52 protein-coding genes, 2 tRNA genes and 2 riboswitches (1 of these 56 cut by a window edge) are annotated in these 56,059 nt (G+C 67.8%); of the genes, 32 read left to right on the top strand and 22 right to left on the bottom strand.

From position 1 onward, the window contains the following. Both rplK and rplA read left to right on the top strand, forming a co-directional pair. Positions 1-71, top strand: the 3' portion of a protein-coding gene (rplK, locus tag DTO57_RS13340) for a 50S ribosomal protein L11 (protein ID WP_114118738.1). It extends 361 nt beyond the left edge of the window; the window shows 71 of its 432 coding nt (coding positions 362-432); its start codon lies off the left edge, out of view; the stop codon is at positions 69-71. A 12-nt stretch (positions 72-83) separates the two neighbouring features. Then, positions 84-776 carry a 50S ribosomal protein L1 gene (rplA, locus tag DTO57_RS13335; RefSeq protein ID WP_114118737.1) on the top strand — a complete coding sequence of 231 codons (693 nt, stop codon included), beginning with the start codon at positions 84-86 and terminating at the stop codon, positions 774-776. A 58-nt stretch (positions 777-834) separates the two neighbouring features. Here the strand turns inward: rplA and DTO57_RS13330 are convergent, their stop codons facing one another. Further along, on the bottom strand, positions 835-1,557 hold the full coding sequence (locus DTO57_RS13330) for a response regulator (protein ID WP_114118736.1): 723 nt from the start codon (positions 1,555-1,557) through the stop codon (positions 835-837). Beyond that, positions 1,554-2,783, bottom strand: a complete 1,230-nt coding sequence (locus tag DTO57_RS13325) for a sensor histidine kinase (RefSeq protein ID WP_114118735.1) — start codon at positions 2,781-2,783, stop codon at positions 1,554-1,556. The genes DTO57_RS13330 and DTO57_RS13325 overlap by 4 nt, the downstream gene beginning before the upstream one ends. A gap of 114 nt (positions 2,784-2,897) precedes the next feature. On the opposite strand from DTO57_RS13325, the gene DTO57_RS13320 reads away from it, so the two are divergent. From DTO57_RS13320 to DTO57_RS13290, 7 genes are all read left to right on the top strand, one after another. Next, on the top strand, positions 2,898-3,896 hold the full coding sequence (locus DTO57_RS13320; protein WP_114118734.1) for a tripartite tricarboxylate transporter substrate binding protein: 999 nt from the start codon (positions 2,898-2,900) through the stop codon (positions 3,894-3,896). Then, on the top strand, positions 3,893-4,423 hold the full coding sequence (locus DTO57_RS13315) for a tripartite tricarboxylate transporter TctB family protein (protein WP_114118733.1): 531 nt from the start codon (positions 3,893-3,895) through the stop codon (positions 4,421-4,423). The genes DTO57_RS13320 and DTO57_RS13315 overlap by 4 nt, the downstream gene beginning before the upstream one ends. A 2-nt stretch (positions 4,424-4,425) precedes the next feature. After that, entirely contained in the window at positions 4,426-5,922 is a 1,497-nt protein-coding gene (locus tag DTO57_RS13310) for a tripartite tricarboxylate transporter permease (protein ID WP_114118732.1), read from the top strand. A gap of 282 nt (positions 5,923-6,204) precedes the next feature. Next, positions 6,205-6,813, top strand: coding sequence for a SipW-dependent-type signal peptide-containing protein (locus DTO57_RS13305; RefSeq protein WP_114118731.1), 609 nt, complete (start codon positions 6,205-6,207; stop codon positions 6,811-6,813). A gap of 38 nt (positions 6,814-6,851) precedes the next feature. Continuing rightward, positions 6,852-7,412: a SipW-dependent-type signal peptide-containing protein gene (locus DTO57_RS13300; RefSeq protein WP_162785783.1), complete on the top strand. Its 561-nt coding sequence runs from the start codon at positions 6,852-6,854 to the stop codon at positions 7,410-7,412. Next, a complete protein-coding gene (locus DTO57_RS13295) occupies positions 7,409-7,957 on the top strand; it encodes a signal peptidase I (RefSeq protein ID WP_114118729.1) in 549 nt (182 codons plus the stop codon). Before DTO57_RS13300 ends, DTO57_RS13295 begins: the two co-directional genes overlap by 4 nt. Continuing rightward, positions 7,954-8,529 carry a hypothetical protein gene (locus tag DTO57_RS13290; protein WP_114118728.1) on the top strand — a complete coding sequence of 192 codons (576 nt, stop codon included), beginning with the start codon at positions 7,954-7,956 and terminating at the stop codon, positions 8,527-8,529. Before DTO57_RS13295 ends, DTO57_RS13290 begins: the two co-directional genes overlap by 4 nt. 55 nt (positions 8,530-8,584) lie before the next feature. Here DTO57_RS13290 and DTO57_RS13285 read toward each other — a convergent pair whose 3' ends face one another. The 4 genes from DTO57_RS13285 to DTO57_RS13270 are packed head-to-tail and all read right to left on the bottom strand — an operon-like array spanning position 8,585 to position 12,040. Next, complete coding sequence (locus tag DTO57_RS13285) at positions 8,585-9,145, bottom strand: hypothetical protein (RefSeq protein WP_114118727.1); 561 nt, start codon at positions 9,143-9,145, stop codon at positions 8,585-8,587. 56 nt (positions 9,146-9,201) lie between these two features. After that, a complete protein-coding gene (locus DTO57_RS13280; protein ID WP_114118726.1) occupies positions 9,202-9,648 on the bottom strand; it encodes a MarR family winged helix-turn-helix transcriptional regulator in 447 nt (148 codons plus the stop codon). 41 nt (positions 9,649-9,689) lie between these two features. After that, positions 9,690-10,325 carry a MarR family winged helix-turn-helix transcriptional regulator gene (locus DTO57_RS14730; RefSeq protein WP_229730652.1) on the bottom strand — a complete coding sequence of 212 codons (636 nt, stop codon included), beginning with the start codon at positions 10,323-10,325 and terminating at the stop codon, positions 9,690-9,692. Beyond that, positions 10,322-12,040, bottom strand: coding sequence for an MDR family MFS transporter (locus tag DTO57_RS13270; protein WP_114118725.1), 1,719 nt, complete (start codon positions 12,038-12,040; stop codon positions 10,322-10,324). Before DTO57_RS13270 ends, DTO57_RS14730 begins: the two co-directional genes overlap by 4 nt. 168 nt (positions 12,041-12,208) lie before the next feature. Between DTO57_RS13270 and DTO57_RS13265 the strand changes: the two genes are divergently transcribed. The 3 genes from DTO57_RS13265 (at position 12,209) to rplL (ending at position 14,095) form a co-directional block, all read left to right on the top strand. Next, positions 12,209-12,889 carry a YqaJ viral recombinase family protein gene (locus DTO57_RS13265; RefSeq protein WP_187346632.1) on the top strand — a complete coding sequence of 227 codons (681 nt, stop codon included), beginning with the start codon at positions 12,209-12,211 and terminating at the stop codon, positions 12,887-12,889. Between the two features lie 246 nt (positions 12,890-13,135). After that, on the top strand, positions 13,136-13,657 hold the full coding sequence (rplJ, locus tag DTO57_RS13260; RefSeq protein ID WP_187346631.1) for a 50S ribosomal protein L10: 522 nt from the start codon (positions 13,136-13,138) through the stop codon (positions 13,655-13,657). Between the two features lie 54 nt (positions 13,658-13,711). Continuing rightward, positions 13,712-14,095 (top strand): 50S ribosomal protein L7/L12, encoded by a 384-nt coding sequence (rplL, locus tag DTO57_RS13255; protein WP_114118723.1) that lies wholly within the window; start codon positions 13,712-13,714, stop codon positions 14,093-14,095. Between the two features lie 210 nt (positions 14,096-14,305). Here rplL and DTO57_RS13250 read toward each other — a convergent pair whose 3' ends face one another. Both DTO57_RS13250 and DTO57_RS13245 read right to left on the bottom strand, forming a co-directional pair. Next, positions 14,306-17,449 (bottom strand): sigma-70 family RNA polymerase sigma factor, encoded by a 3,144-nt coding sequence (locus DTO57_RS13250; RefSeq protein ID WP_114118722.1) that lies wholly within the window; start codon positions 17,447-17,449, stop codon positions 14,306-14,308. Positions 17,450-17,743: 294 nt separating this feature from the next. Continuing rightward, on the bottom strand, positions 17,744-18,136 hold the full coding sequence (locus tag DTO57_RS13245; protein ID WP_162785782.1) for an META domain-containing protein: 393 nt from the start codon (positions 18,134-18,136) through the stop codon (positions 17,744-17,746). A gap of 271 nt (positions 18,137-18,407) precedes the next feature. On the opposite strand from DTO57_RS13245, the gene DTO57_RS13240 reads away from it, so the two are divergent. The 3 genes from DTO57_RS13240 (at position 18,408) to DTO57_RS13230 (ending at position 22,948) form a co-directional block, all read left to right on the top strand. Continuing rightward, positions 18,408-20,546, top strand: coding sequence for an LPXTG cell wall anchor domain-containing protein (locus DTO57_RS13240; protein ID WP_162785781.1), 2,139 nt, complete (start codon positions 18,408-18,410; stop codon positions 20,544-20,546). Positions 20,547-20,636: 90 nt separating this feature from the next. Further along, a riboswitch (ZMP/ZTP riboswitch) is annotated at positions 20,637-20,724 on the top strand. Positions 20,725-20,765: 41 nt separating this feature from the next. Next, positions 20,766-22,064, top strand: coding sequence for a serine hydroxymethyltransferase (gene glyA / locus DTO57_RS13235; RefSeq protein ID WP_114118719.1), 1,299 nt, complete (start codon positions 20,766-20,768; stop codon positions 22,062-22,064). A gap of 2 nt (positions 22,065-22,066) precedes the next feature. Continuing rightward, complete coding sequence (locus tag DTO57_RS13230; RefSeq protein WP_114118718.1) at positions 22,067-22,948, top strand: bifunctional methylenetetrahydrofolate dehydrogenase/methenyltetrahydrofolate cyclohydrolase; 882 nt, start codon at positions 22,067-22,069, stop codon at positions 22,946-22,948. Between the two features lie 960 nt (positions 22,949-23,908). Here the strand turns inward: DTO57_RS13230 and DTO57_RS13225 are convergent. Then, complete coding sequence (locus DTO57_RS13225) at positions 23,909-25,348, bottom strand: helix-turn-helix domain-containing protein (protein WP_114118717.1); 1,440 nt, start codon at positions 25,346-25,348, stop codon at positions 23,909-23,911. A gap of 236 nt (positions 25,349-25,584) precedes the next feature. On the opposite strand from DTO57_RS13225, the gene DTO57_RS13220 reads away from it, so the two are divergent. Then, positions 25,585-26,331, top strand: coding sequence for a lytic transglycosylase domain-containing protein (locus DTO57_RS13220; protein WP_229730651.1), 747 nt, complete (start codon positions 25,585-25,587; stop codon positions 26,329-26,331). 48 nt (positions 26,332-26,379) lie between these two features. Here DTO57_RS13220 and DTO57_RS13215 read toward each other — a convergent pair whose 3' ends face one another. The 3 genes from DTO57_RS13215 to DTO57_RS13205 all read right to left on the bottom strand — a co-directional run bounded on the left by DTO57_RS13215 (position 26,380) and on the right by DTO57_RS13205 (position 29,221). Further along, positions 26,380-27,420: an NAD(P)-dependent alcohol dehydrogenase gene (locus DTO57_RS13215; protein ID WP_114118715.1), complete on the bottom strand. Its 1,041-nt coding sequence runs from the start codon at positions 27,418-27,420 to the stop codon at positions 26,380-26,382. 36 nt (positions 27,421-27,456) lie between these two features. Continuing rightward, positions 27,457-28,224: a metal-dependent hydrolase gene (locus DTO57_RS13210; protein ID WP_114118714.1), complete on the bottom strand. Its 768-nt coding sequence runs from the start codon at positions 28,222-28,224 to the stop codon at positions 27,457-27,459. Between the two features lie 298 nt (positions 28,225-28,522). Next, entirely contained in the window at positions 28,523-29,221 is a 699-nt protein-coding gene (locus tag DTO57_RS13205) for an NRDE family protein (RefSeq protein ID WP_114118713.1), read from the bottom strand. Between the two features lie 107 nt (positions 29,222-29,328). Between DTO57_RS13205 and DTO57_RS13200 the strand changes: the two genes are divergently transcribed. Next, complete coding sequence (locus DTO57_RS13200) at positions 29,329-30,795, top strand: bifunctional phosphopantothenoylcysteine decarboxylase/phosphopantothenate synthase (protein WP_114118808.1); 1,467 nt, start codon at positions 29,329-29,331, stop codon at positions 30,793-30,795. Between the two features lie 102 nt (positions 30,796-30,897). On the opposite strand, the gene DTO57_RS13195 is transcribed toward DTO57_RS13200, so the two are convergent. The 3 genes from DTO57_RS13195 to DTO57_RS13185 are packed head-to-tail and all read right to left on the bottom strand — an operon-like array spanning position 30,898 to position 34,627. After that, positions 30,898-32,061 (bottom strand): ROK family protein, encoded by a 1,164-nt coding sequence (locus DTO57_RS13195; RefSeq protein WP_114118712.1) that lies wholly within the window; start codon positions 32,059-32,061, stop codon positions 30,898-30,900. 44 nt (positions 32,062-32,105) lie between these two features. Further along, a complete protein-coding gene (locus DTO57_RS13190) occupies positions 32,106-33,110 on the bottom strand; it encodes an ABC transporter permease (RefSeq protein ID WP_114118711.1) in 1,005 nt (334 codons plus the stop codon). Continuing rightward, on the bottom strand, positions 33,107-34,627 hold the full coding sequence (locus DTO57_RS13185; RefSeq protein ID WP_229730649.1) for a sugar ABC transporter ATP-binding protein: 1,521 nt from the start codon (positions 34,625-34,627) through the stop codon (positions 33,107-33,109). The genes DTO57_RS13190 and DTO57_RS13185 overlap by 4 nt, the downstream gene beginning before the upstream one ends. A gap of 228 nt (positions 34,628-34,855) precedes the next feature. Here DTO57_RS13185 and DTO57_RS13180 point away from each other — a divergent pair, with 228 nt between their 5' ends. The 3 genes from DTO57_RS13180 (at position 34,856) to DTO57_RS13170 (ending at position 38,164) form a co-directional block, all read left to right on the top strand. Beyond that, complete coding sequence (locus DTO57_RS13180) at positions 34,856-35,926, top strand: substrate-binding domain-containing protein (RefSeq protein ID WP_114118710.1); 1,071 nt, start codon at positions 34,856-34,858, stop codon at positions 35,924-35,926. A gap of 70 nt (positions 35,927-35,996) precedes the next feature. Beyond that, positions 35,997-37,151: a Gfo/Idh/MocA family protein gene (locus tag DTO57_RS13175; protein ID WP_229730648.1), complete on the top strand. Its 1,155-nt coding sequence runs from the start codon at positions 35,997-35,999 to the stop codon at positions 37,149-37,151. Positions 37,152-37,162: 11 nt separating this feature from the next. Then, on the top strand, positions 37,163-38,164 hold the full coding sequence (locus DTO57_RS13170; protein WP_114118708.1) for a sugar phosphate isomerase/epimerase family protein: 1,002 nt from the start codon (positions 37,163-37,165) through the stop codon (positions 38,162-38,164). A 174-nt stretch (positions 38,165-38,338) separates the two neighbouring features. Here the strand turns inward: DTO57_RS13170 and DTO57_RS13165 are convergent, their stop codons facing one another. Further along, complete coding sequence (locus DTO57_RS13165; RefSeq protein WP_114118707.1) at positions 38,339-39,190, bottom strand: siderophore-interacting protein; 852 nt, start codon at positions 39,188-39,190, stop codon at positions 38,339-38,341. 144 nt (positions 39,191-39,334) lie between these two features. On the opposite strand from DTO57_RS13165, the gene DTO57_RS13160 reads away from it, so the two are divergent. Genes DTO57_RS13160 through DTO57_RS13145 form a run of 4 tightly spaced genes read left to right on the top strand, consistent with a single transcriptional unit; the run spans position 39,335 to position 43,120 of the window. Further along, positions 39,335-40,339 carry a siderophore ABC transporter substrate-binding protein gene (locus DTO57_RS13160; RefSeq protein ID WP_114118706.1) on the top strand — a complete coding sequence of 335 codons (1,005 nt, stop codon included), beginning with the start codon at positions 39,335-39,337 and terminating at the stop codon, positions 40,337-40,339. A 54-nt stretch (positions 40,340-40,393) separates the two neighbouring features. Beyond that, entirely contained in the window at positions 40,394-41,362 is a 969-nt protein-coding gene (locus DTO57_RS13155) for an ABC transporter permease (RefSeq protein WP_229730647.1), read from the top strand. Further along, positions 41,355-42,368 (top strand): iron chelate uptake ABC transporter family permease subunit, encoded by a 1,014-nt coding sequence (locus tag DTO57_RS13150; RefSeq protein ID WP_114118704.1) that lies wholly within the window; start codon positions 41,355-41,357, stop codon positions 42,366-42,368. Before DTO57_RS13155 ends, DTO57_RS13150 begins: the two co-directional genes overlap by 8 nt. Continuing rightward, positions 42,365-43,120 carry an iron ABC transporter ATP-binding protein gene (locus DTO57_RS13145; RefSeq protein ID WP_114118703.1) on the top strand — a complete coding sequence of 252 codons (756 nt, stop codon included), beginning with the start codon at positions 42,365-42,367 and terminating at the stop codon, positions 43,118-43,120. The genes DTO57_RS13150 and DTO57_RS13145 overlap by 4 nt, the downstream gene beginning before the upstream one ends. A gap of 6 nt (positions 43,121-43,126) precedes the next feature. Here the strand turns inward: DTO57_RS13145 and DTO57_RS14430 are convergent, their stop codons facing one another. Next, positions 43,127-43,936 carry an aggregation-promoting factor C-terminal-like domain-containing protein gene (locus DTO57_RS14430; RefSeq protein WP_162785780.1) on the bottom strand — a complete coding sequence of 270 codons (810 nt, stop codon included), beginning with the start codon at positions 43,934-43,936 and terminating at the stop codon, positions 43,127-43,129. Between the two features lie 361 nt (positions 43,937-44,297). After that, positions 44,298-44,390: riboswitch (TPP riboswitch) on the top strand. Here DTO57_RS14430 and thiM point away from each other — a divergent pair. The 4 genes from thiM to DTO57_RS13120 all read left to right on the top strand — a co-directional run bounded on the left by thiM (position 44,385) and on the right by DTO57_RS13120 (position 48,157). Further along, entirely contained in the window at positions 44,385-45,182 is a 798-nt protein-coding gene (gene thiM / locus DTO57_RS13135; RefSeq protein WP_114118806.1) for a hydroxyethylthiazole kinase, read from the top strand. (Overlaps the previous riboswitch by 6 nt.) Then, positions 45,179-45,943 carry an ABC transporter permease gene (locus DTO57_RS13130; RefSeq protein WP_114118702.1) on the top strand — a complete coding sequence of 255 codons (765 nt, stop codon included), beginning with the start codon at positions 45,179-45,181 and terminating at the stop codon, positions 45,941-45,943. The genes thiM and DTO57_RS13130 overlap by 4 nt, the downstream gene beginning before the upstream one ends. After that, complete coding sequence (locus tag DTO57_RS13125; RefSeq protein ID WP_114118701.1) at positions 45,940-46,899, top strand: NrtA/SsuA/CpmA family ABC transporter substrate-binding protein; 960 nt, start codon at positions 45,940-45,942, stop codon at positions 46,897-46,899. The genes DTO57_RS13130 and DTO57_RS13125 overlap by 4 nt, the downstream gene beginning before the upstream one ends. A 619-nt stretch (positions 46,900-47,518) precedes the next feature. Beyond that, positions 47,519-48,157, top strand: a complete 639-nt coding sequence (locus DTO57_RS13120; RefSeq protein ID WP_114118700.1) for an ABC transporter ATP-binding protein — start codon at positions 47,519-47,521, stop codon at positions 48,155-48,157. A gap of 40 nt (positions 48,158-48,197) precedes the next feature. Here DTO57_RS13120 and DTO57_RS13115 read toward each other — a convergent pair. From DTO57_RS13115 to DTO57_RS13095, 5 genes are all read right to left on the bottom strand, one after another. After that, positions 48,198-48,273, bottom strand: a tRNA-Gly gene (locus DTO57_RS13115). Positions 48,274-48,539: 266 nt separating this feature from the next. Then, a tRNA-Val gene (locus tag DTO57_RS13110) sits at positions 48,540-48,611 on the bottom strand. A 56-nt stretch (positions 48,612-48,667) separates the two neighbouring features. Further along, positions 48,668-48,868: a hypothetical protein gene (locus DTO57_RS13105; protein WP_114118699.1), complete on the bottom strand. Its 201-nt coding sequence runs from the start codon at positions 48,866-48,868 to the stop codon at positions 48,668-48,670. 22 nt (positions 48,869-48,890) lie between these two features. Next, positions 48,891-49,853 carry a DNA-3-methyladenine glycosylase family protein gene (locus tag DTO57_RS13100; protein ID WP_114118698.1) on the bottom strand — a complete coding sequence of 321 codons (963 nt, stop codon included), beginning with the start codon at positions 49,851-49,853 and terminating at the stop codon, positions 48,891-48,893. Between the two features lie 35 nt (positions 49,854-49,888). After that, complete coding sequence (locus tag DTO57_RS13095) at positions 49,889-50,518, bottom strand: winged helix-turn-helix domain-containing protein (protein WP_229730646.1); 630 nt, start codon at positions 50,516-50,518, stop codon at positions 49,889-49,891. A 240-nt stretch (positions 50,519-50,758) separates the two neighbouring features. On the opposite strand from DTO57_RS13095, the gene DTO57_RS13090 reads away from it, so the two are divergent. The 4 genes from DTO57_RS13090 (at position 50,759) to DTO57_RS13075 (ending at position 55,721) form a co-directional block, all read left to right on the top strand. Further along, on the top strand, positions 50,759-51,058 hold the full coding sequence (locus tag DTO57_RS13090; protein WP_114118696.1) for a GNAT family N-acetyltransferase: 300 nt from the start codon (positions 50,759-50,761) through the stop codon (positions 51,056-51,058). A gap of 18 nt (positions 51,059-51,076) precedes the next feature. Further along, positions 51,077-52,732, top strand: a complete 1,656-nt coding sequence (locus DTO57_RS13085) for a hypothetical protein (protein WP_114118695.1) — start codon at positions 51,077-51,079, stop codon at positions 52,730-52,732. A 219-nt stretch (positions 52,733-52,951) separates the two neighbouring features. Then, positions 52,952-54,085 carry a DNA cytosine methyltransferase gene (locus DTO57_RS13080; RefSeq protein ID WP_222843276.1) on the top strand — a complete coding sequence of 378 codons (1,134 nt, stop codon included), beginning with the start codon at positions 52,952-52,954 and terminating at the stop codon, positions 54,083-54,085. A gap of 22 nt (positions 54,086-54,107) precedes the next feature. Further along, the gene (locus DTO57_RS13075) at positions 54,108-55,721 is read left to right on the top strand and encodes a restriction endonuclease FokI C-terminal domain-containing protein (RefSeq protein WP_162785778.1); all 1,614 of its coding nucleotides are present in this window, start codon (positions 54,108-54,110) and stop codon (positions 55,719-55,721) included. Positions 55,722-56,059: the final 338 nt, after the last annotated feature.

The following is a 56,059-nucleotide window of genomic DNA, read 5'->3' as shown; positions in this document are numbered from 1 at the left end:
ACGACATCGACGCTGCGTCGAAGATCATCGCCGGCACCGCCCGTTCCATGGGCATCACGGTCGAGGGCTAAGGGGAAACGAAAATGGCTAAGTCCAAGGTTTACGCCGCAGCCGCCGCCAAGGTTGCTGAGGGCAAGTTCTACACTCCCGCCGAGGCCGTTGCCCTCGCGAAGGAGACGGGTTCGAAGAAGTTCGACTCGACCGTTGAGGTCGCGCTGAAGCTCGCTGTCGACCCCCGCAAGGCCGACCAGATGGTGCGCGGCACCGTCATGCTCCCGCACGGCACCGGTAAGACCGCCAAGGTCATCGTGTTCGCGAATGGTGAGGCCGCTGAGGCTGCCATCGCCGCGGGCGCGGACGAGGTCGGCGGCGCCGAGCTCATCCAGAAGGTCGCCGACGGCTGGACCGACTTCGACGCGGCCGTTGCCGTTCCGGAGCTCATGGGCCAGGTTGGTCGCCTCGGTAAGGTTCTTGGTCCCCGTGGCCTGATGCCGAACCCGAAGACCGGCACCGTGACCCCCAACCCCGCGAAGGCGGTTGAGGAGATCAAGGGCGGAAAGATCGAGTTCCGCGTTGACAAGCACGCGAACCTCCACTTCATCGTGGGCAAGGCCTCGTTCGACGCTGAGAAGCTCAGCGACAACATCCAGGCCGCCCTCGACGAGGTCGTCCGCCTGAAGCCGTCGTCGGCGAAGGGTCGCTACATCCAGAAGGGCGCCGTTTCGACGACCTTCGGTCCGGGCATCCCGCTCGACGTGAACGGCCTCGCTGCCTAAGTCGCGTTCTGACTGACAAAACCCCCTGCTCCTTCGGGAGCAGGGGGTTTTGTCGTTGTTAGACCGGCGACGGCGTCAGCCGGTAGAGCACCTCGGGCCGCCCGCGCGCCCCGTAGCGGTGTGAGAGGGCGATCTCGCCGCGGCCGACGAGGTGGTCGAGGTAGCGGCGCGTGCTCGCGCGCGAGAGCGAGCAGCGCGAGGCGACCTCGGCGGCCGAGCTCGGCACCACCGGATCCAGCGCCTCGCGCACCCGCGCGAGCGTCACGGGGGAGATCCCCTTCGGGAGCGCGGGGACCGGCCCCGTGGGGGCCACCGCGATCGGGATCCGGCCGGTCTGCAGCAGGCTGTCGATCTCGCCCTGGGCGAGATCGAGTCCGCGCTCGAGCGGATCCGGCGCCGTGCGGCCCGCGCGGTACGCGGTGAGCCGCTCGGCGAAGACCTCCTGGCTGAACGGCTTCACGAGGTAGCCGGCGACGCGGCCCGCGAGCGCCTGCCGTACGGTGATCTGGTCGCGCGACGAGCTGATGACGATGATGTCGGGCGAGTGCACGGCGACCGTGCGGATGCGGTGCATGACTTCGATGCCGCTCACGTCCGGCAGGCGCAGGTCGAGCAGGATCAGGTCGATGTCGCCGCGCTGGCTGAGCTCGATCGCCGCGGTGCCGGATCCGGTGCGCGCCGCGACCGTGAAGCCCGGCAGCTCGGCGACGAAGCGCGCGTGGAGGTCGCGGGCGTGGGCGTCGTCGTCGACGACCATGACGCGGATGGGGGAGGGCGTCATCGGAGGACCTCCATATCGAATGCGAAGCGCGTGCCGCCCGCCGACGATACCTCGATGGATCCGCCGCGCGCGACGATCGTGCGGCGTACGAGGTCGAGCCCGATCCCGCGGCCCGTGCCGGTCGGATCCGGTTTCGTAGAGAAGCCGCGGGCGAAGATCTGCGCGGCGTGGGCGGGTGGAATCCCGGGGCCGTCGTCGGAGACGACGCCGTGAAAGCGCCCGCCGGCTTCGCGCAGCTCGCAGCGCACCGCGTGGGCGCCCGCCTCGCCCGCGTTGCGGCAGAGGTTCGCGAGCACGAGCACGAGCTGGTCATCGGCGTCGCGCTCGATATCGACGTCGAGGTCGAGCCGCGCGCCGTAGGAGGCGAGCTCGGCGCCCAGCGCCTCGAAGGTCGCGCGCAGCAGGGGAGGTATCGACGCGAGTGCCGGATCCGCGACCGTCGTCACGCGCGCCGACGAGTCGATGTAGTCAAGCGCCTCGGCGCGGTCGCCGTGCGCGACGAGCCCGCGGATCACGTGCAGGCGCGTGTCGAACTCGTGAGACTGCTCGCGCAGCGCCCCGGCTGTCGCGGAGGTGTGCTCGAGCTCGCGCGCGGCCTCGTCGTGCAGGCGGATGCGCCGGTGCATCGCCGTCGTGAGCGCCGTGCTGGCGGCCATGCCGATGACGAGGGCGCCGATGTTCCAGGGCAGCAGGCGCCACAGCGCGTCCTCGATGTCCTTCGACATCCGCTTCTCGAGGATGCCGGTCGAGACGGCCCCGATGACCGATCCATCGGAGCCGATCACGGGCACCTTCGCCCGCAGGGTGCGGCCGATCGTGCCGTCCATGATGTTGACGACGGTCTCGCCCGCGAGCACCTCGGACGGATCCGTCGAGACGATCTCGCCGCGCGCCTCGCTCGTCGGGTGGGTGATGCGGCGCTCGTCGGGCGCGATGACGACGAGGTAGTCGACGCCCGCGGCGCTCTCGACGAGGCTCGCGAGCGGCTGGAGCTCGGCGGTGGCCTCCTCGAGGGATCCCTCGGTGGATCCGAGATCCTCGAGCACCGTGCGTACCTGATCGAGGTCGGCGAACTCGGTCGAGACCTCGGTGACGCGCTCGGTCGTGGTCGCGCGGATCCCGTCGCGCTGCACCGCGACCGCGATCGCCGTCGTGCCGCCGACGCAGGCGAGAACGAGCAGGGTCGGCAGGGCGAGCAGCGCGAAGCGGGCGAAACGTCGCCTCATTGCGGTCTCCCTCCGTGAGCATCAAAGAGCATAAGTCTTTCGCGGATTGCCGCGAAGCGCGAACCCGAGGCAAGGTAGCTGACGGCTGTGCTGACAGCACAAAGGAGTGAATTCATGTCACAGAACCAGAAATCGGGGCGCCGAAACGTCGGTCGGGTCATCGGCGGTCTCGTCGCCGTCGCCTCGATCGGTATCGCATCTTACGGATCCATCAGCTCCGCCGCCGCGGGGCAGGACGTGCACGCGTCCCTCACGATCGTCGCGCCCGCGGCCGCCGGTGGCGGCTGGGACACGGTCGCGCGCGAGCTGCAGCAGGCGCAGAAGGCCAACTCGCTCGTCAACAACGTGCAGGTCGTGAACATGCCGGGCGCCGGCGGCACGATCGCGCTCGGCAACGTCGTGAACCTCGAGGGCCGGGCCAACAACCTGCTCGTCGGCGGCACGGGCCTCCTCGCCGCGAGCGTGCAGTACTCGAGCGACAAGACCTATGACGACGTCACGAACCTCGCGGTGCTGTTCGAGGAGTACGACGTCATCGTCGTGCCCGCCGACTCGCCGTACGAGACGCTCGACGACCTCGTGACCGCGTGGCGCGAGGATCCGGCCGCCCTGCCGTGGACGGGTGGCGGATCCTTCGACCAGCTCGTCGTCACCGACCTCGCCCTCGAGGCCGGCATCACGCCGACCGAGACGACGTACATCTCGTCGGACGGCGGCGGCGAGGCCATCCAGGCCCTGCTGAACGGCACGGCCGCGGCCGCGACCGGCGGATACCCCGACAACATCGACCAGATCGAGTCGGGCCGCCTGCGCGCCCTCGCCCTCGTGGCGGAGGAGCCCGTCGACGGCATCGACATCCCGACGGCCCGCGAGCAGGGCTACGACATCACGCTGTCGAACTGGCGCAGCCTGTCGGCACCTCCCGGCATCACCGACGAGCAGATCGAGTCGCTCGACGAGCTCATCGCCGAGTCGCTCGCGACCGACGAGTGGCAGGACGCCGTCGAGCGCTACCACTGGACGGTCAACGTGCGCACGGGCGATGAGCTGCAGGAGTTCCTCGCGGAGGAGACGGAGCGCATCGAGATGCTCTACAAGGAGATGGGACGATGAGCGGTCAGAACAACCCGACGGCGCTGTCGGCGACCTACGGCCAGAAGCTGCGCTTCGGCGGCCTCGCGAAGAACCTCATCATGCCGGCCGTGCTGCTGGCGTTTGCGGCCTACCTCGCGATCGGCATCGTCACGATGACGGTTCCGGACGGCACGAGCTTCCCCGGCCCCGGGTTCTTCCCCGGCCTCATCGCGGCGGGCCTCGCGATCTTCGCCGTCCTGCTCGTCGTGCGCGCCTTCCGGGCGCCGCTCGCGGAAGCCACCGGCGACGGATCCGGTGAGAAGGTCGACTGGGCATCGCTCGCCTGGATCGTGGTCGGCTTCGGCGGCTTCATCGCGCTGCTTCCCGTGCTCGGCTGGATCATCGGCGCGGGCCTGCTCTTCTGGGCCATCGCGCGCGGATTCGGCGAGCACCGCCACATCCGCAGCCTCATCATCGGCCTCACGGCCAGCTCACTCGTCTACATCGCGTTCGACATGGCCCTCGGCATGTCGCTGCCGTCGGGCATTCTCGGATGGGAGTTCTAAGCATGGATACTCTTCAGCTTCTTGGCGACGGCTTCATCGGAGCCCTCTCGCTGCAAAACCTGCTCTGGGTGCTCATCGGTTGCGTGCTCGGAACCGCCGTGGGCGTGCTTCCCGGCCTCGGATCCTCGATGGCCGTCGCGCTGCTCCTGCCCGTGACGTTCGCGCTCGACCCGACGGCCGCGTTCATCATGTTCTCGGGCGTCTACTTCGGTGGCCTCTTCGGCGACTCGACCATGGGCATCCTCATGAACACGCCCGGCCAGGCGTCGGCGATCGCGTCGACGTTCGAGGGCCACAAGATGGCGCTCGACGGGCGCGCGGCGAAGGCGCTCGCGACCGCCGCCATCGGAGCGTTCATCGGTGGATTCATCGCCTCGATCTGCGTCGTCTTCCTCGCCCCCGTGCTCGCCGATTTCTCGACGCAGTTCGGCCCGGCCGAGTTCTTCGCCCTCGCCGTGTTCGCCTTCGCGGCCACCTCGACGGTCGTCACCGACGACACCGTCAAGGGCCTCGCGTCGCTGTTCCTCGGCCTCGGCATCGCCGTCATCGGCATCGACGGCGTCTCGGGCGCCCAGCGCTTCACGATGGGATCCCCGTACCTGTTCGACGGCATCTCGCTCGTCACCGTGACGGTCGCGATTCTCGCGCTCGGCGAGGTCATCTACGTGGCCTGCATGGAGCGTCACATCGTCGGCAAGGCGATCGTGCGCCCCAAGGGGCGGCCGTGGCTGTCGAAGAGCGAGCTGCGCGAGGCGGCGCCCGCGTGGCTGCGCGGTACCGCGATCGGCCTCCCGTTCGGCGTCGTGCCGGCCGGCGGATCCGAGATCCCCACCTTCCTCGCCTACGGAGTCGAGAAGCGGCTCGACGCGCGCCGCAAGGATCCGCAGTTCGGCAAGGGCGCGATCCGCGGCCTGGCGGCCCCGGAGGCGGCCGGTAACTCGACGACCGGCATGGCGATGGGCGCGCTGCTCTCGCTCGGTCTGCCGATCTCGGCGACGGCGGCGATCATGCTCGCGGCGTTCCAGCAGTACGGCCTGCAACCGGGCCCGCTGCTATTCGACCGCGCGCCCGACCTCGTGTGGTCGCTGCTGGCGAGCTTCTTCATCGCGATGGTGGTGCTGCTGATCCTGAACCTGCCGTTCGCGATGCTGTGGGCGAAGCTGCTGCTGATCCCGCGCCCCTACCTGTACGCCGGAATCACCATGTTCTGTGCCATGGGTATCTACGCCTCGTCGGGATCGACCTTCGACCTCGCGATGCTTCTCGGGGTCGGAATCGTGGGCTTCCTCATGCGCGCCCTCGACTTCCCGCTCGCGCCGCTCATCATCGGCATGGTGCTCGGCCCGCTCGCCGAGACGAGCCTGCGCGACGCCGCGATGAGCGCCAACGGCGACTTCTCGGTGCTGGTGCAGGGCCCGATCGCGCTGACGCTTTACGGCGTGCTCATCGTGGTGCTTGGATTCTCGGTCGTCAGCCGCCTCCGCGCCCGCCGCGCGTAGGGGCTACTCCTCCAGGTGGGGCCGACTCCCGGGTCGGCCCCACCTTTCCGCGAGATCGCACTCTTTTGTGGTCCCACTTCCGCGAGGTCGCACTCTTTTCGCGAGGTCGCACTGAATTCGGTGAGATGTCGCGAAAACTATGCGATCTCGCGGGGTGTGGGGTCGGGCCGCTTTCCTGGGAGTTAGTTGAGAATCGCGCAGTACTCCCCCATAATTGGGGGTAAGTCGCGGGTTTCGAGCGCCAACCGTGCGCGGCCCGCGAGCGCAAAGGGTGCTCCACACATGTCTCAGACAGCTTCGCGTCGTCGTAAGGTTCTTGCCATTCTGGCTGCCGGTGCCGTTGTTGGCGTCGGCGGCGCCTACACGCTTGCCGCGTGGAACGACTCCGAATTCGTGACGGCCGACTTTGCGTCGGGTTCGTTCAACCTCGAGGGATCCACCGACAACGCCACGTACACCGAGCACGCCACAGCAGACGCCGCGGCCGAGGTGTTCACGCTCACGACCGACAACATGGTCCCGGAGCAGGTCGTCTACGACTCGTTCTTCGTGCGCCTCGACGCCGCCACGACGGTCTCCGGAACCCTGGCGCAGCCCTCCGCGGCCACCGCGACGGGCGCCGTCGCCGACTACGCGTACGAGATCGCGGCCATCGACCCGACCGCGACCTGCGACGCGACGACCCTCGCGGCCGGCACGCTCCTCGGATCCGCCGACGCACTCGACGGCGCAAACGCCGCGACGAACACCGTCGATCTTGTCGCCGGCGATGGCGCGGCCGGCACCGCCGTCCAGCTCTGCATCCAGGTGACGGCATCGCCCGACCTCGCCCAGGGCCAGACAGCCGAGGCAACGTGGGAGTTCGTGGCAACGTCGAACGACGCTAGCTAATGACGGATCGTCGGCGGGGGAGGCGCGCATCGCAGAAGGTGCGCGCCCTTCTCGCCGCGGGCGTCGTCGTCGGCATCGGCGCGGCCTCCACCCTCGCCGCCTGGACCGACAACGAGACCGCGACGGCGAGCCTCACCGCTGGCACGTTCGGAATCGTCGGATCCACCGACGGCGCGACCTTCACGGATCATCCCGCGGAGGGCCCCGCGCAACTCGCGTTCGACGCTCCGGCGGCCGGGCTGATTCCCGAAACAACCGTGCACGCATCGTTTTCGGTTCGCACGACGACCGGATCCGCCGCCGGCACCGCGAGCCTCGCCGCGGACGCGGCGAACGGATCCGCGCTCGGCGCCTACCTGACATACGGCGTGAGCAGCACCGCGGGAGCGTGCGACGCGGCCGCGTTCGACGCGGGCACGGTCCTCGTGCCTCGCGGATCCGTCCTCACCACCGCGCCCACCGCGACTCAGAATCTCGACGCGAACGGCGGATCCACGATCACCTACTGCTTCGAGATCACGATGCCCGCGAACACGGACAACGCCGCGCAGGGGCTTACGGTGGCGCCGCGCTGGACCGTGAACGCACAAAACACATGACCCTCACCGAGACCAGGGCGTCGCTGCGCGAGGCCCGCAGGAAGCATCCGCACCCCATGCGGGTGATCGGCGACGTGCTGCTGTGGATCGCCGCCGCGCTCGGCGCCCTGTGCCTCGTGCTGCTCGTGCTCGCGTTCACGCTGAACATCTCGCTGATCATGTTCCGCACCGGATCCATGTCGCCGACGATCCCGACCGGATCCGTCGCGATCGTGCAGGAGGTTCCGGCGAGCGAGATCGAGGTCGGCAACGTCGTCACGGTCGACCGGGGCGAGGATGAGCTTCCCGTCACGCACCGCGTGACGAGCGTCGAGCCGGGTTCCAGCGCCGACGAGTGCGTCATCACGATGCGGGGCGACGCGAACGAGCAGGACGACCCGTACCCGTACACGGTGACGACGGTGCGCTCGGTCATGTTCTCGATCCCGGGCATCGCCACGACGCTCGCCTCGTTCGGCAACCCGATCGTGATGGGCGCGATGACGCTCGTCGCGGGCGCGCTCGTGGGGTGGGCGTTCTGGCCGCGAGAGCGGAGAGACGAATGAGCGCGCTGCTTTTCGCCGTCGCGGTGGGGCTCGCGGCGACGCCGAGCGACGACGGCGACCGGATCCATATCTCGTCGGATCTCGATGCCGAGACCGCGGCACAGCTTTCGCCCGGCACGACCGTCGAGTGGTTCGTCGACGTGACCACGACGCCGGGGGAGCCCGGAACGGTCACCGTCTCGCTCGCCGAGGTGGGCGACCTCGGGCTCGAGGTGGAGGCCTTTCGGTGCGCGACCGAGTGGGAGGGAGGCGCGTGCGCGGCGGGGGAGACACACCTGCGCCCTCTGGGGCGCCTGCTCGAGGACGGAACCGAGTTGCTCTCCATGCCGGATACCGACGCGGCATACCTGCACCTTATCGTCGTGGCGCCGACGGACCTGCCCGAATCGGCGCAAGGATCGCTGCGCCTCACGGCCTCCGGCGTCGGCGAACCAAACGACGCCGAAGGGCCGCAGACGCCCCTGCAGCCCACCGGGTCCATGACCCTCTGGGGTCTCGCTTGCGCCGCCATCGGCGCGTTGGGCGCCGGTGCCGCGATCACAATCGCGCGCGCGGTGAGGCGGGCGCGATGATCTCGTTCTCCCTGGCCGAAAAATCTCGCGGCCCGGTGCGACGTCGGCCCGTGCCCTAGTTCAGGTTTCGGCAGTTGCCGCCGAGCCCCGCGATGAGGCCCGCGTTTGTCGCGACCCGGAGGGGCTGCGAACGCCAGCCGCTCGGATCCGCAACAGAGAGCGAGATCTCCAGCTCGCTTCCCAATCCGAGGAGCCCGCCGAGCAGGTTGGTGGGGACTTCTGTACGGTACGAGCCGTTCGACTGAAGAGTGGTATTCGCGCTGAGAGAGAAGCCGGTCAGCGGCGCCAGAGCTGAGCCGAGGCCGCTCGTTGAAGCCTCGGTCACGATGCTGCCGAGGCTGTATCCCGCGGGCAGATACCAATAGATCTGCACTCGTGCGCCCAGTCCGAGCAAGCCGGGGCTGTATGTGCAGCTTGCGGCACGAGTAGGAGGTGGAATCGTCGCTGCCGAGAGCGAGCCGGACGCGGATTCGGAGTCGTTCCAGGTCGCGTCGGAGGAAGTCGCGGCCGAGGGGAGGATGATGCCCACGCACACAAGCAATGTCGCCGCAAGGACGCGCAGGGTGGGCCGTGCCGGCCGCGCCTCGGTCTCCTTGCGAACGATATCTTCCTGCACGCCCCTATCGTACGGGGCCAGGCGCGATCCTGACAGGGCTCGCGCGCCTGCCGCCCTCAGTCCGCGTTCAGCGCGTGGAGGAGCGTCGCGAGGCGGTGGATGTCGTCGATGTCCCAGTCGTCGAGCTTCGCGCGCAGCGTGCGGGTCTCGGGTGTCGTGTGGAACGCGGCGTGGCCGGCCCGGCCCTTCTCCGTGGCGGAGAGGAGGTGGGAGCGGCGGTCGTTCGGATCCGGCGTGCGCTCGATGAGGCCGCGCTTCTCGAGGTCGGTGATCGTGCGGCTCAGCTGACTCTTGTCGAGCATGAGCTGGTCGACGAGCGCCGACGCGGTCAGCGGCCCCGATTGCAGGATCGTCGTGAACACCTTGTAGGCGCCCGGCAGCAGACCGGGGGAGAGCTGCTCGGCACGGCGGGCGATCAGCCGTCGAAAGCGGCTCACCATCTGCATGAACTCGCCCTCGACGGCCTGGATCGCGTCGTCACGCGAAGGCAAGGAGCTACTCATCACCTGTATTCTCCCCGGTAACCTCACGCACCGCAAAACCCCTATTCGTGCGGCGTCTCGCCCGACGCGAGGGCGTTGATCAGCGTCGTCAGCTGCGAGATTGTCGCGACGGGCCAGGTGTCGAGCACCTCCGCGAGCAGGTGCTGGTACGGCGCCCGCGCGTGATGCAGGCGCGCGCTGCCGAGCTCGGTGAGCGAGATGAGGCGCACGCGCCCGTCATTCGGATCCGGTACCCGGGTCACGAGGGAGAGATCCTCGAGCTCGGAAACCGTGCGGCTCACGAAGCCCTTGTCGGACTCGAGATGCTCGGCGAGCGTCGAGACGGTCGCGGCACCCTGGTGCGCGATCATCGTCAGCACCTTGTAGGTGCCGGGAAGCATGCCGGGCGAGACGCACGCCGCGGCCTCAGAGTACGACCGCCGCCACTGACGCATGAGCGCCTCGAAGGATCCGCCGAGCGCCGTCAACGCCTCCGCGCGATCCGAAGCGGGCTCGGATCCGGCTTCGAGATCGCGCCCGGAAGCGGATCCCGAACCGGATCCCGAGGAAGCCCCGGAACCGGATCCAGAACCGGGCACGGCAGCAACGCCGGATCCCGGATCCGCAACCTCCCGCGCGGAGGCGCCCGCCGCTACCGCCCCCGTGGGGTCAGTATCGGCGGGCGCCTGAATGGTCATCGCTCGTCGTCGGCGTCAATGACCTTGACGCTGCCGGTTGCGGTGAGCACACCCATGCCCTCCGGCACCGAGACGGTCGCGAGGTCGGCCTCGCTGGCCTGGGTGCGCTCGGAGGTGGTCATGCGGGTCAGCGACTTGTTCGGCATGAACGCGATCGCGATGAGGCTGATCACGGCGAACGGAACCGCGATGAGGAACGAGTGCGAGATGCCCTGCGCGTAGACGTCTTCGACGATGTGCGCGATGGCGTCGGGCAGCTCGGAGACCTTCGGGAGGGTTCCGGTGCTGAGGCTCTGCAGCGCGGCAGCGCCCTTCTCACCGGTCTCGGCGACGGCCGCCATGAAGCGGTCGGTCGTGTCGGACGAGGTCATGAGGCCCGAGACCTTCGAGGCGAGGGCCGCGCCCATGACCGAGACGCCGATGGTTCCACCGAGCGAGCGGAAGAACGTGACGCCCGAGCTCGCGACGCCGATCTCGCGCGGGTCGGTGTCGTTCTGAACGACGAGCACGAGGTTCTGCATCGTCATACCGACGCCGGCGCCGAGCAGGAACATGTAGAGCGAGACGAGCGCGAAGTTCGTGTCGTAGTGGATCGTCGAGAGCAGGTACGAGCCCGCGATCAGCAGCACGGCGCCGACGACGAGGTAGGCCTTCCACTTGCCGTACTTCGTGATGAAGGCACCGATGATGATCGACGAGAGCAGCAGGCCGGCGATCATGGGGATTGTCATGACGCCCGCCATGGTCGGGGTCGCGCCGCGCGAGAGCTGCATGTACTGGCTCAGGAACACCGACGAGCCGAACATCGCAAGGCCGGTCGCGATCGACGCGATGACCGAGAGCGTGAAGGTCTTGTTGCGGAAGAGCGTGAGCGGGATGAGCGGCTCGCGCGACTTGAACTCGACGATGATGAACGCGATCGTGGCGACGATGGCGCCGCCGACCATGAGCACGGTGAGGAGGCTCCACCAGTCGTTGTTGCTGAGGTCGGTGAAGGCGAGCGCGTTGCCTGCGTCGTCGGTGGTGGTGGATCCGGCGTTCGAGACCCAGATGAGCAGCGACGAGACCGCGACCGAGAGGAAGACGATGCCGGCGTAGTCGATCGTCGTCTTCTTCTGCTCGCGCTCGGGGAGCTTCAGCGTGATCTGCACCATGATGAGCGCCGCGATCGCGAAGGGGAGCGAGATGAAGAAGTTCCAGCGCCAGTTGATCGAGTCGGTGATGAAGCCACCGAGCAGCGGGCCGCCGACGGTCGAGACGGCCATGACCGCGCCGAAGAGGCCCATGTAACGGCCACGCTCACGCGGGCTGATGATGTCGGCCATCAGCACCTGGCTGAGGGCCGCGAGGCCACCGGCGCCGATGCCCTGCACGGCGCGCATCGCGATGAGCAGGTGCGTGTCCTGCGAGAAGCCGGCGATGGCGGTCGCCACGACGAAGATGACGATCGCGAGCTGGTAGAGGAACTTGCGGTTCGTGAGGTCGGCGAGCTTGCCCCAGATCGGGGTCGAGATCGCGGTGGTCAGAAGCGTCGCCGTGACGACCCAGGTGTAGGAGGTCTGGGTGCCGCCGAGGTCGGAGACGATGACGGGAAGCGAGCTGGAGACGACGGTCGATGCGAGCATCGACACGAACATGCCGAGGATCAGGCCCGAGAGTGCCTCGAGCACCCGGCGCTGTGACATCTTCGGCGGTGCTGAAGAGGTGGTTGACATTGCGTTCCTAACGAATTTGTGGCGGGAACCGCGGCGGCACTGGCGCAGAACGTTGACCAACATCAAAGGTTGAAGTTACTCAACTATAAATCCGAATGTTGACTTCTCGCAACCATTCCAGCTGTGTCTTTCCCGAGTTCCTCAGGGGCGCGGAGTACGGTCGAAAGCATGATCTCCCCCGAGCTCCAGGCGCGCATTGTGGCCGACTCGAGCGATCGGGTCGCCTGGTTGCGTGCGCGCTCGCAGGGGATCACCGCGACCGACGTTGCGCACCTCTCGACCCCCGCGTCGATCCTGCGCGCGGCGAAGCAGAAGCTTCAGCCCGGCGGTTTCTCCGGAAACGCGTACACGGATCACGGCCGCCGTCGCGAACCCGAGATCGCCGCGTGGGTGCTCGAGAACCACGGGATCCACCCGTCCGGCGCGCTGTTCCGCGCCGAGGTAGAGAAGCGTCACCTCGCGACCCCCGACGGCGTGATGCAGGATGCCGACGGCCGCATCGTGCTCGCCGAGATCAAGACGACGAACAAGTCGTGGCGCACGATCCCGCGCCACTACCTGCGCCAGGTCTGGTGGCAGCAGCACGTGCTTGGCGCCGAGCGCACGCTGTTCGCCTGGGAGGAGCATCGCGACTTCCGCCCGCTTCACGACGAGCCGCGGATCATGTGGATCGACCGCGACGACAAAGAGATCGCGAACCTCGTCTCGATGGCGACGCAGCTGATCGACGAGCTCTACCGCCTCACCACCGGACAGAACGTTCCGCAGGACAACCTGTCGCCGCGCGAGCAGGCGATGCTCCGCGCCGCAACGCAGGACGCGTACCGCGCGCTCGCGCTGATCGACTGACAGCGGATCCCCAGGGGATCGGTTTGCGGATCCGGACGCCCGTGTCGTACGCTTAATGAAGCCGAAGACCGCCGGTCGTCGAGAACGCAAGTTTTTGAACGAAGCGCTGCTAACGCAGGGGCCCGCGCAGGTGTACTGAGAATCTTTTGAAGCTCCGTGCGCTCTGCGCATGGAGCTTTTTTGTGTTTCAGCGGGCGGATCCGGCTGGCACCTCACCTCCGTGAGGCGCCTCGTACGTATCAAGGAGTGGCCATGGCGCTGAAGGAAGCATCGGTCGCCGAACTCACGACTAAGTTCGAGAGCTCGACCGCCGTTCTGCTCACCGAATACCGCGGCCTGACGGTTGCCGAGCTCAAGGAGCTCCGCGACAGCATTCGTCAGGATGCGGAATACGCCGTGGCGAAGAACACGCTGACCAAGCTCGCTGCCGCTAAGGCAGGAGTCGAGGGCCTCGACGACAACCTTAAGGGTCCGTCGGCGCTCGCATTCGTGCACGGTGACCCGGTCGCCGTCGCGAAGGGTCTGCGCGCATTCGCCAAGGCACACCCTCTTCTCGTGATCAAGGGCGGGTACTTCGATGGTGCCCCGCTCTCGGCTGAGGAAGTCAACAAGCTTGCTGACCTCGAGAGCCGTGAGGTTCTCCTGGCTAAGGTCGCGGGCATGATGAAGGCCTCGATGTCGAAGGCTGCTGCCGTCTTCCAGGCGCTTCCGTCGAAGACGGTCCGCACGGTCGAGGCTCTGCGCGAGAAGCAGGAGAACGCGGCTTAATAGCCACGCGTTCACAAAAACCACCTACCTACCTCTATTCATAGGAGATACATCATGGCGAAGCTCAGCACCGAAGAGCTGCTCAGCGCGTTCGAGGAGCTCACGCTCATCGAGCTCAGCGAGTTCGTTAAGGCGTTCGAGGAGAAGTTCGACGTCACCGCTGCTGCCCCCGTTGCCGTTGCTGCTGCGGGTGCCCCCGCCGCTGCCGGTGAGGCTGCCGAGGAGAAGACCGAGTTCGACGTCATCCTCGAGTCGGCTGGCGACAAGAAGATTCAGGTCATCAAGGCTGTCCGCGAGCTCACCTCGCTCGGCCTCGGCGAGGCCAAGGCTGTTGTCGATGGCGCCCCCAAGGCCGTCCTCGAGGGCGTTGCCAAGGACGCTGCTGACGACGCGAAGGCGAAGCTGGAAGAGGCTGGCGCCTCGGTTACCGTTAAGTAATCACAGCTTTTCAGCACGAAGCCCGTCGCTCCTTTCGAGGAGCGGCGGGCTTCGTCGTGTGTGCTGGGGCGGGTACGGATCCGCGGGGCCAGCGTTCGATTTTCAGCCGAACGGCCGCGGCGTAGTGGATCAGCCCCCGGGGAGGTTGCCAATGAGCGATCGACAGCCGCGGCTCATCCAGCGGCGTGGCCGAAGGACCGAGGACGCGACTCAGCTAGTCTCGTCTGTCGCGGATGCCGAGGCCGCGCCTTCGGCCGTCACGGAGACATCCGCGGAATCGCTCGACGACGTGAACCACGTGACGGTGCGGATTACTTCGGCCCGTTCACTCTTGTTGCCAGCAGCATCTTCAGCCCAGACGTAGTAGATGTACTCGCCGGGTAGGAGAGTGGCGTTCGCCTCGTATGAGGTGCCGGTAATCTCTGGCGTGGTGGTGGTGTCACGTCTGACGAAGTAGCGGACGTCGTAGCCGTCAACCTTGTCGTAGGACGGGGACCACTCCAGCAGTCGGCTGTTCGTTTCTGAGAAGTGGACGTTCGTCGGTGCCGACGGCGGGTACACATCTCGCACGTATGTATCGAACCCAGCGCTCGGAGACGACTCGAAGCCATCGGCGGTCGCTTCGACGAAGTAGTAATAGGTGCCCGGAGTCTCCGGGGCCGCGACAACGATGCGCTCGATGCCGCTGGACGAACTCCCGATCGGTTGCGCACCGTCGAACGAATCCGTGTCATTGATGTAGACCGCGTACTGCTCCGCACCACCCACCGCAGTCCAAACGACCGTGATCTCCGGGACATCCTCCGACACCTCAACAGAAGTGATCTCCGGAGCAGCGAGACTCGGAACATCCTCAGTCGGCTCGGGAGTTGGCTCCGGCGAAGGCTCGACAGTAGGTTCGGGCGTCGGTTCAGGTGAAGGCTCGACGGTCGGTTCCGGTGACGGTGCAAGCGAGGGCTCGACGGTCGGCTCCGGCGTCGGTTCCGGTGAGGGCTCGACGGTCGGTTCCGGTGACGGTGCAAGCGAGGGCTCGACGGTTGGTTCCGGCGTCGGTCCGTCCGTCGGAGTCGGAGTCGGCGTGGGGTCGTCGGTCGGCCCAAGCGTGGGTTCGTCGGTCGGCCCAAGCGTGGGGTCGTCCGTCGGATCAACCGAGGGGTTGTCCGTCGGCTCGACGGGCGGCTCCTCCGTGGGCTCAGTCGTCGGCTCGACGGTCGGATCCTCGGTCGGCTCAGTCGTCGGCTCGACGGTCGGATCCTCGGTCGGCTCAGTCGTCGGCTTGGCAGTCGGATCCTCCGACGGCACAACCGTCGGCTTGACGGTCGGCGTGGCCGTCGGACTCGGCGTCGGCGTGGGAGCTGCGGTCTCCTCTGGCTCCGGCTCCGGCTCCGGCTTCGGCTCGGTGCTCGGCGTCGGGGCTGCCGTTTCCTCGGGCTCGGGCTCGGCGGACGGCTCAGCCGTCGGCGTTGCCTCAGGCGTAGGCGTCGCCTCAGGCTCGTCGCTCGGCGTCGGTTCCGGGGTAGGAGTAGGCGCCGGTTCCGGAGTCGGCACGGGCTCGGGAGTGGGCACGGGCTCCGGCGAGGGCAGCGGCAGCGGCTCGGGAGTCGGCTCGGCCGTCGGAGTCGGTGCCGGCTGAACCGTCGGCTCAGGCTCAGGCTTAGGCTCAGGCTCAGGCAGCGGCGCGGGGGTCTCGGGCGCGGGGGTCGGAAGCCCAGGCTCGACAGGCTCCGGCGAAGCGGACTGCGTGGGCTCCGGCGAGGCCGGAATCGTCGGCTCGGCCGATGGGGTCTCATCCGGTTCGAGGGCCGCGAGAAGCTCGTCGCGGATGCCGAGCCCCGAAAGCGTCGCGCGCGCCGGCGGCTCCGCCGAGTTCGGGTAGAGAACCGTGAGGGTCACGTCGGCGCGCACCTGGGCCGGCGAGAGCGTGAAGGCGAGGTGGCCGGATCCGTCGGCGCCGATCGTCGTGTCGTCGAGGCGCGCACCGTCGATGGCCGCGATCGCCGAGGTCGCGGGGCGATCGGCGGATCCGCCGGCGCCGACGAGCTCACCGGATCCGGGCGCGTGGACGCTCGTGACCGCGCCGGGGGCGCCGGTGATATCGACGGCAACGGATCCACTGGAAGCGTTCACAACGCGAGCACCCGAGATGCCGAGCTGGTGCGCGTCGGGCTGCTCCGAGGGCGTCGCCGACGGCACGGGCGTCGGGGGCGTGACGGGCGTCGCGACCTCGTCCTGGGTCTCGTCGAGCTCGTCGGAGGCCTCGATCGACGCGCCGCCCGGGGCATCGGATCCGAACGCGGCCGCGCTCGACGTCGCGCCACCGTCGTGCGCGGGCAGGCCCGTCGCGAAGGCGATCGCGACGGCGGCAGTCGCGATGCCGGCGGTGATGAGGCTGCCGAGCGTCCACGTCGCGGCGGTTCCCGCGGATCCGCCGGATCCGGATCCCTTCGTCGCGACGGCCGCGCTACCCGCGACCGCGGCGCCGCCGACGGCGATGCCGCCCTCGACGACCTCGGCGGGCATCGCCATGAGGGCGATCGCCGCGTGCTCGCCGCGCTGCAGCGTCGCGAGGTACGCGCCTGCGGCGGGGATCCCGATCGCGAGCGGCAGCAGCACCATCGCGAGGCGACTGCCGACGTGCTGTGCCTCCTCGGCGACGATTGTGCAGCGCGCGCATTCGGCGAGATGAACGCCGAGGCGCTTGCGATCGCGCGCCGTGAGGTTGCCGCGGGTGTGCGCACCGAGGTGCTCGATCGCCCACTGGTGCTCGGATCCGTCGGCGAGGTTCGCGAGGTGCGCCTGGATCCACGCCTCGCGCAGCCCCTCGCGCGCTCGCGCCGCGAGCTGCGAGACCGCGACGGGCTTCATGTCGAGCAGGGGAGCGACCTCGCGGGGCTTCATCTGCTCGATCTCGGTGTACCAGAGCACCTCCTGCCAGCGCGTGGGCAGCCTACGGAAGGCGGAGTGTGTGATGCCGCGATCGAGGGCGGCCTCGGTGGCCTCCTCGGACGTTTCCGGATCCTCGATCAACTCGGCCGATTCGATCGCGACCTCGCGGGGCGCGCGCCCCCAGCTCGCGGCCGTGTTGCGGATCGCAGTAAAGAGGTATGCGCGGAACGAGCCCGTCGGGCCGCCGCCGCGCTTCACCGTCTGGAAGATCTTTGTGTAGGCCTCTTGCACGAGGTCGTCGGGATCGATCGTCGAGCTGATGCCGCGAGCGGCCGCGATGCCGGAGCGGTAGTGACGGCTCCAGAGCTCCCCGAACGCCTCCGTATCACCAGACCGCGAGCGCAGCAGAAGGTCGACGTCAGACGCGCCATCGGCGTTTCCGGCGCCGGGCTCGAGCTGATCCGACATGTTCCCCCAGTAGTGAAGACCGGATTCGATTGTCCTCCTCCGACCGCCAAGATGCCAAGCCCAGGCCAAACTTCACAGAAAATTTGCCGCCCCATCCGGCATTTTGGTTGGAATCGCGAAATTTCCGCGAAACCGCGTCATAAAACGGTGGCCACGGGGTCTTGTGTGGTGAGAGAGGAACGCTCGGCATCCGGGGGGAGTAAGACCGAGGCGGGTGCGGGCCCTGCGGGCCGCACCAAGAGAAGTAGCCCGGGACGTATCAGGTACGTCCCGGGCCACTTATGTTTCTGGAGGTTACGCCCTCGCGAGGGTGCCAATCTCGGATCCGCTCTTGTCGAAGACGACGAGGGTGTCGGTCTCGACCTTTACGGCCTTGGCGCCGCGGACCCAGGTGTCGACTCCGTCGCACGCCATCAGAGTGGAGAAGCCGGGCTTCAGCACCAGCTCGTCATCGCCGACCTCGTAAGTGCCGTTCAGCTTGTTGCAGCCGTCGGATCCGCTGTAGGTGCCGTCCTCGGCAAACTCGAGGAAGGGTTCGCCCTTCGCCGTGCTCGTGAAGGCCGCACCGATGTAGTCTTCCTGGTTCACCGAGGTCGCTCCTGCATCAGTATTAGTTGCGCACCCGGCCGCGAGTGCCGCGGGCGCGATGAAGGCGAGGGCGAGGGTCGCGCGTCGCATGTTCATCATGGCCTCCGATCGTCCGGATCCTGGTTGACCCCAGGGTAGCCCGTGGGGGTCACGAACGGTGGGCATGCGGCAAGTTCCCATGGACAATATGGGCATGCCAGCATATTTGTCGGGTGATCGGCGGGTGAACCATCATTCCGGGCTGGTGCGTGACCTGGTCGTTATGTAAGCTGGCAAAGCTTATGTTCCAGCTGAGGTCTTCCTGAGTGTGGGACGAGCGCAAATTTCTTGCGAGATGGCGGTAGTCCCGCCCGAAGGAATGGGGAGTTCCTTGCGTTTCACTTTCAACCGAGCGGCGAAGCTCAGCGCCTTTGGCGCCGCTGCCGCCCTCGTAGCGAGCGGAGTGGTCGCAGCACCCGCGCTCGCCGCCGAAGCTGCGCCTCAGGCCGAGCTCGACCAGGTCGCGGCCGAGGCATTCCAGGTTCCCGGCGTCGTTGCCGTCGTGACCGATGGCAACGGTATCCAGATCAAGGTCGCCGACGAGTCGGGCGAGGGCGGTTTCACCGCTCTTGCCGCGCCCGTCGACGGCGAGAGCATCAGCGCCGAGGCAATCGCCGCGAAGTTCTCGAACGTCGAGGTCGTCGAGGGCGAGCAGTTCGACGCGATCTCGTCCGACGAGGTCGTGGGTGGCGCTGGCTACCTCTCGGGCTCGGGCGACACGCTTAACTCGTCCTGCTCGCTCGGCTTCAGCGCCTGGGACGCGTCGGGTGCCCCGGCGCTCGTCTCGGCCGGTCACTGCATGACCGAGTTCGGTGGCTCGACCTTCGGTGTGCTGTCGCGCCCGTCGACCGAGCCCGCCGTCACCGGCGACGAGAACACCGCCGAGATTTTCGACGGTGAGATCCTCGGCGAGTACACGTTCGGCCAGTTCGGCGGCCCGGGTAACTCGACCGACGGTAACACCGCCAACGGCACCGACATTTCGTTCCTTGGCAACATCAACGACAAGTACACGCTGCTTCCCGCGGTGACCGACTGGACGGGCGCCCCGAGCGACGACCACGCCGCGTCGACCCACCCGGTCCGCAGCTACGGTTCGGCGGAGGTCGGCGACACGATCACCACCTCGGGCCGCACCACCGGTGCGGGCGAGGGCACGGTCCGCGAGATCGGTTACGCGAACATCAGCGGCCACATCGTCTACGGCTTCAGCGCTGAGAACAACAACTCCGAAGACTTCGCGATGCCCGGTGACTCCGGCGGCGGTGTGCTCGTTGGCGACAAGGCCGTTGGCGTTGCCAGCGGTGGTGGCGTCGGAAACTTCATCTGGGTGACCGACCTCCCCGACGCGCTCCGCGTCGCGAGCGAGAACGGCTACGACTACCAGATCGCGCTCGACATCGATGAGCCGGCCGTCGCGAAGGCGACCGCCGTTCAGGGTGAGAAGTTCACGGGTACCGCTCCGGCGAACTCGACCGTGACGATCGCCGGCGACATCGAGGCGACGGCTACGACCGACGAGAGCGGCAACTTCTCGTTCGCGGCTCCCAGCAAGGTCGGCTCGTTCGACATCACGCTGACCGCGAAGCAGGGCTTCAACGTGTCGGACACCGTGAACGCCACGGTCAAGACCACCGAGGCACCCAAGCCCGAGGCCCCGGCCGCTCCGGAGGTCACCAGCCCCGCGAACGAGTCGTCGACGACCGAGGCTGCCCCCTCGATCACCGGTACCGGCGTTGCCGGCGCGACCGTGACCCTGTCGGGCGACGCCGAGGGTACCGCCACGGTTGGCGAGGACGGCAAGTTCTCGATCCCGACCGAGCTCGGCTTCGGCAAGTACACCGTCGGCGTCACGCAGACGGTCAACGGCCTCGAGTCGGAGACCCGCTGGCTGACCTTCTCGGTCGTCCCGGGGGCCCCCACGATCGTCACGCCGGGTAACGGCAACAGCTACGTCGAGGGCAAGCTCCCCGCCGTTATCGGTACCTCGCCCATCGACGGCGCCAAGGTCAGCGTCTCGCTCGAGACCGCTGACGGCAGCGGCGTCGCCGGTGAGACCACCGTCGAGGGTGGCAACTGGATGGTTGAGTTCCCGAACCAGCTCGTCGCCGGTAACTACACCGTCTCGGTGACGCAGAGCATCGCAGGCGTGACCAGCGCCGCAGCCGAGTCGACCTTCTCGGTTACGGCTGAGGGTAACGGCGGCGGCGAGGAGCCCACCCCGGCCCCGACCGAGGAGCCCACCCCGACCCCGGCTCCGGAGCCCTCGGAGGAGCCGACCCCGGCTCCCTCGGAGGAGCCCACCCCGGCTCCGGCCCCGTCGGAGCAGCCCGGTGACAAGGACGATGACGGCCTTGCCCCGACCGGCGCAACCCAGAGCGAGACCGTTCTGCCCCTCGCGGGTGGCGCTGCTCTCCTTATGGCAGCCGGTGCCGGTCTCCTCCTCGTGCGTCGCAAGACCCGCGCCTAAGAGGATCCGCTAGCTAGCCCGCAAGGCGGGACGAGATGAACGCATCTCGTCCCGCCTTGCGGCGTTTTTCCGCAGGCTCTCAGGGTATGATCGACCCGTCGCGACTGGCGCCCGAGGTGGGTCACCACCGGGAAGCGGCACAATGAACGGCATTCGACCGCGCGCCTGGGCCGAAGCGATTTTTCCACGATGTCCGCAGAGTCCGTTCTTGGAGCACGCATGACCGATTCGCTGTTCAACGCCCCCCTCACCGAGGTCGACCCCGAGATCGCGCAGGTTCTGCAGCGCGAACTCGACCGCCAGCGCGGCTTCCTCGAGATGATCGCATCGGAGAACTTCGTTCCCGTGTCGGTCCTCCAGTCGCAGGGATCCGTTCTCACCAACAAGTATGCCGAGGGCTACCCCGGCCGTCGTTACTACGGCGGTTGTGAGGAAGTCGACGTCGCCGAGAACCTCGCCATCGAGCGCGCCAAGTCGCTCTTCGGCGCGAACTTCGCCAACGTCCAGCCGCACTCGGGTGCCTCGGCCAACGCCGCGGTGCTGCACGCGCTTGCGCGCCAGGGCGACACCGTCCTCGGCCTCTCGCTCGACCACGGTGGTCACCTGACCCACGGCATGAAGATCAACTTCTCGGGTCGTCTCTACGACATCGTCGCCTACGGCGTCGACCCTGAGACCTCGCTCGTCGACATGGACGAGGTGCACCGCCTCGCCGTCGAGCACAAGCCGAAGGTCATCATCGCCGGCTGGTCGGCCTACACGCGTCAGCTCGACTTCGCGAAGTTCCGCGAGATCGCGGACGAGGTGGGCGCCTACCTCTGGGTCGACATGGCTCACTTCGCCGGCCTCGTCGCCGCGGGCATCCACCCCAGCCCCGTCCCGCACGCCCACGTCGTGTCGTCGACCGTGCACAAGACCATCGGTGGCCCCCGCTCCGGCTTCATCCTGTCGAACGACGCCGAGATCGCGAAGAAGATCAACTCGGCCGTCTTCCCGGGCCAGCAGGGCGGCCCCCTCATGCACGTGATCGCCGCGAAGGCGACCGCGTTCAAGCTTGCCGCGACCGAGGATTTCGCCGACCGTCAGCGCCGCACGGTGCGCGGTGCGCAGATCCTCGCTGAGCGCCTCAACCAGGCCGACGTCGCCGGCGCCGGCATCACGCTGCGCTCGGGCGGCACCGACGTGCACCTCGTGCTCGTCGACCTGCGCGACGCCGCGATCAACGGCAAGGAAGCGGAAGACCTCCTGCACGAGATCCGCATCACCGTGAACCGTAACTCGGTTCCGAACGACCCCCGCCCGCCGATGGTCACCTCGGGTCTGCGCATCGGTACGCCGGCGCTCGCGACCCGCGGCTTCGGCGACGAGGAGTTCACCGAGGTTGCCGACATCATCGCGAACGTGCTGCTGCCGAACCCCGACATCGAGGCGCTCCGCGCCCGCGTCGCGGTTCTCGCCGACAAGTTCCCGCTCTACCCCGGCATCGAGAACGCCGGCCAGGGCTACGCTGGCGTCTGACGATGACGGCACAGATTCTTGACGGCAAGGCCGCCTCGGCGGCCATCAAGGCCGAGCTGACCGAGCGCGTCTCGGCGCTGAAGGAGCAGGGCGTCACCCCCGGAATCGCCACGGTTCTCGTCGGTGCCGACCCGGCATCGCAGCTGTATGTGGGCATGAAGCATCGGCAGTCTGAGGCCGTCGGCATGAACTCGATCCAGCGCGAGCTTCCGGCCGACGCCACGCAGGAAGAGGTCGAGGCGCTGATCGACGAGCTCAACGCCGACCCCACCTGCCACGGCTACATCGTGCAGCTTCCGCTGCCGAAGCACATCGACACCGACCGGGTGCTCGAGCGCATCGACCCCATCAAAGACGCCGATGGCCTGCACCCGACCAACCTCGGCAAGCTGGTGCTGAACGTCAACTCGCCCATCAACACCCCGCTGCCCTGCACGCCGCGCGGTGTGATCGAGCTGCTGGTCCGCAACGGCTATGACCTGGACGGCAAGCACGTCGTCGTCGTCGGCCGCGGCGTCACGATCGGACGCCCCATGGGCCTGCTGCTCACGCGCCGCGACATCAACGCGACCGTGACGCAGGTGCACACCGGAACGCCCGACATGGCCCCGTACCTCCGCCAGGCCGACGTCATCGTCGCCGGCGCCGGGGTCAAGCACCTCATCAAGGCCGAAGACGTGAAGCCTGGCGCCGCGGTGCTCGACGTGGGCGTGACCCGCGAGACCGACCCCGAGACCGGCAAGAACAAGGTCTACGGAGACGTTCACCCCGACGTCGCAGACGTCGCGGGCTACCTCTCGCCGAACCCCGGCGGAGTCGGCCCGATGACCGTCGCGCTTCTCATGACCAACGTGGTCGAGGCGGCCGAGCGCTCGCTCGCGTAACCCTCCTCGCGGCGGGGCGGATCCAGGATCCGCCCCGCCGCTTCGCGTTTCCGGGGGATCCCGAGACTCGGAGAAAACACGAGTCTCGGATCCTGCGTGCGGAAGTCTCCGATTCTCGTGATTCTTCCGAGCCTGGTGCGCGGGACGGGGAAGTCTGACTGTCGCGCGCACGCGCGCGGGGTGGATCCGCGCCTCGGGATCCGGGCCGCACGGAAGTCGGAGATGTCACGAGAATCGGAGGCTTTGCGTGGATCCGTCCGATTCTCGTGATTCTTCCGAGTCTCGTGCGCGCGGCGGGGCTAGCCGCGGTACACAGAAGTCGGAGAAATCACGGGAATCGGAGGTCTCGCGTAGATTCGTCCGATTCTGGTGATTCTTCCGAGTCAGGTGCGCGCGGTTCGGGGAAGTTCGACGGCGTCACGCACCCGCGCGGGCCTGAATCCGCACCGCGGGATCCGGGATCCGCGACGCACGAAAGTCGGAAGAATCACGGGAGTCGGAGGCTTTGCCCGGATCCTCCCGATTATCGTGATTTCTCCGAGTCTCGTGCGCGCGGTGCGGGGGAGGCTCGACGGTGTCGCGCACCGTGCGGGGCGGATCCGCGCTGCCGGATCCGGGATTCGGCCGCACAGAAGTCGGAGAAATCACGGAAGCCGGAGGTCTTGCCCGGATTCGTCCGAGTCTGATGAGTTCTCCGAGTCTGGTGCGCCCGGTGCGGGGAAGCCTGACGGCATCGCGCATGCGCGCGCGGATCCGCGCCGCGGGATCCGGAATCCGACCGCACGGAAGTCGGAGATGTCACGAGAATCGGAGGTCTTGCGTGGATCCGTCCGATTCTCGTGATTCTTCCGAGTCTCGTGCGCGCGGCGGGGCTAGCCGCGGTACACAGAAGTCGGAGAAATCACGGGAATCGGAGGCTTTAGCCGGATCCCCCGAGTTTGGTGGCGCGAAGCGCACCACCTACCCCGCGTGGCGCTCCAGGAACTCGAAGACGTCGGTCTCGCTGACGCCGGGGAAGCGTCCGCGGGGGAGGGGGCTGAAGATGTGCGTGTGCACGCGGGCGCTCGGCCAGGCCTTGTCGCCCCACCGCTCGAGCACGTCGGCGGCGGGCTTGCGGCAGCAGCTCTCGTCGGGGCAGGCCGACATCTCGCGGGCGGGCGTCTCGCGTCCGCGCCAGAAGCGCGAGTCGTCGAAGGGGACGCCCACGGTGATCGAGTGCTCTCCGACGTCGCTCGTGCCGGTCTGGGTCGCACACCAGAAGGTTCCGGCGGGGGTGTCAGTGTACTGGTAGTGCTCGGTCGTGCGGTTCTGGCGTTCGAAGGCGCGGCGGGCGGAGTACTTGCGGCACGCGATCTGTCCCTCGACGGCGCCGGTGACGTCTTCCGGAACCGGCAGGCCGTCGTTGACGTACACGCGCTCGATCTGGCCCTGCGAGCCGACGCGCAGGAAGTGCAGGCGCATGTCGAGGTGCTCGGTCATGAGGTTCGTCATGCGCATGGCGGCCGACTCGTGCGTCACGCCGAAGGCGTCGCGGAAGTCTTCGACCGCGAGGTTGCGGTCCTTCTTCGCCTGGCGGAGGAACTCGACGGCGGGGGTCTGGGGGATCAGGCAGCACGCCGCGAAGTAGTTGATCTCGAGCCGCTGCTGCAGGAAGTCGGCGTAGGAGGTCGGCGGCTTGTGCCCGAGTAGGCGGTGGGCGAGGGCCTGCAGCGCCATGGAGCGCAGGCCGTGACCGCCCGGGATCGACGCCGGCGGCAGGTAGATGCGCCCGTTCTCGAGATCGGTGATCGAGCGGGTCGACGTCGGCAGGTCGTTGACGTAGATCAGCTGGAACCCGAGCCGCTCGGCCATGATGCTCACGGTGCGGTGCGTCAGCGCGCCGCGCGTGTGGCCGGCCGCGGCGAGCTGCTCCTCGGCGAGCTTCTCGATGTGCGGCAGGTAGTTGTTCTGCTCGCGCATGCGGATCCGCATCTCGGTGTTCGCGCGCCGGGCCTCTTCCGGGGTCGCGTTGGCCTCGCGGTCGCGCCGCTGTAGCTCGTGGTGCAGCCCCAGCACGGTCTCGATGGCCTCGTCGCTGAGGCCCTTCGTGACCTTGATCGGCGGAACGCCGAGCTGCAGGAACGAGTGCGTCTGCTGCGCCTTGTCGAGCTCGATCTCGAGGGCCGCGCGGCGGTTCGGCGGCTCGTGCGAGATGAGGTCGCCGACGCTCGTGCCGGTCGCCTCGGCGATCGCCTGTAGCAGCGTGAGCTTGGGCTCGCGCTTGCCGTTCTCGATGAGGCTGAGCTGGCTGCCGGCGACGCCGACGAGCGCTCCCAGCTCGTCGAGCGTGAGTCGCTTCTCGAGCCGGTGATGGCGGATCCGGTGGCCGAGCGTCGTCAGCTCGATTCGCGATGCGGTCATTCCTTCACAATATCGAAAAAATTGGAATAATTATCATCCAGATTCGGGGTAAGCGTTCTCCTGCGTGCGTGATTCTTGAAGGGAGGTAAACCTCAAGTGGACTCTCGAAGCGCTATCCGACCGCACTTGGATCCTTCGGACGCGACACCCGGACCGCACGCCGGAACTCGCTGACAACAGCCGCCCCACCGATCCGGGGCGGCTGTTGTCATATGTTCCTCCGCCACAATGGACCCGTGGGGGTAAAGAAAACGATCGGCGTGACGGCCGCGGGAGTCGCCGTGCTCGGAGGCATCGGCGCGCTCGGCGTGGGTGGTGTCGTGTGGCTGATCTCGTCGATCGAGACGCCGGATTTCACGGGCATCGACGCGCTCGCGCCCTACACGCCCGAGCCCATCGAGACCGCCGCGACGCCGGCCGCCGCGGGAGACGATGCGTGGCTCGAGGTGACCGCGGAGACCACCGGCATCCCGCGCCGCGCGCTCTCCGCCTACGTGGCGGCGGCGAACCGCGCCTCGGCCGACGGCTGCGAGGTCGGCTGGAACACGCTCGCCGCGATCGGCTGGGTCGAGAGCCACCACGGCACCCTTCAGGGCGGATCCATCGACGCCGACGGCGTCGCGCGCCCGCAGATCATCGGGATCCCGCTCGACGGAACCAACAACACGATGGAGATCCTCGACACCGACGGCGGATCCTTCGACGGCGACACCGTCTACGACCGCGCCGTCGGCCCGATGCAGTTCATCCCCGAGACGTGGCGCATCTGGGGCGTCGACACCTCCGGCGACGGGGTCGCGGATCCGCACAACATCGATGACGCGGCGGCGACGACCGCGCGATATCTTTGCCGGATCGACGGCACCCTCGCGAGCGACGAGACGTGGATCCGCGCGGTGCGCTCGTACAACGACACCCTCGACTACCAGACGCAGGTCGCGACCCGCGCCGCGAAATACGCGAACGCGGCGGCGGGTGAATAACAAAAAGCGGCCGGCCGTCACGAAGACGACCGGCCGCTTCTTTCACGCTTAGAGCGTCGCCGTGTCGATGACGAAGCGGTAGCGCACGTCGCCCGCGACCGTGCGGTCGTAGGCCTCGTTGATCTGATCGGCCGAGATGAGCTCGGTCTCGGGCGCGATGCCCTTCTCGGCGCAGAAGTCGAGCATCTCCTGCGTTTCCTTGATCGAGCCGATGTTGGATCCGGCGAGGGCCTTGCGGCCGCCGATCACGGATCCGATGTGCAGCTCGAGCGCCTCGGGCGGGAGGCCGACGTTGACGAGCGCGCCGTGCGGGCGCAGGGTGCGCAGGTACGCGTCGATCGAGAACGGCGCGCTGATCGTGTTGATGATGAGGTCGAACGAGCGCTTCAGCGACTCGAGGGCCCCGTCTTCACCGGTCGCGACGTGGCGCACGGCGCCGAACGACAGCGAGTCGTCCTTCTTCGCGTCGGTGCGCGAGAGCACCGTGACCTCGGCGCCCATGGCGACGGCGATCTTGACGGCCATGTGGCCGAGTCCGCCGAGGCCGACGACCGCGACCTTCTTGCCGGGGCCGGCGCCCCACGTGGCGAGGGGCGAGTAGGTCGTGATGCCCGCGCAGAGCAGGGGAGCGGCCTTCTCGTAGGGGATCGCCTCCGGCACGCGCAGCACGAAGTCTTCGTTCACGACGACGTGGGTCGAGTAGCCGCCCTGCGTGATCGTGCCGTCGACGTCGACCGAGTTGTAGGTGCCGACGTTGCCGTTCGCGCACAGGTGCTCGTCGCCGTCGAGGCACTCCTCGCACTCTCCGCACGAGTTGACCAGGCAACCCACTCCGACGCGGTCGCCGACCGCGTGCTTCGTGACAGCGGATCCGATCTCGGCGACCTCGCCGACGATCTCGTGACCCACGACCTGCGGGAAGGTAATCGGGCCCCACTCTTCGCGGACGGTGTGGATGTCGCTGTGGCAGATGCCCGCGTAGCGGATGGCGATGAGGACGTCGTTCGGGCCGACGTCGCGGCGCTCGATCTCGAGCGGAGCGAGCGGGTCGGTGGCACTCGTGGCGCCGTATGCCTTGACGGTGAGCATGGGGTCTCCTGTCGTTTTTGGGGTGCGGATGTAAATCTACGCGCTTAGCGTGGTCAGAAGGTCGATCCCGGCGCCGCCGATGGGCCACAGCGCGAAAACGCCGAGCGCGATCGAGAAGACCCACTCCCTACGGGATCCGGCGTTGCCGAGCAGGGGGAGGGCGAAGCAGCCCTTGCGGGGCCAGAGCTGGCGCAGGATCGGCGCCTTGCGCAACGCGCGCGGGCGTCGCGCCATGATGGGCCACAGCCAGGGGACGCCGCCCGTCGTGAGCGTGTCGCCGACGAGGTGCGCGAGGTAGCCGACGCCGATGCAGGCGGGCAGCCAGCCGAACTCGTCGGGGAAGAACCACATCATCGCGGCGGCCGAGGCGATGCCGATGATCCACGACAGGAACCAGCTGTTGACGAGGCGCACGCACTTCGTGCCGACCGCGATACAGATGGCGGCCGCGATGGCGGGGCCGAGGGCGAGGGGAGTGTCCCAACCGGTCGGGGTCCAGGTGATGAAGCTCAGCGCAATCGCCCCGAGCATGACGGCGAGGACGGCGACGAGTGAGTGCATGCCCTTGCGGTGGCCGCCGGTGAGGCCGCCGATCGTGCCCGCGATGATGCGGCCGCCCGGGAGGCCCGCCGCGACGGTCGACGAGGGGTGATCGGCATCGGGGAGGAGAGCCGCGCCCGCGCAGACGGCGGCGCCCGTGATGACACCGATCGGATCAATCGGCGCCCACCCCATCGACGGTGCGATGAGCGTGATCGCGCCCCAGGCTGCCGCACCGGATATCGCGTGCGAGGTTCCCATCATGGTGCGTCTCCTTATGGTGGGGATCTTGTGAGTCTTGGGGCGCCGCCTGGGCGACCGCGATGCGCAGGGTGTGGGCGCACAGTGGTGGCCCCCACTTCCGCGAGGTCGCACTCTTTTGTGCGCGCGTCCTCGCGGGGAAGTGGACGGGTGGTGGCGTAGCGAGCGCGCCGCCCCGGCCCCGCGAGTCCCGGCCCTGCGGCCCGCAGGGCCCGCGAGATCGCATCGGTTTCGCGAGGTCGCACTGAATTCGGTGAGATCTCGCGAAAAGGGTGAGATCTCGCGGGGGTGGAGGAGGGGACTACGAGAACGTGAGGGGGCCCGGCACGCCCGGATCCGCGAGCTCCGCGTAGCGCACGTCGGCGCGGCCCGGCCGGATCTCCGCGAGGCAGGCGAGCGTCGTGAGCGTCGGCCATCCGTGCACGCGATTGTCACGGATGATCGCGCGGTCGTCGTCCGGCCCGACCTTCTCGGTCCGGATCAGCAGCTCGGGCCACTCCTCGAACGGAGCCGCCGCGAAGGCGTCGCGCCACTGCGTGATTCGGGCGGTGCGCGGATCATCGACGTCGTGGTGCGCGAGCATGTGCGTCCCGGGCTCGAGGGTCTGCGTGCGCAGCTGCCCGGATCCCTCCCACGACGTCACCGACGCCCCGACACCGCCCACGATCTTCACGAGGTTGAAGCCGCGCATCCGATCGACATCCGCCAGTGCCTCACGGCCGAGCGCCTCGAACGGCAGCTCGCCGCGCGTGACGATCTCGTTCTCGGGCAGGTCCGGGGATCCATCGCGGTTCAGGACGACCGCGAGCCGCCCCGCTCCCGGATCCGCCGCGAGCCACGCGCCCCCGGCGCGCCGATCGCGCACCCCGATGAGCCCGGGCCGATCCGGCCACGAGGCGCCGAGCGGATCCCATCCACGCGCCGGATCCTCGTCCCTCACCGCGAGCAGCTGAATGGGCTCGTCGGGGACGAGGGGAACGCGGATCACCACAGTGCACATTCCCACAACCCTAGCCTCGAAAGAACATGAATTCGATGAACGACTACGTTATTTCATGTTCATTCGTACAAAAATTGTTCGTTCGGCGGGGTGGCATGATGGGGATCATGTTCATCGTCGTCGGCGTCAGCGGCGGAATCGCCGCGTACAAGTCCGTGCAACTCGTGCGCCTGCTCGTCAAAGACGGGCACGATGTGCACGTCGTTCCGACCACGAATGCGTTGCGCTTCGTGGGGCAGCCGACGTGGGAGGCGATCAGCCGCAATCCCGTAACCTCCTCCGTGCACGACGACGTCGCGAGCGTGCGTCATGTGGCCCTCGGCCAGCGCGCCGACCTCGTGGTCATCGCCCCCGCGACCGCCAACACGATGGCGAAGATGGCCGCGGGCCTCGCCGACGACCTCCTCGGCACCACCCTGCTCGCCACGGCCGCGCCCGTCGTCATCGCGCCGGCGATGCACACCGAAATGTGGCGGCATCCGGCGACGCAGGCCAACGCCTCGACGCTCGTCGAGCGCGGCGTGCACATGGTCGGACCCGTCTCGGGCGAGCTCACCGGCGGAGACTCGGGCCCCGGTCGCATGGCCGAACCCGAAGACATCCACGCCGCGGTGGTCCGCGAGCTGGCGCGCGGCGCCGGATCCATGGACGCCGCGGGCGCGGGATCTGCAGTCGGGTCGGCGAGAACCGGATCCGCCGGCGGCGCCGGATCGCTCGCGCCTGCGGCGGCGGGATCCGCGGGCGGATCGGGACTCGCCGGATCCGCGGACGGGGCGGGGAGCAGCGGATCCGCGGCCGGCTCGGCCAGCGCGGGATCCGCCGCCGCGGGCGGCCGGGCCGGTACCGGATCCACACCCCACCCATTCGGGGAGTGGCAGGCGCAGGGACATGCACCCGGCGCGCTCGACGGCTTCGCCGCCGGGCAGCGCTGGCTGGTGACGGCGGGCGGAACGCGGGAGCCGCTGGATCCGGTGCGGTTTATCGGCAATCGGTCGAGCGGGCGCCAGGGAGTCGAGGTCGCGCTCGCCGCGGCCGCGCGCGGCGCCGAGGTCACGCTCGTCGCGGTGAACGTCGAGGCGGCGGTGCTGGATCCCGTCCGCGCGCGGGTGCATGTCGTGCATGCGTCGACGACCGCGGAGCTCGAAGAGGCCGTGGCAGTTGAGACTCCGTCGCACGATGTCGTCGTCATGGCGGCGGCGGTCAGCGACTATCGCCTCGCCGAGGTATCCGACGAGAAGCTCCGCAAAGAGAATTCCGACGGCACGCTCACGCTCACGCTCGTTGAGACGAATGACATCCTGGCCGGGCTCGTGCAACACCGCACCGACGACCAGATTATCGTCGGCTTCGCCGCCGAGACCCCCGGCGAGATGACTTTGACCGAGCGGGCCACGGCAAAACGCGAGCGCAAGGGCTGTGACCTGCTCGCCGCAAACGAGGTCGGCTGGGACAAGGGCTTCGAGAGCGCCGACAACCACCTCATCGTGGTCGACGAGCACGGCGTGGTCGCCGACGTCGAGGGATCCAAGCGCGACACAGCCGAGGCCCTTGTCACGGCGATCCTCGCGCGATAGCCGGGCATACGCGCGCTGAGATTCTGAGGATCGGCCGAGGATCTGACGATTTCCACGTATAGCCCAAATCTCGCCCGATCGTCAGAGTCCCAGCCAGGGGACTCAAGCCAACGCAAAAGCCTCGCTAATCCCGGTAGGCGACAGCGCATGCTCGGCCGCAAGCGTCGCGGCGCCGAGCACGGCGGCCTGCGCCCCCGCGGCGGATTGGGTAATGATGAGCTGCTCCGTGGCGAGGGGCATCGAGCGCGAGTAGACGACCTCCCGCACCCCGGCGATGAGGTGCTCGCCGACGCGGGCCATGGATCCGCCGATCGCGATCACCGACGGGTTCAGCAGGCTCACCGAGGTGGCGAGGATCTCGCCGATGTCGCGCCCGGCCTGCCGCACGGCCTGAATCGCGGCGAGGTCGCCGCTCTTCACGAGGTCGATCACGGCGGATCCGTTCGCGACCCCCAGCTCGCGCGCGATCGCGGATCCGGAGGCGAGCGCCTCGAGGCAGCCTGTGTTGCCGCACGAGCAGGCGGCGGCGGATCCGCGGGACACCCGCGTGTGACCGATGTCGCCGGCGCTGCCGCGCGCACCGCGGCGGAGGTGTCCGTCGGAGACGATGCCGCAGCCGATGCCGGTCGCGACCTTGACGAAGACGAGGTCGTCGACGTCGGGCCAGGCGACGGCGCGCTCGCCGAGGGCCGAGATGTTGACGTCGTTGTCGACGAGCACGCGCACGTCGAAGTGGTCGCGGATCCAGCCGCGCACGTCGAAGTTGTCCCACCCGGGCATGATGGGCGGGTTGACGGGGCGCCCGGTCGAGAACTCGACGGGGCCGGGGAGCCCGATGCCCATGGCGGCGACGTCGGCGCGGGTGCGCTTCAGGTCGCGCAGGAGCGCGCGGGCGCTGTCGATGAGCCAGCCGAGCACCGGTTCGGGGCCGTCGGCGATCGCGATGGGGTCGGTGTGCTGGGCGAGGATGGATCCGGCGAGGTCGGCGATCGCCACGGTCGCGTGGGTCGCGCCGAGGTCGGCGGCGACCACGACCTTCGCCTGCGGGTTGAGGGCGAATTGCGACGGTGGCCGGCCGCCCGTCGAGGCGCCGGATTCGACGGGCACGATGAGCTGCATGTCCATGAGCGCGTCGACGCGCGACGCGACGGTCGAGCGGGCGAGGCCGGTGCTCTTCGCGATCTCGGCGCGCGTGTGCGGTGCGCCGTCGCGGAGGAGCTGGAAGAGGTCTGCGGCCGAACCGCGGCCGATCGAAACATCACTCATAAACACAACCGCTCACATGGCATTATTACCCGCCACACGAGGGATCACCTACCCGGGCGCGACGCGAAGCGCTGCTGCACCAGCACGGCGACGACGATGATGACGCCCTTCACGATGGCCTGCGTCGACGACGGCAGGTTGTTCTGCACGAACACGTTGTTCAGCAAGCCGAAGATGAGCACGCCGAGCACGGTGCCGAAGATGGTGCCGCGGCCGCCGGTCAGCAGGGTGCCGCCGACCACGACGACGGCGATGGCGTCGAGCTCGAGCAGACTTCCGTGCACCGAGGTCCCGGCGCTCGTGCGGGCGATCAGCATGACGGTCGCGATGCCGGTGCAGAGCCCCGCGAGTCCGTAGACCCACATGGTGTGGCGCTTGACCTTGATGCCGCTGAGGCGCGCGGCTTCGAGGTTGCCGCCGATCGCGACGGTGCGGCGGCCGAAGGTGGTGCGGTTGAGCAGCACCCATCCGGCGACGGCGACGGCCGCGAATATCCAGATCGACATGTCGATGCCGAGCAGGTCGATGTTGAACGCGCGGATGAAGCTCTGGTCGGAGATCACGAGGGTGCGGTTGTCGGAGATGAGCTCGGCGAGGCCGCGCGCGCCGACCATCATCGCGAGGGTCGTGATGAACGCGACCACCTTGCCGTAGGCGATGACGACGCCGTTGATGAGGCCGGCGACGGTTCCGGTGAGGAGCGCGAGCACGACCATGACGATCCAGTGCGACTCGGCGACGATCTCCTTCACCGAATCGAGCGTCGCGACGACCGAGGCGAGGCCGAGCACCGCGCCGACCGAGAGGTCGATGCCGGCGGTGAGGATCACGAAGGTCATGCCGATGCTGACGACGCCGAGCACCGATGCCTGGCGCAGCACGACCATCATGTTGTCGAAGCTCGCGAAGTTCTCGCCGCCGGTGATAGCGCCGATGACCCAGATCACGACGATCGCGATCACGAGGCCTAGGTTGCGGGCCGCGGATCCGGAGAAGAAGCGTTGCAGCGCGGAGGGCGCCGCGTCGGGGGTGATGGTCTGCGTGCTCACGCCGCGGTTCCTTTCATGACGAGATCGAGCACGTCGTGCTCGTTGATCTCAGACGCTGCGATGGTGGTGAGGAGGCGCCCGTCACCGATGACGAGCACGGTGTCGGCGAGGCCGATGACCTCCTCGATCTCGCTCGAGATCACGACGATGGCGTTGCCGGCGTCGGCGAGGCGGCGGATCAGCGAATAAATCTCGGCTCGGGCCCCGACGTCGACTCCGCGGGTCGGCTCATCGAGCAGGAGGATGCTGCTGCCGTGCACGAGCCACCGCGCGAGCAAGATCTTTTGCTGGTTGCCGCCAGACAGCGTTCCGGCCGCGCGCGTCGAGTCGGCGGGCCGCAACTCGAGCGCGTCGATCTGCTCGTCGGCGGCGGCCTTCTCGGCCCTCTCGTCGAGCCAGCCGGCGTGTGCCATCGCCGCGAACGACGACAGCGTGACGTTCTTGAAGATGGGCTCGCCGAGCAGTAGCCCCTGCGACTTCCGCTCCTCGGGGCTCAGCCCCATGCCGGCGCGGATCGCGGCCGAAACGGATCCGCGCGGCAGCACGGATCCGTGCGCGGTGACGGATCCGCCGCTCGCGCGCCGCGCGCCGTAGACGGTTTCGACAATCTCGCTGCGGCCGGATCCGACGAGGCCCGCGAGGCCGACGACCTCGCCGGCGCGCACCTGGAACGAGATGTCGTCGAAGACGCCGTCGAGGCGGAGCCCGTCGACGTTGAGGATGACGGGCGCGGCGGGGGAGACGCCGGGGCGCTCGGGGAAGACGTTGGCGACGGTGCGGCCCGTCATGTGGCGGATCAGCTCGTCGGTGGGGGTGTCGGCGACCGGCAGGTTGCTCGCGGTTGAGGATCCGTCTTTCAGCACCGTGATGCGGTCGCCGATCGCGCGGATCTCGGCGAGGCGGTGCGTTATGTAGATCACGGCGACGCCCTGCGAGGTGAGCTCGTGCACGACGCGGAAGAGGTTCTCGACCTCCTCCGAATCGAGCACCGCCGACGGCTCGTCCATCACGATGAGCTCGATGTCGTGCGAGAGGGCGCGCGCCATGCTCACGATCTGCTTCTCGGCGGCGCTCAGCGAGCCGACCTCGGTGTTGGGCGACAGGGATCCGTGACCCAGGCGCTCGAGGATCGCGCGGGTGCGCGCGTTCTGTTGCGCGCGCTTCGTGAAGCCCGCGCTGTCGAGCTCGTGCCCGAGGAAGATGTTCTCGGCGATCGTGAGCCCGTCGATGACGTCGAGTTCCTGGTGCATCGTCGCGATGCCGAGGTCGAGCGCCTCCTGCGGGCTCGCGATGTGGGTCTCTTCGCCGTGCCACGTGATGGTGCCCTCGTCGTGGCCGTGCACGCCGGCGAGCACCTTGATGAGCGTCGACTTTCCGGCGCCGTTCTGGCCGAGGAGGCAGTGCACCTCACCCGGAAGCACGTCGAGGTCGACGCCGCGCAACGCGACCACGGGGCCAAAACTCTTCGTGAGGCCGTGGATCGTCAACAGCGGATTCGAGTGGTCGTCTTTGATCACGCGATGAACATAACATGCGGTTGAGACGCCCGGAAGGGGTGCCCGCGAGAAGCCATCCCGCAGAAAAGCGCCGCCACAGCCGAAAAATACTTTTGCCAACTTTCATGCAAAAGGTGTACATTGAGCACGGGCTCTGTTAGCGTCAGCCTCGTCGAGACGGACAGTATCCGGGGGCGCGCGGCGCCCGCGGACCTGATCGGCGTCACCTGCACTATTCAAGGAGGAATCATGCAGACATGGCGAGCGACGCATAAGCGGGCGCTACTTTCCGGATTTGCAGCTGTCGCGGCAATCGGCCTCCTGGCTGCCTGCACGAGCGACGGAACCGAGGCAACGGACGGCAACGAGACCACCACCGACGGCGGCTCGACCGACACCACCACAAACAGCGATACCGGATCCGGTGGCACGGTCGTCATCGGATGGTCGGGCCCCGCGGCCGACCACGGATGGCTTGGCGCCATCAACACCGGCGCGATCAACGCCGCCGCGCAGTTCGACGACGTCGAGCTGCGCCAGGCGGAGGGCACCAACGACGTGACCCAGCAGATCGCGGCGATCGAGCAGTTCGTCAACGACGGCGTCGACGCGATCGTCGTTCTGCCGAGCGACGGCGCCTCGCTGACGCAGGCGGCGCTCGCCGCGATGGAAGCGGGGATCCCGGTGATCAACGTCGATCGCGAGTTCAGCAACCCCGACGCCTCGCGCATCACCGTGCTGGGCGACAACTACGGCATGGGCGTGAGCGCGGGGGAGTACATGTGTGAGCGCCTCGACGGCGTCGACAACCCGATCGTCGCCGAGATCGCCGGCATCGACTCGTTGCCGCTGACGCAGGACCGCAGCGAGGGCTTCAGCCACGCGCTCGAAGAGTGCGGCCTCGAGGTCGGCCCCCGCGTGGCCGCCGACTTCACGGTCGCGGGCGGACAGGAGGCCGCGGCGCAGCTGCTGACGGCGAACCCGCACATCGACGCGATCTGGAACCACGACGACGACCAGGGCGTGGGCGTCATGGCCGCCGTCAACGACTCGGGCCGCGATGACTTCTTCATGGTCGGCGGCGCGGGCAGCCAGAACATGATGGACCTCATCAAGGCCGGCGGCACGCCGATGGAGGCCACCGTGATCTACCCGTCGACGCAGGCCGCCGACGGGATCGCGCTCGCCCGCATGCTCGCGCAGGGCAACGTCATGGCTGACCTCGTCACGCCGAGCGTCCCGTCGCGCATCGTGCTCGACGCCCCCGTCGTCACGTCCGAGAACGTCGACGAGTTCTACGACCTGGCGTTTCAGTCGTAGCCGAAGTACCACCCCCACGTCAGCGGGGTGCCGGAGGGCGCCCCGCTGACGAAACCAGGAAGGAAGGCCTATGGCCGGCACACTGCGAGTAGCAATGATCGGATACGGATTCATGGGTGCCGCGCACTCACAGGCGTGGCGCACGGCGCCGCGCGTGTTCGATCTGCCGCGCGACGTCGAGATGGCCGTCATCGTCGGCCGCAACCAGGAGGCCGTCGCCGACGCCGCCGCGAAGTGGGGCTGGCAGGAATCGGCCACCGATTGGCGCGACATCGTCACCCGCGACGACATCGACATCGTCGATATCGTCACCCCCGGCCACTCGCACCACGAGATCGCGATCGCCGCGCTCAAGGCCGGCAAGCACGTGCTCTGCGAGAAGCCCCTCGCAAACTCCGGTGAAGACGCCGACGCGATGGCCGAGGCCGCGCGCGAGAGCAGCGCCAAGGCGATGCTCGGCTTCACCTACCGCCGCGTGCCCGCCCTCACCCGTGCCCGTGACCTCATCGCCGAGGGCAAAGTTGGCAACGTACAGCAGGTGCGCGCCGCGTACCGCCAGGATTGGCTCGTCGACCCCGAGGCCCCGCTCTCGTGGCGCCTGCAGAAGGATCTCGCCGGCCACGGCGCGCTCGGCGACATCGGCGCCCACGCGATCGACCTCGTCCAGTTCCTCACGGGCCTGTCGGTCACGAAGGTCTCCGGCGTCATCGACACCATCGTCAAGGAGCGCCCCGTTGAGACCGAGCGCGTCGGCATCGCCGGTAAGGGCGGCGACGAGAAGGCGCCTGTGACGGTCGACGACGTCGCCATCTTCACCGGCCGCCTCGAGAACGGCGCGCTCGCCGCGTTCGAAGCCACGCGCTTCGCGACCGGCCGCAAGAACGAGCTCTCCGTCGAGATCTCGGGAGACAAGGGCGCCATCGCCTTCAACCTCGAGAGCCTCAACGAGCTACACGTCTACGACCTCACCGCCGACGAGCTCGGCCAGGGCTTTACCCGAGTGCTCGTCACCGAGCCCGGCCACCCCTACCTCGAGGGCTGGTGGCCGACCGGCCACATGCTCGGCTACGAGCACGCCTTCAGCCACCAGGTGAAGGACTTCGTCGACGCCATCGCGAACGACACCATCCCCACCCCCACCTTCGACGACGGCGTGCAGGTGCAGCGCGTCCTCGACGCCGTCGAGGCGAGCAGCGACGACGACTCGCGCTGGGTCCAGATCTAAAGGAGAAGAACATGACACGTCCGATCACACTCTTCACCGGCCAGTGGGGCGACATGCCCTTCGAGGAAGTCTGCCAGCGCGCAGGCGAATGGGGCTACGACGGCCTCGAAATCGCCTGCGGCGGCGACCACCTCGACCCCTCCCGCTGGGACGACGACGCCTACATCGCCGACCGCCTCGCCATCCTCGAGAAGAACGGCCTCAAGGTGTGGGCGATCTCCAACCACCTCACCGGGCAGGCCGTCTGCGACGACCCCATCGACTTCCGCCACCGCGACATCCTCACCTCCGCGGTCTGGGGCGACGGGGATCCGGAGGGCGTGCGCCAGCGCGCCGCCGAGGAACTCAAGAACACCGCCCGCATCGCCGCGCGCCTCGGCGTGAAGACCGTCACCGGCTTCACCGGATCCGCGATCTGGAAGTACGTCGCGATGTTCCCGCCCGTCTCCGACGAGGTCATCGAGGCCGGCTACCAGGACTTCGCCGACCGCTGGAACCCCATCATCGACGTGTTCGAGGAGGAGGGCGTGCGCTTCGCCCTCGAGGTGCACCCGTCCGAAATCGCCTACGACTATTGGACCGCGAAGAAGACCCTCGAGGTGCTCGACCGCCCCGGGTTCGGCCTCAACTTCGACCCCTCCCACTTCATGTGGCAGCAGCTCGACCCCGTGCCGTTCGTGCTCGACTTCGCCGACAAGATCTTCCACGTGCACGTAAAGGAATCCGTCACGGCGCTCGACGGCCGCAACGGCGTTCTCGGATCCCACCTCGCCTGGGACAACCCCCGCCGCGGCTGGACCTTCGTCTCCACCGGGCACGGCCAGGTTCCGTGGGAGAAGATCTTCCGCGCCCTCAACTACATCGGGTACGACGGGCCCACCAGCGTCGAGTGGGAAGACGCCGGAATGGACCGCCTCCAGGGCGCTGCCGAGGCGCTTCCGTTCGTGCGTTCTCTGAACGCTATTACGCCGCCTTCTGCGCTGTTCGACTCGGCTTTCTCGAACCGCGCTTAGTCGCTGCGCGCCCGTGCGCTCGGCCCCGCAGTCCCCTCGGATCCGCGGGGCGGATCCTCACCGCCAGGCCCGATGCCAGCGGGGCCGAGCGCACGGGCGCTTCGCTGCGTTCCATACAAAAGATTGGGACCCGGATCCTTTGGATCCGGGTCCCTCCTTTTGGGTTACGGGTGATTAGTGGGCTGCGTGGTACTCCGTGTCGCCACTCTTCCAGTAGCCCTTGATCACCGCGCGCTCGATGTCGACGTTCCAGCGGGCCGCGAGGTCGCGCGCCGGCTTCACGATCGACTGCTCGGCGGCGATGAAGACGAACGGATCCTCGCCCGGCTTGTCGTCCTCGTCGAGCGCCAGCAGTGCCGACGCGAGCGCGGATCCGGGGACTCCATCGGATCCGCGGTGCACGTAGGCGACCGGGGCGGTCGTCTCGATGTCGACCTGGTGGGCGCCGTTTCGCACCTCGATGAGGATCAGGGCCGGGACGTCCTCGGGGATCGCCGCCGCGTAGCGGCGGATCTGCGCGATCGCCGTCTCGTCGCCCGCGAGCAGCCAGCCGTTCGGCGATCCGACGATGCGGGTCGTGCCGCGCGGCCCGCCGACCCCGATCGCGGATCCGATGGGCGCGTGGACGGCCCAGTGGCTTGCCACCCCGTGGTCGTCTTCGGGGGCCTTCGGCGACTCGAGGTCGCCGTGCAGGGCGAACTCGAGGTCGAGGTACGGCACGCCGTCCTCCGTCGTGCCCCACTCGACCGGGGTGAACTCGCGGCTCGGGTAGGCGCGGAGTTCCTCGCCCGAGGGGAGGTCGGCGATCGGGCTCTCCGCCGCGTCGTAGGGCGGCAGGAAGATGCGTACGTGGTCGTCGATTCCGGAGGCGGATCCGAAGCCCGCGAGCGCGTCGCCCTCGACGCGAACGCGCACGTAGCTCTCCGTCGCGAAGTAGCGGTTGGTGAGGCGCGCGGCTCGGAAGTGCAGGTCGACCATTTCCTTCTCGAGAGAGAACGAATTGGTAACGGGGTTCGACGACGTCATGACAGTTAGGTTAGCCTATGTTCACCGGGTGAGGTTGGCCTTATCTTCAGCGCGAACCGCATCCCACGAGCGTATGCGTCGCCCGGTTTCCCTCTCACATATAGGCGACTTTTGTGCGCCTGAAAACCCCTGGAGTGATCCCCTATGAGCATGATCCGCCCGCTCTCCGCGCTCTCCCTCGTCGCGGCCTCGGCCCTCGTTCTCGCGGGCTGCGCCTCCGACGACACGGCCGCCGCCGAAGATAGCGCCGCCGAGAGCACGACGGAAGCTGCCACGTCGGTGACGATCACCGACAACAACGGCGAGCACACCATCGAGCTGCCGGTCGAATCGGTCGTCGCGACCGACAACCGCACCTTCCAGACGCTCGACGACTGGGGCATCGAGCTCACCGCGGCGGCACGCTCGCTCATGCCGACGACCATCTCGTACAAGGACGACGAGTCGATCATCGACCTCGGTTCGCACCGCGAGCCCGACCTCGAGTCGATCGTTGCCGTCGACCCCGACGTCGTTATCAACGGCCAGCGCTTCACGCAGTTCGAGGAGCAGATCGCCGAGCTCGTTCCCGACGCCACGGTGCTCTCGCTCGACCCGCGCGACGACGAGGCCTTCGACGCCGAGCTCAAGCGCCAGGTCGAGGTGCTCGGCCAGATCTTCGGCAAGGAGGCGGAGGCCGAGCAGATCGAGGCAGACTTCGACGCCGCCGTCGAGCGCGTGAAGGCCGCCTACGACAGCGAAGACAGCGTCATGTCGGTCATCACCTCGGGTGGCGAGATCGGTTACTCGGCCCCGGGCGTCGGCCGCACCTTCGGCCCGCTCTACGACCTGCTGGGCCTCACCCCGGCCCTCGAGGTTGACGACTCGTCGACCGACCACCAGGGCGACGACATCTCGGTCGAGGCGATCGCCGACTCGAACCCTGACTGGCTGCTCGTCATGGACCGCGACGCCGCAGTCAGTGCCGATGACCCCGAGTACGTTGCGGGCGCCGACGTCATCGAGGCCTCTGAGCCCCTCGCGAACGTGACCGCCGTGAAGGACGCCCAGGTCGTCTACATGCCGGCCGACACCTACACGAACGAGAGCATCCAGACCTACACCGAGTTCTTCAACGAGCTCGCCGACGCTCTCGAAGCTGCCAAGTAAGACCCTTCATAGCGGGGCGCGTCATCGCGCCCCGCTATGGTGCTGGAACGGTTCATGAACTCCACACGCACGCGCGCGAAACTCTTCGACGCGAAGCTCCTCATCGGGATCCTCGTCGTCGTAGCGTTGCTCGCGCTTTCTCTGTTTACCGGCGTCTACGACATCTTCGGCGCCGACGACGGCGCTGAGATGTTCACGATGACGCGGATCCCTCGCACGATCGCGCTCGTCCTCGCCGGCGGCGCGATGGCCATGTCGGGCCTCGTCATGCAGCTGCTCACGCAGAACCGCTTCGTCGAGCCGACCACGACCGGCACGACCGAGTGGGCCGGCCTCGGCCTGCTGGCCGTCATGATCCTCATGCCGAAGGCCTCGATCCTGACGAAGATGGCCGGCGCGAGCATCGCCGCCTTCGTCGGCACGATGGTGTTCTTCCTGATCCTGCGCCGCGTCTCGCTGCGCTCATCGCTCATCGTCCCGATCATCGGCATCATGCTCGGCGCGGTCGTCGGATCCATCTCGACGTTCGTCGCCCTGCAGACCGACATGCTGCAGAGCATGGGCGTCTGGTTCGCGGGAAGCTTCACGTCGGTGTTCCGCGGGCAGTACGAGCCGCTGTGGATCGTGCTCCTCGTCGCCATCGCCATCTTCGTCGCCGCCGACCGCTTCACCGTCGCGGGCCTCGGCAAGGAGATCGCGACGAACGTCGGCATGAACTACGAGCGCGTGATCCTGCTCGGCACCGGCATGATCGCGGTCGCGACCGGCGTCGTCACCGTCGTCATCGGCAACCTGCCCTTCCTCGGGCTCATCGTGCCGAACATCGTCTCGATGATTCGCGGCGACGATCTGCGCAGCAACCTGCCGTGGGTCGCCCTCACGGGCATCGCGATCGTCACGGTCTGCGACCTCATCGGCCGCACGATCATCATGCCGTTCGAGGTTCCGGTATCGCTCATCCTCGGCGTCGTGGGCGCCGCCGTGTTCATCTTCCTGCTCCTGAGGCAGCGCCGACATGGCTGACGTGATCCGCAGCTCCCGCGCCCTCCCGACCCCGCACGCGCGCCGCCGATACGCGCTCGTGATCGGGGTCCTGGCCCTGCTCTCCCTCGGCATCGTCGCCGGCCTGCTCGCGTGGGACAACCCCATGCCCGTCGGCACCGACGGATTCTGGCGCATCGCCAAGCTCCGCACCACGAGCCTCATCGTCATCGCCGTCGTCGCGATCTGTCAGGCCGTCGCGACCGTCGCGTTCCAGACCGTGACGAACAACCGCATCATCACGCCGTCGATCATGGGGTTCGAATCGCTCTATCGGGTCGTGCAAACCGGATCCGTTTTTCTGTTTGGCATCTCGGGCATCGTCCTGCTGCAGGGCGTCCCGCAATTCCTGCTGCAGATCGGCCTCATGGTCGGGTTCTCGCTCGCGCTGTACGGATGGCTGCTCTCGGGCAAGTACGGCAATCTGCAGATCATGCTGCTCGTCGGCATCATCATCGGCGCGGGGCTCGGATCCGTCGCCACCTTCATGCAGCGCCTGCTCACGCCGAGCGAGTTCGACGTCCTCACCGCGCGCCTGCTCGGCAGCATCTCGAACGCCGACGCCGACTACCTGCCGATCGCGATCCCGCTCATGCTCGTCGCCGTCGTGTTGATCTGGATCAGTAGCCGCCGCCTCAACGTTATGGCGCTTGGCAAGGAGGCGGCGACGAGCCTCGGCCTGTCGTACCGGCGCCAGCTGATGTTCACGCTCTTCCTCGTGTCGATCCTCATGGCCGTATCGACCGCGATCGTCGGGCCGATAACCTTCCTCGGCTTCCTCGTCGCGACGCTCGCGTACCAGTTCGCGGACACCTACGATCACCGCAAGATCTTCCCGGTCGCGGTGCTCACCGGGTTCTGCGTGCTCGGCGGCGCGTACTTCATCATCAAGAACGTCTTCGCGGCGCAGGGCGCCGTCTCGGTCATCATCGAGCTCGTCGGCGGCACGGTCTTCCTCATCGTCATCCTCAGAAAGGGCCGGCTGTGATCTCACTTACCGCGGTTCGCAAGCAGTACAGCAGCGAGGTCGCGATCGGCCCCGTCGACGTTCAGATCCCGGGCGGCGGCATCACCGCGCTCGTCGGGCCCAACGGCGCCGGCAAGTCGACGCTGCTGACGATGATCGGGCGCCTGCTCGGCATCGACGAGGGCACGATCGAGATCGGCGGGTACGACGTCGGATCCACCGCGTCGAAGGATCTCGCGAAGGTCGTCTCGATCCTGCGCCAGGAGAACCACTTCGTCACCCGCCTGACGGTGCGCCAGCTCGTCGGCTTCGGGCGCTTCCCCTACTCGAAGGGGCGCCTGACGGCGGAGGACGAGGAGATCATCAGCCGCTCGATCGACTTCCTCGACCTCGGCGCGCTCGAGGGGCGATACCTCGACCAGCTGTCGGGCGGGCAGCGCCAGCGCGCCTACGTCGCGATGGTGCTGTGCCAGGAGACCGACTACGTGCTGCTCGACGAGCCGCTCAACAACCTCGACATGCGGCACAGCGTGCAGATGATGCAGCAGCTGAAGCGCGCCGCCATCGAGCTCGGCCGCACCATCGTCATCGTGCTGCACGACATCAACTTCGCCGGCCACTACGCCGACCGCATCTGCGCCGTGAAGAACGGCCAGATCGCGCGCTTCGGAACGCCCGACGAGATCCTGACCGACGAGGTGCTCACCGAGGTCTTCGAGACCCCGGTCACGGTGATCGACGGCCCGAACGGCCCCCTCGCGGTCTACTACTGAGGGCGCTCAGTACCAGTTGACCGACTGGCTGTGGGCCCAGGCCGAGCAGGGGGTGCCGTAGGCGCGCGAGATGTAGTCGAGGCCCCAGGTGACCTGCGTCGTGGCGTTGGTCTCCCAGTCGTCGGCGACCGTGCTCATCTTGCTGCCGGGCAGCGACTGGGGGATGCCGTACGCACCGCTCGAGGCGTTCGAGGCCTGGTAGTTCCAGCCCGACTCCTTCGTCCAGAGCGAGTCGAGGCACGCGAACTGGTCGTCGCCCCAGCCGTACGTCGACGACATGATCGAGCGGGCCGTGGCCTTGGCGCCCTCGGGGGTGTTTGCCTCGGCCTGAGCCTCGGCGGCGGCAACGGCGGCGGCCGCGGCCTCCTCCTCTGCCTTCGCCTCTTCCTCGGCGACCTGCTTCTCGTACGCCGTGGCCTTCTCGGTCACGGTCTCGGTCAGCTCGATCACGCGCGCCGTGCGGGCCTCGACGATCGTCGACGGGGTGGCTGCGTACTCGGCGAGCTCCGCCACGCGATCCTCGAGGTGGGGCGTGTCGATGTTGTCGTCGGCGGCGCGCTCCATGACACTCTGCGCGGCATCGATCGCGGCCTGGGCCTGGTCGGCCACGCGGCCGGTCGCTAGCTCGACCGTCACGGCGTTGCGCGGGCCCGACTCGGCGGCGATCGCGGTGGTGCCGGTCGCGACAGCGCCGGCGATCACGAGCGCGGCGGCGACGGATCCGGTGATGATCGCGGTGCGCTTCGAGCGGCGCGCGGTGCGCTCGCGGTGCGACTTCAAGAGCAGGGACTTCGTGGCGGTTTCGTGCTGGTTCATGCGGGGGAGATATCCAAATCGGTCGGGGTCGGCGCACGGGAGTCGTTCGTAACGAGTGGCCCGAGGCGGCATCGACTAGACCGGGTGAACGCCGGATACGACCTTCACCCGCAGTTATTTACGGTTGCTAAGAGAACGCGTGATGGTGCCCGAAATTAGGTTCGGATCGGGATTTTCAAGCCGCGAACCTGGGAACGGCGCCGAAACCGCCGCGATCCGCACCAGCAAGCGGATCCACGTGAATGAATCCCGCTTGGTAACGACTTGATAACGACGGGGTTGTGTGAATCTCCTCCGAGGGAGGTGAGAACGCCCAAATTTTGGGGTGCGGAGTGAAGTCTGGTAGACATCTGAGTGAAAACCACGTGACACGGGGTGCCGCTGCGCGGCTGAGATCACACCCGTCGAACCTGAACTAGTTCGTACTAGCGGAGGGATGTCGCGCACGATGAATTCTGCGCTTTCCACGGCTTCGGCCACTGCCCTGACAACCCTGCGCGAGGGCACCCCTCTCGTGCAGGTCATCACCAATCGCGTCGTGACCGGGTTCACGGCCAACGTCTTGCTCGCGCTCGGCGCCGCGGGCGCCATGGTCGACATCCCGGTCGAGGCGGGTCCGTTCGCGCGCCACGCCTCCGGCCTGCTCGTCAACCTCGGGACCCCTGGATCCGAGCAGCGCCACGCCATGCTCGAGGCGACCGAGGCGGCGGCAGACGCCGGGACGCCGTGGGTTCTGGATCCGGTCGCCATCGGATCCGCGCCCGTGCGCACCCCGCTCGCGCACACCCTTGTCGCGCGCCGACCGACGATCGTCCGCGGCAACGCGTCCGAGATCCTCGCCCTCGCGCGCTCCGGTAGCGGCGGGCGCGGCGTCGACTCGACCGACGACGTCGAGGCCGCGGCCGGCGCGGCCGAGGCGATCGCGCGCGATCACGGATCCGTCGTCGCCGTCTCCGGCCCGATCGACCTGATCACTGACGGATCCCGCACCGCCCGCATCGATAACGGATCCGCGCTGCTCACGCGCGTGACCGGCGGCGGCTGCGCGCTCGGCGCCGTGATGGCGGCGTTTGCGGCGGTCGCGGATCCGTTCGAGGCCGCCGTCGCCGCGACCGCGACCTATTGCATCGCCTCCGAGGATGCCGCCGCCCGCGCCGAGGGCCCGGGCAGCTTCGCGGTGCACTTCCTCGACGAGCTGTCGCGGATCCAGCCCGCCGACGTGCTCGCCCGCGCCGCGATCGCATGACGCGGCGGCTGTGGGCGGGGCTCCGCCCGTGGCTGTCGATCATCGCGCTCGTCGCCGTGTGGCAGGCGCTCGCCTCGGCGGGCCTGCTCGACCCGCGCACCCTGCCCGGCCCCGCGTCGCTCGTCGCGACGGCGGGAGAGATGATCGCCGACGGATCCCTGCCGATCGCCCTGCTCGTGAGCCTCGCCCGCGTGCTCGTCGGCACCGCGATCGGCGTCGTCGTGGGGCTCGCGCTCGGGCTCGCGGCGGGCTTCTCGGCGATCGCGCGCGACGTCGTGGATCGGCCGATGCAGGCGATCCGCACCATCCCGTTCACGGCGCTGACCCCGCTGCTCATCCTGTGGTTCGGGCTCGGCGAGACGCCGAAGATCGTGCTCGTCGCGCTCGCGGTCGTCGTGCCGATGTACCTCAACACCGTCGGGGGAGTGCGCGGCGTCGACCGCAAGGCCCTGCTCGTCGCCCGCGCCTACCGGCTCGGCCGCTGGCGCACGGTGCGCGACGTGCTGCTCCCCGGATCCGCGCCCTCGATTCTCGTCGGGCTGCGGTTCGCGACGGGCGTCGCCTGGGTCGCCGTCATTGTCGCCGAAACCGTCAACGCCGCGAGCGGCGTCGGCTATCTGCTCACCCATGCCCGCACCTTCGGTCGCACCGACATCGTCATGGTGTGCATCGTCGTCTACGCCGTGCTGGGCCTACTCACCGATCTTGCTGTGCGCGCGCTCGAGTCGCGCGTGCTGCGCCCCTATAAAGGAGTGTCATGAAGCGCCTTCTTGTTGTTCCCGCCGTCCTCTTGCTCGCCGGGTGCGCACCCGCCACGAACACCGCCACTGACGATTTCGACCTGCGCGTCGGCGCCCTCACCACGCAGAACGTGCTCACGCTGTGCCAGGCGTCGGGCGGCCTCGACGAGCCGGTCGAGGAGGTCGGCGGATCCGTCACCGCGTCGGATCCCTTCCCCGCGTTCGCGCCGGCGGCGGAGGCGCTCGCCGCCGGGCACATCGACGTCGGATCCAGCGGCGCGACGGGCGTGCTCACGGCGCTCGCCGGCAACCCGGATCTCGTCATCGTCGCCGTCGAGAAGAACGACAACGATTCGCAGGGAATCGTGGCGGCGGCCGGATCCGGCATCGCCTCGATCGAGGATCTCGCCGGCCACACGGTCGCGATCAACGAGGGTGGCACGGGCGACTACCTGCTGCGGAAGGCCCTCGACGAGCACGGCATGTCGATCGACGACGTCGAGGCGGTGAACCTCGCGCCCGCCGACGCCGCGACGGCGTTCTCGTCGGGGCAGGTCGATGCGTGGGCGACGTGGGATCAGTACCTCGTATCCGCCCAGGTCGACCTCGGCGCGACCCTCGTCGCCTACGCCGGCGACTTCGGCGCGCAGAACCCGAGCGTGCACGTGGTCTCGCGCGAATTCGCCGACGCGCACCCCTCGGGTGTCAACGCGCTCTACCGTGGGCTCGTCGCCTGCGCCGACGAGGTGGTGGCCGACCCGTCGATCCTCGCCGACGCCTACCGCGACGCCGGAGTGAGCGACGCCGTCGCCGACGCGATCATCTCCCACCGCGTGCCCACCATCGCCCCCGCCGACGAGGAATTCGCCGCCGAGTTCGCCGAGCTCGCGTCATTCTTCGCCGAGCAGGGCATGACCGACGGCGTGATCGACACGTCTTCGGCCACTGCCGATGTCAGGACCTGGGTTGAGGGGTAGGGGGCCTGGCCCTGTGCTGCGGACTTGGCCCCGAACTGCGGAGGGATCCCCGATGTGGATCCGCAGTTTGGGCTTATCTCCGCAGGTAGGGGTCGCGCGCGTGGTGCCTGGCCCCAATCTGCGGATCTGGCCCCGAAGTGCGGAGCAATTAGGGCAAGAAATCCGCAGTTTGGGCCCACTTCCGCAGTTAGGGCTCGGGCGCGTGAGGGCCGCGTGGCCGCAACTGCGGAGTTGGCCCCGAACTGCGGAGGGATCCCTGATGTGGATCCGCAGTTTGGGTTCATCTCCGCAGGTAGGGCTCGCGCGCATGGTGCCTGGCCCCAATCTGCGGATCTGGCCCCGTATTGCGGAGCATTCCGGGCGAGAACTCCGCAGTAATGGCTCACTTCCGCAGTTAGGGCTCGCGGGCGTGGGGGGCCGCGCGGCAGCAACTGCGGATGTGGCCCCGTACTGCGGAGGAAACCTTGATGTGGATCCGCAGTTTGGGTTCATCTCCGCAGATAGGGCTCGCGCCCATGGTGCCTGGCCCAGAACTGCGGAGCTGGCCCCGAACTGCGGAGCAATCCGGGTAAAAACTCCGCAGTACGGGCTCATTTCCGCACCTAGCGACAGGGGCAGCATGACCATCACCGTGCGCAACGTGCGCAAAACCTACGACGGGCGTGAGATTCTGCGCGGCGTCGACCTCGACGTCGCACCCGGCGAGATTGTCGCGTTGCTGGGGCGTAGCGGATCCGGAAAATCGACCCTTCTGCGGATCCTCGGCGGCCTCGAAGGCGCCGAAGGCGAGATCGACGTGCCGCGGGAGGTCGGCTTCGGGTTCCAGGACGCGAGCCTCCTGCCCTGGATGCCGGTTTGGAAGAACGTGCTGCTCGGCATGGATCCGCGCGAGCGCGCCCGCGCCGAGCGGATCCTCGACGCCGTGCATCTCGCGGGTCGCGCGGACGCGTGGCCGCTGACGCTCTCGGGTGGCGAGGCCCAGCGCGTCTCGCTCGCCCGCGCGCTCGTGCGCGAGCCCGAACTGTTGCTACTCGACGAGCCCTTCGGCGCGCTGGATGCCCTGACGCGCCGCGCGATGCACGCGCTCCTGCGCGAGCTGCACGAGAAGTATCGCCCGTCGATCCTCATGGTCACGCACGACGTCGACGAGGCGATCGCGCTCGCCGACCGGATCCTCGTGATCGGCGACGGGCGGATCCTCGCGGAGGAGCCCGCGGGCACGCCGCGCGAGGTGCTCTTCGGGCACCTGGGGGTGTAAACCACAAGAGCCCCGGTTCGAAAACCGGGGCTCTTGTTTATGGAGCGGATGACGAGACTCGAACTCGCGACCCTAACCTTGGCAAGGTTATGCGCTACCAACTGCGCTACATCCGCGTGAGAACCATCGTACTACGTCCTCGGAACGCGTTCCTGAGAGCGACTATGGCGGCGTGTCGTCCCTCCTCGAGCGGGTATCGCCGCGCGAGCTCGACGTTCGCATGCGCGGGCCGCCGGATCCCGTAGCTGCGGTGCGTCGGGCACGGATGCGACCGCGACCGCGTGCGGCAGGTCGTCGATGCCGGTCAGAGGCAGGAGCGCGCACAGGTAAAAGCCCGGACGCAACAAGAAAACCCCTCGGGATTCCGAGGGGTTTTCGTCTGTGCGCGATACTGGGATCGAACCAGTGACCCCTTCCGTGTCAGGGAAGTGCGCTACCGCTGCGCCAATCGCGCCTGTGTTTAAGGCTTGTTAAGCATATCGACACCTACTCTGTGGGGAGCCTGGGAGGCTACAGCTCGGCCCCGTCGTCGTCGCGGTCGTAGATGCCCTGATTGCCTCCGGCCTTCGACGACATCGCGATAACCACGCCGATGCCGACGAGCACGCCGAGGGCAACGCCGAGCCACGCGCTGCCGAGGATCGAGCCCACGAGCACGCTCAGCGCGAAGAGCGCGATCGCGAGGAGCCACTTCTTCAGCCGAGGAGACATGCCTCCATTCTGCCCGTTGCTGTCATCGCGAGGTGTGGTCTTCCTCGTGTAGACGCGGCGCTCGCCGCGGCTCGGCCGCGCCCGACGCCATGATGAGCCGAATGACCCGCTGCCGGTGCCCGCGCCACGGCTCGAGTAGCTCGAGCATGCCGTCGTCGTCGACGCGCGAGCCCGTGAGCGCGTAGCCCACGTGATGCGCGAGGTGATAATCGCCGACGCTGACGGCGTCGGGGTCGCCGAGCGCGCGGATCCGCGTTTCCGCTGCCGTCCACGGGCCGACCCCGGGGAAGGAGAGGAGGGGATCCGTAACTGCGGAGGTGGTCCCGAACTGCGGATCCGGAGGCGCGGAATCGACGCACTTCGGGGTCATCTCCGAAGTTCCGGCCCACCGCGCCGCGCGCTCGAGCGCTTCGACCCGCGTCGCCGCGTGAACGAGCGTTTTCGACTGCGGTGGCTCGAGGCCCGCGCGGTGCCACGACCACGACGGGATCCCGCGCCACGACGCCGGCGGCGCGAACAGCACGATCGGCCCCGGCGCGCGCTCACCGTGCCACGTGACGATGCGCCGCCACACGCGGAACGCCTGGCGCACGGTGACCTTCTGCTCGATGACCGCCTGCGCGAAGGCATCGAAGACGAGATCGGTGCGCCCGATTCGCAGGCCCGCGTTGCGGCGATGCGCGTCGGCGATCAGCGGGTGCAGCGAGGCATCGAACCCGTCGAGCGAGTCGAGCCCGCCGCAGAGCGCGGGCACCTGCGCGATCGCCCACCCGCTGCCGGATCCCCACGATGCCGCGCGAACGGATCCGTCGCTCTGCTGCGAGAGGGCGAGCGTCGCGACGCCCGCGGGCGTGCGGACTGCGCGCCAGATGACCCCGCCCGAGCTGCGCTGGGTGGGATCGCCCGGGCCGCGTTGGAACCCGCCGACGGTCGCGTGCAGGTCGAACCGCGCCCGTGGGCGATAGACGGTCTGCAGTGGTTCCATACCCAAAACGGTAGGCGGAACCTCCGACAAACGAACTAGAAGCGGTCGGGCGAGGGGGCTCCGGCGCCGTAGCGGATCGTGACGTCGGCGTGGCGGTCGAAGCGGTAGCCGATGCCGCGCACCGTGCGCACGATGTCTTCGTAGCGGCTGAGCTTCGAGCGCAGGCGGCGCACGTGCACGTCGATGGTGCGCTCGCCGGGGGCTCCGTCGTCGCCGGCCTGCCAGAGGGCGTCGACGAGTTCGGTGCGCTCGATGGTGCGGCCCTCGCGGAGCACGAGGTACTGCAGCAGCTCGAACTCCTTATAGGTGAGCGCGGCGTTCTCGCCGTCGATTTCGACGCGCTTGCGCGAGATGTCGACGTTCACGCCGATGTTCGTGTCGCGGCTCGGCGAGGCCTGCTTCGCGCGGGCGACGGCGCCGGGCTCCTTGAGGGCGAGGCGCACGACGTCGATGTCGCGCCCGCCGGTCGACTTCGGCGCGAGCGCCACGGTCGCGTAGGTTTCGGCGCGGGGCGAGAGCTCGGAGATCGTGCGGCGCAGGGCGTCGACGATGATGTTGAGGCTGACGCCATCGGCGGCCGCGGTCGCCTCGTCGAGACCGACGTAGAGGGCGAAGCCGCGGGGCTCGGTGGTCGTGGGGATGGCAGGGGAGGACTGGTCGTTCACAAGGTGGCCGTTTCGACGGGCGCGCTCTGCCAGCTACTCACGTAGCGAGAGTACCGCGCAAAAGGGGATTTGGGTGGGGTCCGGAAGCGTCAGCGGCACATTCGACACACGCTGATGGGACCGTGCATCATCGCACCGGTCACTCCGTTCGCCTCCCGGGCGGACAGAATCAGCGAATATGTCGTCATGTGAGCAATTGTTGCCTAGCGTCTCGCAATGTGTCAAAGTATGTGACGCACAATGGGTAATGTGACCGAAAATTTCAGCTTTTCTGATGCCCCCGACCACTCGCGCTACGAGCTGCGCAAGGACGGCGAGTTGGTGAGCGTGCTCGAGTATCGCGTGAACGGTGACGTGGTCGCCCTCACCCGCGCGTTCACGAATCCGGCGAAGCGCGGGCACGGATACGCGGCGGTCGTCACCGAGCGCGCGGTCGACGCGATCGAGGCCGAGGGTAAGAAGGCGTTGCCCGTGTGCTGGTACGTCGCCGACTGGTTTGCCGACCACCCCGAGCGCGCCGGAGCGCTCGCCGAGCAGTAGCGCCACTAGCGTAGGGGTATGCGCCACATCGCAACGATCACCGACGCAGATGCCCTCATCGATGAGATTTTGCGGGGCCTCGTGCGCCCTATCGTTGCGATCAGTAACACCTTCGGGGGCGCGTACGCGTTCGATCCCGACATCGCCGCGAGCCGCGTGGGGCGCTTCGCCGATGTCGTGACACTCGAAACCGGCGATGTCACGCGCCGGCTCGAAGCGGATCCGCTTCACACGCGCGTCTTCGACGGCGCGGCCCGCGTGTTTTATTCGGCGACCGAGGTCGGGCGCCTGCGGTTCGCGGGCAGCGACACGATCGACGACCTGCTCAGCGACGTGCCGATGTCGGTGTCGCTGCCGACGCGGCCGAAGGATCCGGAGATCGTCACGGGGCGCATCATGCGCTCCGACGCGAACACGGGCGTGCTCGCGCAGCTCAGCGACGGCGAGTATGCGCGCGTCGAGGTCGAGGGTGTCGATAACCCGCACGAGTACTTCGCGGTCGGATCCACGGTGCCGGGCGTGCTCGCCGACCACCGATTGCGGGTCGCGCGCGCGGAGTTCGCCCCGGCGAGCCTGCCGAGCGGGTGCGTCACGCTGGGGCTCGTGGTGGCGGCGACGCCGAAGCGCGCATCGATCCGGATCCACCCCGGCGTCGACGACGTCGTCTTGCGCAAGCGCGACGTGTTCGTCGACGAGACCGACGACGATGACCGCGTCGACGAGATCGTCGCCGTCGGCGACGTCGTGCACGTCGGGGTGTTCTGGGAGGAGACGGGCCTGCGCCTCTCGCTCGTCGACGTCGACGGAACGCTGACCCCGCCGCCGGCTCTCGTCGCGGGCGGGGTGCCGTGGCTGAGCGAGCCCGAGGACGACGACGAGGTCGATGAGGAAGAAGAGGTCGTCGAGCCGATCACCACGCCCGTGGTCGTGCAGGCGCCCGATCACGACGTCGTGCTCGACGAACTGCGCCGCCTGCGCGTCGAGTTCCGCGAGCTGCAGCGGGGGATCACCGTGCTGCATTCGGCGATGGCCCGGGTCGGATCCGCGTCGGCGCCGCCGCGGCGGGCACCGGATCCGGAGAGGGTCACCAAGCTCGAGCGCGAGCTTCACGCCGTCGAGCGTTCGCTGCAGGAGCTCCGCACGGCGAAGGCCGCGGCGGAGCGCGCCCGTGTCGAGGCCGATCGTGCCCGCGTGGACGCGGAGAAGAAGGTGCGCGCACTCGAGGCGCGCGTCGGCGGCCAGCCGCGCGACGAGCGCCGGGATGCGTGGGGCACCTTCGAAGACTGGATCCGCCACGAGGTGCGGCTCGCATGGGTCGCGCGGGTGCCGGCGGGGGAGAAGGCGGCGCTGCCGCTGGGACCATTTGGCGTCGGGCCGTCGTTCGAGCAGGACCTCGCGGCCCTCACCGACGACCAATTCGACAAGACGATGCGCGCCATCGTCGACGTGCTGACGGGCCGCGCAGCCTCGCTCGACAGCCGCGAGGTGCACCGGCTGCGCACGTCAGACGCGGGCGGATCGCCCTACCTCGTGCGCGCATCCGACGGCGCCGACGCCTACCGGTGCGCTATTGAGCGCAATACTCCGAGTGCCCGGCGGCTGCACTACTGGCGGCTGGGCGATGGTGGGATTGAGCTGGCGCGGGTGCGTGAGCATGATGCGGTGGGGATGTAGGGGCTACGGCGCGTCCTGGCGGGATTTCGACTCGTCGCCTTCGTTTGTCAGTGGTTCCTCGTAGTTTTGTTCGTGTAAGCTGCTCGGTGCGGGCATAAGTTCGCATCTGTTGGCGTTGTGTCCTCTGCGGCGCTGCGAGCTGCAATCTCAGGTGCAAAAAGGTACGTTGGAGGGCGCTCGGCAAGCTGGGCGCCAGTCACGAAGTTAAGGAGCGTTGCGATGACGATGCAGGTTGAAGGCACTCACGATAGCGCCGCTGTCGACGAATCGACGACTCGCATCTTCCGCATGGGTGAGCTGTTTTCGGGGCCCGGTGGCCTCGGCATCGGCGCGAAGATGGCGGCCGTTCCTGGTTCGAAGATTGTTCACCAGTGGGCGACTGACTACGACGCCGATACGTGCAACACCTACGCCACCAACGTTGTGGGCAACGAAGCGGCTGAGTCCGTGATCCACGGAGACATCCGTGAGCTTGATTACAAGGTGCTTCATGACCTCGGCGGCATCGACGCACTGTCCTTCGGCTTCCCATGCAACGACTTCAGCGCCGTTGGCGAGCGTCGCGGGTTCGAGGGTACATTCGGTCCTCTATACACGTACGGCGTGGAAGCGCTTCGGCAGTTCCAGCCTTCCTGGTTCCTTGCGGAGAACGTTGGCGGGATTCGCTCGGGCGGGGGTGCTGAGCTCCGTCAGATCTTCCGCGACATGATCGATGCCGGCTACCGCCTGTACCCGCACTATTACAAGTTTGAGCAGTACGGCGTTCCCCAGGCGCGTCATCGCATGATCGTGATCGGTATCCGAAACGACCTCGACGTCGAGTTCAAGATCCCGAGCCCAGCTCCGTATGCTGACGCAGATGTGACGACAAAGACGGCGCTCTCCGGAATTCCGAAGTGGGCCACAAACCAGGAACTTACGAAGCAGACAGCGCGTGTCATTGAGCGGCTGGAGCACATCCCCGAAGGCGGCAACGCCTGGGTGGAGAACATGCCAGAGCATCTGAAAATCAACACGCGTACGAAGCTTTCCTCGATTTACCGTCGACTCGACTCGAAGAAGCCCGCCTACACCGTTACCGGCTCCGGCGGCGGGGGCACGCACATCTACCACTGGTCTGAGCCGCGTGCACTGACTAATCGTGAGCGAGCGCGTCTGCAGACTTTCCCCGACGACTTCGAGTTCAAGGGAAACAAAGAGTCCGTACGCAAGCAGGTCGGCATGGCCGTTCCGCCGCGTGGTGCACAGATTATCTTCGAGGCCGTCATGAAGAGCTTCGCAGGAATCGAGTACGAATCGGTCGAACCGTCGCTCGTGGAATTCCTGCCGGAGGGCGACCAAATCTCGCTGTGATTTCCGACGGTATGCTGGTGTCGTGCCGACATCGATGCCGTACTGGATGTTCTCTCGCCCCCAGCGAAAGCTCTACCGCCTGCCTTTGACCGTCACGGCTCTCCACGAGGTCGCTGGCGGAGATGAGTGGGCCGGCAAGCGCGAGCAACACATCGCTTTCGAGGAACGTCTCGAGCGTGAAGGCATTAAGCGCCCGGGCGCTCGCCGTGATGCCTCGGGGTCCGGCGGACGTACGCACGCGGCGCTGGTACGGAGCCTGGGGCTCGCATTCGACAGTTCGGAGACCAAGCGTCTTGAGCTGACGATCGCTGGCCAGACGCTTGCTGAAGGCAGCCGTCCGATTGACGTTCTCAAGCATCAGGTGATGCGTTTTCAGTACCCGTCACCGTACTCGCTGCAGATCGGTATTGAGGAGCGTTTCCGTCTCCGGCCGATGGTTCTTGTGCTGCGGCTCCTCCTACATCCTGGATTGGGTGGATCGCTGACGATCGACGACATGGCATTCGTGGTGATGGTCGAGGGCGTGAGTGATAGTGCAAAGGAAGCCGAGCGGATCGCTGGCCTTCTCGCCGAGTACGCGCGGAACGGGATTGACGAAGACGACTTCGTTGCGAGGTATGGAAAGCCCGACGACACGTTCGACGCGTTGCAGAAACGCCTCTTTGACATCGCCAACACCGCCTTCAACTGGCTGGAGATTACTGGAGTCATCGAGCGGGGCAAGCGAAAGATCTCGCTCCCCGACAGCCTCGTAACGGAAGCGGAGGCACTCGTCGCGAAGTACGGCGATGCAAAGCTCATCCCGAGCCCCGATAACGTGGACAAGTTCCAACGGGCGTACGGTCTGACCGATGAGAAGAAGAAGGACACGCGCAACCTCACCACTGCGCGCAAGGCGTTGCCGCGGAGCGAGATTGTCTATCGACAGGTCAACACGGTGCTCACCCGTTGGGCCGAGAACGAGCTACTGATCGACGGCGCGACTAGCGAGATAGTTGATCGGCTTGTTGGCGAGACGCAGTTCAGTCATGGCGAGGTCGAAAAGGTCGCGCGCCGGATTCTGGGGACCGACCGCACCCTGAGTTCGTACCTTCTGCACTACCAATCGTTGGTCACATCGAGCGACCGTAACGCTCCGCGAGAGTTCGAACAGGCAACCGCCGAAATCATCCGGCGAGTCTTCAAACTTGAGGCAACCTGCGTTGGACAAACTGGTCGCGAGCCCGACATCGTCGTGCGTAAGCCGGGGGAATGGCGCGGCATCATCGATACGAAGGCGTACGGTGGCGAGTATTCTCTGCCTTCGGGACACGACAGGGCGATGCGTGAGTACGTCGAGAAGTATTCCGGCGACGGCGGAGATGACCTGCGCTTTTGGGTCTTTCTCGCCGGAAGCCTGTCGAAGAACGCGGGGGCGCGAGCGCGTGAGCTTGCGCAGCGTATTGGCTGCCAGGGCGTCGTCATCGGTCTATCTGCATGGATGAAGATGATTGAGCTCGGCCAGGCGGGGAAACTCAGCGGCGACAAGCTCGGATGGTTGTTCAGCCTTGATGGCGAGCTCACGCACGCCGATATCGCGCGTGCGCAGGAGGCCGCGTCGTTTGCCGAGCTTCATGCTCAGCGCGGGCTGTTCTAGCAGCGACGGAGCACCATACGAAGCGTGGCGCTTCGAATGTCAGTGGTTCTGCTTAGCGTGTAACCAGTTCTCCACGCCCAAGCAAACCGCCTGTTGAAATGAGAGTGAGTCAGCAAGATGAGTGAACAGCCCGACCCGTTGCGCGTGGTTGTTGAGACTATGATGGCGAGTTATCACGGCGTATTACCGTGGGACGAGGCCATAAAACAGGTCAAAGCGGCTCTTCGCGTTTGAGGGTGTAGCGCGAGGCTGGATGCGCGGGCGGCGTGGCGGTCGCCGCAATGAGGTCGAGGTCTTCCGAAGATGGAAGTTCCTACACTCGCCCATCCGAAAGACCT

The organism is Microbacterium sorbitolivorans, assembly GCF_003327285.1.
In the GTDB taxonomy this organism is placed as follows: Bacteria; Actinomycetota; Actinomycetes; order Actinomycetales; family Microbacteriaceae; genus Microbacterium; species Microbacterium sorbitolivorans.
This window is presented reverse-complemented; position numbering and strand designations above follow the sequence as displayed.

Coding starts and splice junctions, on each gene's coding strand:
- rplA (WP_114118737.1), top strand. CDS start 84: ATGGCTAAGTCCAAGGTTTACGCCGCAGCCGCCGCCAAGGTTGCTGAG.
- thiM (WP_114118806.1), top strand. CDS start 44,385: ATGAATTCTGCGCTTTCCACGGCTTCGGCCACTGCCCTGACAACCCTG.
- DTO57_RS13245 (WP_162785782.1), bottom strand. CDS start 18,136: ATGATGAACATGCGACGCGCGACCCTCGCCCTCGCCTTCATCGCGCCC.
- DTO57_RS13180 (WP_114118710.1), top strand. CDS start 34,856: ATGCAGACATGGCGAGCGACGCATAAGCGGGCGCTACTTTCCGGATTT.
- DTO57_RS13100 (WP_114118698.1), bottom strand. CDS start 49,853: ATGGAACCACTGCAGACCGTCTATCGCCCACGGGCGCGGTTCGACCTG.
- DTO57_RS13130 (WP_114118702.1), top strand. CDS start 45,179: ATGACGCGGCGGCTGTGGGCGGGGCTCCGCCCGTGGCTGTCGATCATC.
- DTO57_RS14730 (WP_229730652.1), bottom strand. CDS start 10,325: ATGACCATTCAGGCGCCCGCCGATACTGACCCCACGGGGGCGGTAGCG.
- DTO57_RS13225 (WP_114118717.1), bottom strand. CDS start 25,348: ATGACCGCATCGCGAATCGAGCTGACGACGCTCGGCCACCGGATCCGC.
- rplL (WP_114118723.1), top strand. CDS start 13,712: ATGGCGAAGCTCAGCACCGAAGAGCTGCTCAGCGCGTTCGAGGAGCTC.
- DTO57_RS13210 (WP_114118714.1), bottom strand. CDS start 28,224: ATGATGGGAACCTCGCACGCGATATCCGGTGCGGCAGCCTGGGGCGCG.
- DTO57_RS13160 (WP_114118706.1), top strand. CDS start 39,335: ATGAGCATGATCCGCCCGCTCTCCGCGCTCTCCCTCGTCGCGGCCTCG.
- DTO57_RS13200 (WP_114118808.1), top strand. CDS start 29,329: ATGTTCATCGTCGTCGGCGTCAGCGGCGGAATCGCCGCGTACAAGTCC.
- DTO57_RS13315 (WP_114118733.1), top strand. CDS start 3,893: ATGAGCGGTCAGAACAACCCGACGGCGCTGTCGGCGACCTACGGCCAG.
- DTO57_RS13195 (WP_114118712.1), bottom strand. CDS start 32,061: ATGAGTGATGTTTCGATCGGCCGCGGTTCGGCCGCAGACCTCTTCCAG.
- DTO57_RS13085 (WP_114118695.1), top strand. CDS start 51,077: ATGCGCCACATCGCAACGATCACCGACGCAGATGCCCTCATCGATGAG.
- DTO57_RS13215 (WP_114118715.1), bottom strand. CDS start 27,420: ATGCTCACCGTCAAGGCATACGGCGCCACGAGTGCCACCGACCCGCTC.
- DTO57_RS13265 (WP_187346632.1), top strand. CDS start 12,209: ATGATCTCCCCCGAGCTCCAGGCGCGCATTGTGGCCGACTCGAGCGAT.
- DTO57_RS13125 (WP_114118701.1), top strand. CDS start 45,940: ATGAAGCGCCTTCTTGTTGTTCCCGCCGTCCTCTTGCTCGCCGGGTGC.
- DTO57_RS13165 (WP_114118707.1), bottom strand. CDS start 39,190: ATGACGTCGTCGAACCCCGTTACCAATTCGTTCTCTCTCGAGAAGGAA.
- glyA (WP_114118719.1), top strand. CDS start 20,766: ATGACCGATTCGCTGTTCAACGCCCCCCTCACCGAGGTCGACCCCGAG.
- DTO57_RS13310 (WP_114118732.1), top strand. CDS start 4,426: ATGGATACTCTTCAGCTTCTTGGCGACGGCTTCATCGGAGCCCTCTCG.
- DTO57_RS13170 (WP_114118708.1), top strand. CDS start 37,163: ATGACACGTCCGATCACACTCTTCACCGGCCAGTGGGGCGACATGCCC.
- DTO57_RS13105 (WP_114118699.1), bottom strand. CDS start 48,868: ATGTCTCCTCGGCTGAAGAAGTGGCTCCTCGCGATCGCGCTCTTCGCG.
- DTO57_RS13175 (WP_229730648.1), top strand. CDS start 35,997: ATGGCCGGCACACTGCGAGTAGCAATGATCGGATACGGATTCATGGGT.
- DTO57_RS13320 (WP_114118734.1), top strand. CDS start 2,898: ATGTCACAGAACCAGAAATCGGGGCGCCGAAACGTCGGTCGGGTCATC.
- DTO57_RS13305 (WP_114118731.1), top strand. CDS start 6,205: ATGTCTCAGACAGCTTCGCGTCGTCGTAAGGTTCTTGCCATTCTGGCT.
- DTO57_RS13270 (WP_114118725.1), bottom strand. CDS start 12,040: ATGTCAACCACCTCTTCAGCACCGCCGAAGATGTCACAGCGCCGGGTG.
- DTO57_RS13295 (WP_114118729.1), top strand. CDS start 7,409: ATGACCCTCACCGAGACCAGGGCGTCGCTGCGCGAGGCCCGCAGGAAG.
- DTO57_RS13150 (WP_114118704.1), top strand. CDS start 41,355: ATGGCTGACGTGATCCGCAGCTCCCGCGCCCTCCCGACCCCGCACGCG.
- DTO57_RS13090 (WP_114118696.1), top strand. CDS start 50,759: ATGGGTAATGTGACCGAAAATTTCAGCTTTTCTGATGCCCCCGACCAC.
- DTO57_RS13280 (WP_114118726.1), bottom strand. CDS start 9,648: ATGAGTAGCTCCTTGCCTTCGCGTGACGACGCGATCCAGGCCGTCGAG.
- DTO57_RS13155 (WP_229730647.1), top strand. CDS start 40,394: ATGAACTCCACACGCACGCGCGCGAAACTCTTCGACGCGAAGCTCCTC.
- DTO57_RS13080 (WP_222843276.1), top strand. CDS start 52,952: ATGACGATGCAGGTTGAAGGCACTCACGATAGCGCCGCTGTCGACGAA.
- DTO57_RS14430 (WP_162785780.1), bottom strand. CDS start 43,936: ATGAACCAGCACGAAACCGCCACGAAGTCCCTGCTCTTGAAGTCGCAC.
- DTO57_RS13330 (WP_114118736.1), bottom strand. CDS start 1,557: ATGACGCCCTCCCCCATCCGCGTCATGGTCGTCGACGACGACGCCCAC.
- DTO57_RS13120 (WP_114118700.1), top strand. CDS start 47,519: ATGACCATCACCGTGCGCAACGTGCGCAAAACCTACGACGGGCGTGAG.
- DTO57_RS13205 (WP_114118713.1), bottom strand. CDS start 29,221: ATGTGCACTGTGGTGATCCGCGTTCCCCTCGTCCCCGACGAGCCCATT.
- DTO57_RS13250 (WP_114118722.1), bottom strand. CDS start 17,449: ATGTCGGATCAGCTCGAGCCCGGCGCCGGAAACGCCGATGGCGCGTCT.
- DTO57_RS13230 (WP_114118718.1), top strand. CDS start 22,067: ATGACGGCACAGATTCTTGACGGCAAGGCCGCCTCGGCGGCCATCAAG.
- DTO57_RS13325 (WP_114118735.1), bottom strand. CDS start 2,783: ATGAGGCGACGTTTCGCCCGCTTCGCGCTGCTCGCCCTGCCGACCCTG.
- DTO57_RS13290 (WP_114118728.1), top strand. CDS start 7,954: ATGAGCGCGCTGCTTTTCGCCGTCGCGGTGGGGCTCGCGGCGACGCCG.